The organism is Paenibacillus sp. FSL H8-0282 (genome assembly GCF_037963825.1).
Taxonomy (GTDB): domain Bacteria; phylum Bacillota; class Bacilli; order Paenibacillales; family Paenibacillaceae; genus Paenibacillus_AQ; species Paenibacillus_AQ odorifer.
In genome coordinates this window covers 1,730,145-1,787,815 of sequence record NZ_CP150146.1, presented here as the reverse complement: position 1 = coordinate 1,787,815, position 57,671 = coordinate 1,730,145, and the positions used below count along the sequence as shown (strand labels likewise).

Here is a 57,671-nt window from a genome sequence, read left to right as displayed (position 1 = left end):
GAGCTCAGCCGATTCATATAACTCTTGAGAAACGCCACTTAAGGAAGCGCGATAGATAATCATGTTGCCCCCAATACCACCCCATAAAGTAATTACAATGATAATAATCCACGCATAGGGTTGATTTGCAGGCCAAGCAATTTGTGATCCAAATAGATTACCAGTGATCCCAAGTTGCTTATTAAAGATCAACAGCCAAATCAGTGCGGCCGCAGAAATTGAAATCAAGCCAGGAATATAAAGAATAGATTGAATTAAGCTCTTCATTTTAACTTTTTTATGTTCCAACGCCACCGCGACCATTAATGGAATAATAATCAGCAACGGAACAGACATAGCAACGAAAATCAATGTATTTTTTAGGCCTCTGAAAAATTGAGTATGAAAGGTTGAACTGTTGTCAAAAAGAATAGCCTTATAGTTATCAAAGCCTACCCATACCGGATCACTCATTAAATTCCATTTTGTAAATGAAGCATAAATCCCATAAATCGTTGGCAATAAAATGAAGACAGCAAACAAAATGACATGCGGACCTACAAAGAAAGCAGGTGCCCAATTGATTTTCTTTTTCATAGGAATTCATTTCTCCTTTTGCACAAAGTAATGCACCATAACATGGCACATTACTTCGTACAATCTATTCTATTTTGCTTTATTTTGCTGCACTGCTGCTTTCCGCAATTTTATCTTCAACAAATTTTTGCATCGTTGCCAAAGTCTCATCAATATCAACGTTGCCACGCACGATATCCGCACAGTAAGTATCTACAGCTTCCGCAATGTATGGGTAGTATTCATAGGTGTAAATGTATAGGGATTCGATTTCTTTTTCATCAGATGTAAAGAAGGATTGCATAAAGTCTTTGTACTCAGGGCTTTGGTTAACTACGTTACTTGCTACGTTTTGTCCAGCTTTTGCCCATTCCATCGAATTCGTACGAACATATTCCAAGAAGTTAGCAATACCCACTTCTTTTTCGTCTGTTCTCTTATCATTTTTCAACATAGCGAACAAGTGAGAAGAAGATCTGTTGGTGAATTTATCAGGAGTAGGAGAATAAACATTGGTCACGCCAAAGTTCAAGCCTTCAACCCCAGCATGTGCTGTAGAACTCCAAGTTCCGTCTGTCGAGAAAAGTACATTTTGAGATTGGAACATCAAGTAACCGTCTTCACCAAATGGAGTCATCAGGCCAGCATCAGCGATTTTCTTAACATTTTCAAACGCTTGTTTAAATACAGGGGTATTAACAGCCGGTTTTCCATCGACTTGGATATCCCCGCCCAAATCTTGAATTTGAGCCAAGATAACCCAGCCCAGCAAGGCATCATTAACTACGTAATCGCCTTCATCCAATTTACCTTGTAAGGAAAGCATTTCATCAATAGTAACAACGTTATCATCCAAGAAGGATTCAGCGTTATATTTTTTCAGCAAATCTTTATTGTAATACATTACGTTACTATGAATATCAAGAGGAACTGTGTATTGAGTTCCATCGATATTACCAGTGTTCCAAGCTTGTGGTAAGTAATTTTCAGCTTTCAGTTCAGGTTGTGCTGGCAATACGGTATCTTGCATGGATTCCAGTACACCTTGTTTAACAAACCCAGGAACACGGTCAGCGTGGATAATTGCTAAATCAGGAACACCTTTGCTAGATGCCAAAACTGTAGAAATTTTTGTGTACATATCAGCCGTAATAACATGTTTTACTTTGATTTCGGGATTCGTTGCATTGTAGTTTTTAACAATTTGATCCATATAAGCACCGTCATCACCGGTCAGCGGTGTCCAGAACGTAATCGTCTTACTATCATCTTTACCACCGCATCCTGCCAAAACTGTCGATAATGTTAGAACCGTTGCTAATAAAACTCCAAATTTCTTTTTCATTACTCTCTCCCCCTGCAGCTGTAATGTTAAGATAACCATTCATGTTCACTTTCTTTGAAAACGATTAACTTGAGATTAGTATACATTCATTGTGAAAGCGTAGTCAATAACATTTAAATAAACTTAACAGAATTTTTTTTCGTTTAATTAACCTTTTGATTCATCTCTCGGAGATGAAAGCGATATTATATTTACTTCGGTTACCTTTCATGTTACTTTATATATAGATTAATAAACTTTACAGTATATGAAATAACTTTGAAAGAAGTGGGTAAAATGCAGTTGGAAATCGACAAATCCTCTCTTGTTGTTTACGAAGCTTTAGCGAGTGAAGTACGCATCAAAATTATTCAGTTGCTCTCCAAAAATAAGATGAACATCAAAGATTTGGCAGAAGAACTTAAAATAAGCAGTCCTATCGTTACCAAACACATTAAAAAACTAGAAGATGCAGGGCTCATAAAAACTGAAAAGGTGCCTGGTAAATCAGGAATGCAAAAAATCTCAATCCTTAGGGTGGATCATATTGAGATTAACTTCCCGAAAAAAATCTTTCACTCCTTTGCCTCCTACGAGACATCAGTGCCGATTGGTCATTATACCGATTATGATCTGAAACCTACTTGCGGACTTGCTACGGATAAGGAGTTTATCGGCAGAGTAGACGAACCTAAGTATTTCATGGATTCTAAAAGAGTGGACGCAGAGATTCTCTGGTTCACGCAAGGTTATGTGCAATATAATATTGCTAATTTCCTAAAAAAAGAGGAAACCTTACAGCAATTTGAAATTAGCTTAGAGCTTTCTTCCGAATTCCCCTTTGCTAATGACGTATGGCCTTCAGACATCACCTTTTCTTTGAATGGCTTGGAATTAGGGACTTGGACGAGCCCCGGAGACTTCGCTGATGCTAGAGGTAAATTCACACCGGAATGGTGGCCACACAATATCAATCAATACGGATTGCTAAAAACGATTAGAATTACAAACCACAATGGAACTTACATTGACGGTGACCCGCTGTCTCAGGTTTCAATTGAGGATTTAGATACCAATTGTGATCGTTGGACCTTTCGGATCGAAGTGAAGGAAGATGCAAAACACGTAGGAGGAGCAACGATTTTCGGAAAAAAATTCGGAAACCATGATCAAGATATCATTTTCAAGTTGTACTATCTGTAAATTTTTCATTTATGATCTAAGCAAAACTGGTTTTTTTGCGGGGGTGAACAACTAATTAGCTATTCTTCTTTAGCTCCCCCCCACCTGTTATGCCCTATCCCCTCTCTTTATCTTGCTGATATATCCCGCCTAGTCATCCATTCACTGTATTTCACTCTTATCCACTTCAGCAGTAATCACCAGTAGTTAAATCATTTGCCTCTATTTTGAATTTATAATTTATAAAAATATAAAAAGATTCATAAATCATTAAATTTCTATTTGACTATTTGCTGATATCATGCTTAAAATGAGAGCATTATAAAACGTTTTCCGTGTTATGGTTTAGTAATACATAAATTAAAACCATTTTCATATTCGAAAGCGTTTTTTTAGTAGCTATTTATGTAAGCGTTTTACATTTTTTTCAGTAAAGAAGGGAGGAATTGGAAAAATACGCGTGTACAAGCTCTACATCACTAGAATCGGAGGAACATACATTTGAGAAAAACTACTGGTAAACTAACCGCTTCCCTGCTTGCCCTCACTCTATTAGTGCCTGCTCCATTAATTTCTGCTGCTTCTGCAAGCGATTCCAAAGCAGTCGCATTATCCACTCAGCAACAAACTGCCGATTATTCCGGCCACTGGGCACAAAAAGATTTTCAAACCTGGGTAGATAAGGGCTTGATTCTCGGTTACGGAAACGGAATATATAAGCCAAATCAAGAAATCAACCGTGCAGAGTGGGTTACTCTGGTTAATCGGGTCTTTAATTTGCAGGAAAAAGCCGATATAGGCTTCACGGATGTTTCCACGACAGGTGCTTACTACAGCGATATCCAAAAAGCAACCGCTGCAGGATATGTAACAGGATACAGCGATGGCACCTTCCGACCCGCACAGCAAGTAAGCCGGCAAGAAGCTGCAGTAATGTTATACAGACTGTTCCAACTCAACTCATCTGTTGGCACTTCTGCACCAAAGGATGCTGCTGATTTGCCAGAATGGAGCCAAGAAGCAGTATTGTCTTTACTTGGTGAAGGTTATCTGCAAGGTTACACTGACGGCAGCTTTAAAGGAACTCAGGCTGTAACAAGAGCGGAAGCACTGCGCATGATTGAGAAGCTTGGCGGAGAAATCACGCCTAAGAGCGGAAGCTATTCGGGGATTAACACTCGGAATATGGTTATCAGCAGCCCAGGCGTAGAGTTGAAAAACTCCACAATCTCAGGGAATCTCTACCTTACCGAAGGTATTGCTGAGGGCGATGTCACACTGAATAATGTCACTGTTAAGGGAAAAGTATTCGTTTCTGGTGGCGGTGAGAACAGTGTCGTACTAAGCGACTCCAATGCTGCTGAAATGGTAGTAGATAAGCATAACGGCAAGCTGCGAGTCGTTACTAGAGGCACAAGTGCCGTACCAAACGTACGCGTACATTCCAGTGCAATACTAGAGGAAGATGCACTAACGGGGGCAGGTTTCAGCCGGGTTATTGTTGAGAATACGCTGCCTAAGGATTCCATCCTCAAGCTGAAAGGAAGCTTTGATTCCGTTGAGCTTCAAGCGTTGGGAGAGCCTACACTACATCTGACAGCAGGCAGTATTGCTGAAGTTACACTGAATCAAAAAGCCAAGCTGCGTGTAGAGGCAGGTACAGAAATCAAGAATCTAATCCTTGGTTTCAACGATATCCTAACCATCCAAGGCACGGGTAAGGTTATCTTTGATAGCAAGTACAGTCAGTTAATCCATTTTGAAACACCAACTCCAACGGCTACGGCAACCACTGGCACCGGTGGATCTAACGGCGGTTCTGTTGCTACATCGGCTCCGGAAGTTATAGCTACTCCGGCCCCAACGGCTACACCAGATCCAACGGCTACACCAAATCCGACGGCTACACCAGATCCGACGGCTACACCAAATCCGACGGCTACACCAAATCCGACGGCTACACCAAATCCGACGGCTACACCTAGTCCGGGAGCAACTGCACCAGCACTCACCAATGTCTCGGTACATGATCCATCGGTGGTAGTGGATAATGGAACTTATTATGTATTTGGCTCCCATATCGATGCGGCCAAATCAGATGATCTGATGAACTGGACACAGTTCACTAATGGTTATACAACACCGGGCAACGTGATTTTTGGTGATCTGTCCAAGAATCTGGCAGAATCCTTTAAATGGGCTGGCGAGAACGATTCGGACAGTAAAGGCGGATTCTCCATCTGGGCACCGGACGTATTCTGGAATAACGATTATAAGAACGCTGATGGAACAACTGGCGCTTATATGATGTATTACAGCGCTTCTTCTACTTATATCCGTTCGGCGATTGGCTACGCCACTTCGCAAAATATCGAAGGGCCTTATACTTATGGAAATACCGTAATTTATTCCGGTTTCACCAAGGAAGAGGCTTATGACAGTGACAGTAAAGTAAATAAGAAATGGGACAATACAAATATCAAGGACCTTATCGACAATGGAACGTTGGAAGGTGTCAATCCAGATTGGTTTAATGCAGGTGGTTTGTATCAAAACAAAACCTATACAAATGCAATTGACCCAACTATTTTCTACGACAAAGACAACAAGCTTTGGATGACTTATGGTTCATGGTCAGGTGGTATATTCATTCTGGAGATTGATCCAGCTACCGGAGAACCTAAATATCCAGGCAAAGATGGAAAGACCGCTGATGGACGTATTATCGACCGCTATTTCGGAACCCATATTTCTGGCGGAATGACCAAATCGGGTGAAGGTCCGTATATCGTTTACGACAAGGAGACTGGTTACTACTTCTTGTATGTAACTTACGGTGGACTTGACTCCAAAGGCGGTTACAGCATGCGGCAGTTCCGTTCAACAAATCCGGACGGCCCTTATACGGATGCAGCAGGACAGAATGCTGTTCTAACTACCGATGGTGACAACACACCATATGGTAATAAGCTATTAGGAAACTTCATGTTTACAAATCAAAATGCAGACCCGAATTTCCAAACGTATGGTTATGTGTCCTCAGGACATAACTCGGTACAATATGATGATGAAACGGGTAAAATATTTAACTTCTTCCACACTCGTTTCCCACTCCGTGGTGAAACCCATGAACTTCGTGTGCATCAAATGTTCACTAACGAAGATGGCTGGCCAGTAACTGCCGTACATCGTTACACGGGTGAAACCATTGGGGCTGTAGCACGGGATAATGTTGTCGGCTCTTATCAGTTCGTTAACCACGGCAAGGATGTTTCAGGCATTATCAAACCTACAGTAGATATCGAGCTAAAAAGTGACGGAACGATCGTTGGATCGTTAACCGGAACTTGGGAATTGAAGGATGAGTACTTCGCTCATTTGCTCATTAACGAAACGGAAAATGGAAGCACCGTACAACATCTCTACAAAGGTGTATTTGTGAAGCAATGGGATTCCTCACGCCAACAGCATGTTATGACGTTCACCGCAATGTCAGATCAAGGGATCACTATCTGGGGCAGCCAGATGGAATCGATGAGCGTTGAGCAGATTTTGAACAATATTGCTGCAGGCTTGAGTATTGGTGACACAAGAAAAATATACGATGACATCATCCTTCCTACGGAAGGCTTGCGCGGAGCAGAAATTTCATGGTCCTCTTCCAATGAGGCTGTAATTGCTAACAATGGTAAGGTTACTCGTCCTGAACTTGGACTTGGAAACGCTACAGTTGAACTGACTGCTACAATTAAGCTAGGCGAAGTCGCAGTAACTAAGACCTTCACCGCCGTTGTTATGGAAAAAAAGAGCACGCAACTGGAAGACGGCTTAGTAGCTGCCTTTGACTTTGATGGCGACCTTGCAGAAAATGGGGATCGCACAGCTGACGGCATAGTCACCGGAAATCTGATCAACAACACTGAGGATGGAGACATCACTTTTGAGGCTGGTAAAGACGGTCAGGCAGCCAAGTTTGATGGTAAATCCGGTGTTCGTCTACCTGACGGATTAATTCAAAGTAGCGCATATTCGGTAGGGATGTGGCTGAACCCATCCGAATTAAAAGCTTTTACTCCTGTATTCTTCGGTGCTAAAACCGAAACGAACTGGTTCAGTCTCCTGCCATATGGAAACGGTGGAGCAACCACCAGACTCTGGTTCGGTAGCGATACTTGGCTAGATGCTGATACAGGCTTACAAATTCCAGTTAACCAGTGGACGCATATTGCCTTCACTTACAATGCTGGAACAGTCAATATGTACGTAAATGGTATATTGAAATCTTCCGGAAAAGGATTCACAGATATTTTTGATACAGAAAACGGTGTATTTGCTCTTGGTGTGAACTACTGGGATGCACCATACAAAGGTTTGGTTGATAAATTCCGCGTGTATGATAGAGCATTGTCTGCGGAAGCTGTTGGCTGGCTTGTAAACGGTGAGCCTGATACGAACATTAAAGTAAGTAATATTTCATTCAGTGAAGCTGTTAAATCAGTAGCTGTAGGAAATACTTTCACCCCTCAAGTAAGTGTGCTTCCAACCAATGCCGGAAACAAGGCGCTAACTTGGAGCTCTAGCGATTCCAGCGTAGTGGCTGTTGACGCAGCGAGCGGAATAGTAACAGCACTAACTGTCGGTGGCCAAGCTGTAATTACTGCAACAGCGACTGATGGAAGCGAAGTTTCAGCCAGCTACACAGTAAATGTAACTGATGGAAAAGTAGCTCATTATGCTTTTGATGGCGACCTGGATGACTCCTTCCAATTGAACGGAAAAGGCGAAGTTACAGGAGCAAAAGTAGATAGCCCAACAGTAGGCAATATCACATACGGTAACGGTGTCCTCGGTCAAGCTGCAATATTCAACGGTACCTCCGGTATCCGTTTGCCTGATGGATTAATTGACAGCAATACCTACACCGTATCTATGTGGCTAAATCCTGAACAACTTACAGATGCAACAACTACTTTCTTCGGCGCTGCCACTAAAAATAGCTGGATTAGCTTCGTTCCTCAGAACGGTGGCGGTAAAACGTTGTTATGGTCCGGAGAAGCTTGGTATGATGCTATTTCTGCCATGAAGATTCCAGTAAATACATGGACACATGTTGCGTTTACGGTCAGCAATGGTACCGTAAAAGTTTACCTCAACGGAGTAGAGCAGTTCTCTGGTGAGGGCTTCCCGAATGTCTTTAAGAACAAAAACGGCGTTTTCGCTCTAGGCGTCAACTATTGGGATGCACCATTTAAGGGTATGATTGATGAACTGAAGATTTACAGCAGAGCGCTCAAGTCAGATGAAGTACAGGCAGAGTATAGCTCGAACGTAGATTAAGCAAGATTTGATTTGAAAAGAGAGCGGAGCCACAGGCTCCGTTCTTTTTTAAAGTCCCATATTGTAAAAAAAGTATTTAACTAATATAATCATTAACTATACATCCGAAATAAACGTCGATTTTTATATTGTTATTAATAAATTTCTTAATCATCGGCGATTAGCCCATAAATTTTAATTGGAGGCCATTTATGAAACTTGACCTGTCGGAAGAATCCCTTCCCGTCTATGAAGCTTTAGCCAGCTCAGTACGCCTGCACATGTTGCGTTTGCTTGCCGAAAATCCTATGAATGTTAAGGAATTGGCCGCAGCAGTAAATTTGAGCAGCGCCATTATGACTATGCATGTGCGTAAGCTGGAAGCTGCCGGACTGATCCAGACGCATATGGCACCTGGTCGAAGTGGTCTGCAAAAGATCTGTACTCTAGCTGCTGAAGGAGCAGAAATCACCTTCCCAGGCAGACAGATCAATGAGCGCAAAAGTTATCGCAAGGAAATTCCGGTTGGACATTACTCCGACTTCCTGATCGAGCCAACCTGTGGTCTTGCAACTACTGAGAAAGTGATCGGCAGTTTTGATGATCCCCGCTATTTCTGGGATCTTGAGCGTATGAATGCGGGGATTCTTTGGTTCGGCAAAGGATTTATCGAATATAAAATCCCTAATTTCCTCCTCTCCAGCCAGCATCCTGAGGAACTGATTATAACCATGGAAATTGCTTCCGAAGCACCTTCCATTAATAATAATTGGCCTTCGGATATCACATTCACTCTGAACGGAGTGAAGCTTGGATTCTGGACAAGTCCCGGTGACTACGGGGATAGCCGTGGTAAATATACACCGGCCTGGTGGCCAGCACTCACGAACCAATACGGCTTGCTCAAGCAGCTGCGCATTACAGCAAAAGGTACATTTATGGATGGTTTGAAGCTCTCAGAAGTTACCCTTGATCAAGTGAATATCCGTGACAAACAGTGGTCTTTCAAGCTTTCCGTAGATGAAGATGCCGAGCATATTGGCGGGATTACTCTTTTTGGCAAAGGTTTTGGAAATTATAATGAAGATCTAATCGTTGAGTTGTTCTATACGGATAACCAAGAATAAAGCCGCATTCACCTCCCATTGGAGAGTCGAATGCGGCTCTTATTTTAGCTTAATTCTTTTCGATAAAGGGACCCCACAAGCCACCCCCCGGCAATGGACAACTACGTTCCTTAAGCTTGGCTACTACGGGGATGATGCAGCCGCAAGCGACGCAAGTTACCCCTTCGTGCAGCTTAGGGCAAGTCCCACAAAGGGCAACCCGTTCAGCGTAAACTTCATCCGGAACACAAAACTCTGGCTTAAACATGGAAGAAGACAAGATACGATTAATCTGCGTTGGCGTAACTTTATAATCCTCTCTGCATCCCTTGCATGTTGATGTTGTTGACATGGTAACACCACCTTAAGCCTTCGGCGTAATCTCCAGCACAGTTACTGACATTGGAGGCAGTTCAACATTAAGAAGATCGCCCTCCAGAGTGAAGGCAGTGAAGGCTTGCGGCACTACCGCCTCCGGTTGGCTGAAGGTATTGTGAGCATCAATTTTATCACCGGCAAGTGTTGTGCCTGTCACTTCAACCTTCTTCCCGGAAAGACCACGAAGCTCAAGTGGAACAGCAGCAGAAGCAGCATGGTTCAAGTTGCAAAGACTGACATGGATGATTCCAGAAGCAGTTACGGAAGCCGAAGCAGATACTTCAGGAATCTCACGGCCTTCAAAGCTGTAAGTGCCACTTTCCAGTGCTAAATCCAGCAACTCCGCATCCTGATGGACTTTAAACATATTGAATACATGATACGTTGGGGTCAGCACCATCTTTTCCCCTTCGGTCAATATAACTGCCTGAAGTACGTTAATCGTCTGCGCAATATTTGCCATCCGTACCCGGTCACTATGTTTATGGAAAATATTCAAGGTCACGCCTGCTACAAGAGCATCCCGAATTGAATTTTGTTGATACAGGAATCCTGGATTCGTCCCCGGCTCTACATCATACCAAGTTCCCCACTCATCTACGATAAGACCTACTCTTTTATCCGGATCATATTTATCCATAATAACGCCATGTCTGGTGATCAGCTCATCCATGCGAAGGGCTTTCTCTAATGTACTAAACCATTCACTCGTTTCAAAGCCTGTAGCTGCACCTTTATTCTCCCATGCTGGACCAGGAATTGTATAATAATGCAGGGTAATCGAGTCCATAAAGCGTGTTGCCTCACGCATCAGAACCTCCATCCAGTGATAATCATCCACGTTAGGACCACAAGCAATCCGGTGAATACGATTGTCCCCGTAATTTCGTACATACGTCTGATATTGGCGATAAAGATCTGCATAATATTCTGGACGCATATTCCCGCCGCAGCCCCAGTTCTCATTCCCCACGCCAAAATAAGTCACAGCCCAAGGCTCTTGATGACCATTCTGCTGGCGAAGCTCGGACATTGGAGATACGCCTCCAAAGGTTAAATACTCCACCCATTCGGACATCTCTTGAACGGTACCACTGCCCACATTACCGTTAATGTAAGGCTCACATTCCAGCATCTCACATAATTCCATGAATTCATGCGTACCAAAATGGTTGTTCTCAACCGTTCCGCCCCAGTGAGTGTTAATCATACGTACACGACCTTCACGGGCTCCGATACCATCTTTCCAGTGATATTCATCCGCGAAACAGCCGCCTGGCCAGCGTAGTACAGGAATTTTAATTTCCTTAAGCGCTTTCACGACATCATTACGAATACCGTTGGTGTTAGGAATAGTTGAATCTTCTCCAACCCAAATCCCTTCATAAATGCAACGGCCAAGATGCTCAGAAAAATGTCCGTAAATATTTCTGTTAATCGTCCCTTTGCGAATGTCAGTATTAAGGATCGCACGTTCTGCCATGGTTAAATACCGCCTCTCAACGTTTATATTTTTATTAACTAATTAATAATTATATAAACATTATAAGACGCTGTTTAGGTATCCGTCAATCTCCAATATGAACAAAAGCTATTCTTTATCAATAGGTTTCTTTATCCCGTCTTCATAATAGTCAAAAATGAGCTGCTGCTGCGTTCCTCTTACCCCGTAAAACACATCAGAAATTTGTTTTCCCTTACGTCTTAACTCGTTCTCCAGCCACTCTTGGGTCAGGCCATTATCCTTAAGATTATCTGCAAGCACTATTCCATCCATAATCAATTCAACGGGAAAGCTCTGAGGAACGGACAACAGCTTTAGATCTTTTCGGGTAACATATTGGTACTCTTGTTTCTTTAATACAGACACCATTCCGTTATCTTCCAGCACAGCGTATTCTACTACCTCTAGATTAAAAATTTCCTTTTCTCTCAAGGCCTGATCCAAAGAATCCAACGAATACCTTACCTTTTTCATATTTTGCTCAAGAATTTTCCCATCCTCAATAAGTACAGTGGGTGAACCTGAAATCCAGCTTCTCATTTTACGACTTTTTAAAGCGATGATAGATAGTAAAAAAGATGTAACGGTAACGACTATAAGCGCCAGGATCATGTAGGAAGAATGCAGCTGTTTATTAAACGCCAAGTTCGCGGCTATTGAGCCCAATATAATACCCGTCACGAAATCGTGGAAGGTCAAGTTAGATAACGTTTGTTTTCCCAATATTTTGGCGATCAGCAAAAGCATGATCATAGCAACAAAGGCCCTAAGCACAATGTCCATATACACCTGCATCTCTAATGCTCCCTTCCTATTCAATCCTCCATTATTCACAAACCGAGTAGAAATGAAACCTCAACGAAAGCTCTGCCCATCCAAACCTGCCGATTTCTCTAAACGCCAAAAGGGCTCTGGAATGGTTCTACTGAACCTACCCAAAGCCCTGGCTTCAAATTCTTACTTTTCAGTCTTAATTGCTAAAAGATTGTATAGAACCATTGCGCTCTCAGCTCGAGTTGCTGAGCCTCCCGGAGCGAATTGCTGGTCACTTCGACCCTGGATAAGTCCAAGGGCTTGGGCAGCAATGATCGATTCACGGGCCCATGAGGCAGCCGCACGCAAGTCACCGAATTGGATTACAGGCTTCGGTTCCACCTTTTTCCCGCTGACATATTCGTAGGCTCGCATCACCATGACCGCCATCTCTTGGCGGGAAATAGGGGCTTCTGGAGCGAAGCGAGTCTCACTCACCCCATGGACTATCCCCGCCTCTACTGCCTGCGCCACTTCCTCCGCATACCACTCATCCGCAGATACATCCGCAAATGCTGTAGATGATTTCCCTTCAAGTCCTAGCAAGCGGATCAGCATAGCTGTAAATTCTGCACGGGTCACAGAGCGGTTCGGCTCGAAATTCCGAAGTCCGACTCCTTGAATCAGATGTTTGGCCGTTAGCTCTTGTACAACCGCCGCCGCCCAATGTCCAGAAGGAACATCGTCATACGATTTGTTGTATTCCAGCACGGCATATGTGCCTAAGTGTTCGGTGCGCAGAGCCACCTTGCCCTTCAGCCAGGAACCGCCCGCATACTCTATATTTCCGGAATCCGGAAAATAATAGCCGCCGAGCAAATTCCTTTTGGCCTCAGGGTAGGCGTTAAGCTCTAATGTAACGGGCTCAACAAATTTGGAAAGTATGCTTCTTGTACCGTCACCAGCAACAATATACAGGGTAAAGAGAAGGAACTCTCCTGCCTGGTTTAGCACTGCACCAGATTTCTTCTCTGCGCTAGCTAGTATTCTCTGCGCCGCTTCCCCATTCACCTCAGAAGCCTCCAGAAAGATCTGGCTGCCGGCCAATTGCTCCGCAGGAATCAAACCCCGCAATTGTTGAAGCACCGCTGCCGGAAGGGTCAGATTAAAGTTAGAAGCCTCTACCCGAAGCGGCTTCTGTTTGAGCATGTCTGTTGCCATCCCCGGCAATACTAGCATTCTCAATTTACCCTCGTAGACAATGGCTTCCGAAAGATCGTTCAACGAAGCTGCGTTTAGTTGCAGCCGCCCCGCCGTTACCTCCGGTACGGAAGGCACTTGTGGTTGCGGACTCGGAACAGTTGAAGTAGTCTCTTCCGCTTGTAGAATCTGAAGCCTCAGACTGCTCTGCCGTCCTCCGTAACTTGCAGTAATCACAGTCATGCCCGGATCAAGTGCTTGCAGCTGCCCCGTTGCCGTTACTGTGGCTACCTTCCTGTTACTGCTCTCGTAGATCACACCCTCGGTTACCGTAAGGAGGCTATCATCACTATATACCGCCGTTGTGACCACCTTACCGCTCTGCCCTATTTCCAAGGATGTCGGACCGCTTAACGAAATAGAGACGAGCTCCGGCAGTTGTCCATACACCTTTAATAAATAGGAAGCGGTCATGTTGTCATATACGGATGAAATAACCGAAACGCCCGGTCCTTTAGCTTCAATATGGCCATCTTTGCCTATACTTGCGACGTTAGGATCGCTGCTCTCATAGACTATACCTTCGGTTACTATATAACGGCTGCCATCGCTGTACACTACCGAAGTAACCGCCGTTCCGGTCTCCCCGACAGCCAGGCTTTCCGGGCCGCTAATTGCCGTTGAGACTCTTTCTGTAGGCTCCATGACTGTCACCTGAAGCTGTCGGAAAGGCTCTACATTTCCAGCCTTATCCACCGAACGATAATCGATCCCGAAGGTTCCGGGGTTCTCGATATATACGCTCTGAGTAACCGTACTCCATGAACCACCATTGAGCCGGTATTCTGTCCGCTTGACTCCCCAGCCGACAGCTCCCCCATTGGATTGGTCGGTGACATCAAAAGTGATATTGACTTTGCCCTTATATGCGCCCCCTTCTCCTGTTTCTCCAAGTATGATAGCCTTCGTGACTGGAGGTGTTGTATCTTTCGGCAAAATTTCCAGATACGCGGCATATTTGCCATTCTCATTCTTACGGCTTCTTATGTCTGTGGCGAGATTATAGCCTACCTGCCTAAGAGCCAGACTTATCACCGGATCGGAAGGGAACTCCGTGCCAACCCATGAGGTAATATCGAACTGCCGCCACTGCTCCGGTCCGGAAAAAGTCTGCAGCGCAGCTTGAGTACCGATTTTTGGAGCATTATTGTAATTTAGCGTTGCCTCCGTCCAATCATCATCTTGGACTCCAAATACACCGATATCGGACAAAGTGCCTGCCCCGTCATTTGTCTTTCCGAACACATTCAGCTTCACAGAACCAACTTCACCGAGAAATGGACTCAGATCGAATTTTAGATAAACCCTTCTGTCTGTGTCCCCGCTGCCATTTCTGATCTGCAAGTAATTGACCGAACTATAATTGACTGCAGCTTTCGATCCTCCATTGACATACGCATCTTCAGAAACATACAGCTTCGTTATTGCCGCTTCGTCTGGTTCCGAATCGGAAGGCTCAGAAGGCTCGGCATTCGGATCAATTCTGAACTTGACAACATGGCTTTTTCCTTTGGACCCGCTGGTATGAATTGCGAGTTCAATCCTCGGTGAGGTCTGCAGTACCGTTACGGTTGGATCTTTCATCAGCTCTTCCAGCGCGGTTCTGCCGACATCCACATTCACCACAGATTGAGACTGTGTCGGATCCGAAATGGCTATCGTCAGTTCATCTCCAGACTCCTTGATAATAATGGAGGCTGGATGATTGGCGCGCACGGATTCGATCATTCCCGGTACCCAGAAGTTCATAGCCGTAAGTCCCAGCTTCTGTTCCTTGACGGCTTGCACACTATCCGTGTTGGCTATAATTTCGATGTCAGGACTACTGCTGTAGCGCGCTGTCGCCGTTTCATCCTGATTCGGCAGAAGCACATACGAATACGATTGATTCACCGGATTCGTTCCTTGAGCAATCGACAGGCTGGCATAATTTCTCGTAATCGGCTCCGTTGATCCCCCTTGATTAATATCCTTCCATGCGCCAGTCCGAGACTCACGCAGACCGTCTATCGTTGGGGCATCAGGGAAATAATAACCGATTCCCGAGCCGGGAACATTGCCTTCCAGATGTGCCCAATGCACCTGATTCATTGACTCAGACCAACCCAGCGCGGATGGCTTGGCCTCTCCGTTGACCGTAAGTACATTGTCTCCGCTCGCCTTGAGCTTACGGTTATCTACGATGGTCTCCACCTTGCGGTTATCCGTGCTTGTAATGCCTGCCCCAAGTGCTACGATTTCATCATCGAACATGAACCAGGACTTTTTACCGGACAATGTGCTGTTATCCGGATCCAGATCCATGCCGGCCGCTCCATAAAGGCCGTCTATGGATGATCCTCCCACCCATGTTTTAGATGTAGTCTTGGCTGCACCGCGACTTGCCCCATCCGATGTAACCCCAGGCAGACGATAAGCGTTCACGGTCGGCCAGAATGCATCTGCATATTGATCCAGATCCTGATTATACAGATAGGTCATGCCTTCGCCTGTATACCAGCCCTTCAGATTCTCTGTGCCCGCTTCATAGTTGGCAATTCGGGCCGAAGACATGCTGATCCCAAAGGCATATCCAGGCCGATGGTGGACAATCCGGTCCATAGCCGAAAACTGCTTATGCACAGTAAGGTCTCCTGATGGCTGCACCTCTGGATCGTCCATAAGCGTCTGGAGCAGAACAATATCGGCTACTCTTAGACCGTCGTAATAACTTTCTACTACCGTATCGGCTTCGAACCAATACTTCACCATCGATTTAAATCGGGCCGCTTGCTCCGGTGGCGCGGAAGAAGCCAGCCGCAAAATATGCGACCAAGGCACGAGCTGCCGGTTTCCCCGGGCTATCGATCTACCGAACACCATATCCATCATTAATTTTCTGTAGACGAGAGGTTCATAAGAATCCGTTACCCAGTTGTATACATTCTTCATATTGGTATCAGTCAGCGGCCAAGAGGACCCTGTCAGCAAAGTCATCATTTTCATCATATCGCCAAGCAATACAGCCCCATAACTGCCGGTATAAGCAATATTATTATGCTGGATAAAGGAGCCGTCCTCATAAAATCCGTCTCCGCGGGTCACATAGGGTAATACTTGGCTAACCGCATCCCTCCCTTGTTTGATCTTCGCACTGTCACGATTATGAATGCCCCTCAAGACCACTGCCAGTGCTTTATCCAGCCGATTCGCGCCGGTCTCCATCAACGAGGGTTGATTGGTCCGTTTGGTTGGGTCCGGGCAGAATTTATCAATGGCTTTGGTATATTTGGTAATCTGATCGGCTGACAAATACTCGAACATTAAGGCCATCGTATCTCCCAAAGCAAGCGGAATGCCGATCTCCCATTCGAACCAATTGCCTTTCTCCAGTTTAGTTTCGTTATACCAATTCGCGTATAAGAAATCTAAACCATCCAGAATATCTGATTTCAACTGCATATTCTCGTACAATGGTGAGCCGGATGTCGAAAAGGCAATAGCCATATCCTTCAACCGGTTATAAGAGGCTGCCGTATCAAAAGCATCCGCTGTGCTGCCCGGCTTATCGCTCCATAAATAAGTACGGTTCATTTGCTTGTTCATCGTATCCCAGAATCCAGTTCGCTCCTGATTACTGATCTTATCGGATAAAGTCTTTATAGACTTGGCAATGTCCGGGTTATTCGGGTCGAAGGATTGCCCTCCGGTCAAATACTCCACCCATCTTCCACGAAGCTCGTCATATTCGTCTTTTGGAGTCTCTCCTTCAGTAATATTAAATTTCAATACATGCGTTGCCCCTATAGAATTCTTCACATCCACCGTTATAACTGTATTTCCCGAAGCTTGCACTACATCCGTCTTGCTATCTTTGCTGAGCAGTGTCAACCCCGGTATAACCAGTTCCAGGGACAATAGGTTTTGCGACTGAGTAGGATCAGACACCGAAACGACAAGCTCCTGATCGATCTGCCGAATCATCACGGAAGCTGGATTGAGTGCCTTGATGGAATCTACTGTTCCTGGATTCCAGAAATTAGCGGCGGTTATGCCCAGCTTCTTCTCTCTGACCGCATGCACATCCTCTGTATTGCGCAGCACTTCGATATCCGGGTTGCCACTGTAATCCTCAGTACCTGAAATGTCACGATTAGGCAACAGAACATAGGAGTATGAGCCATTCGTAGGCGTATCTCCATGCTCAACTGCCAGGCTTAAATAGTTGCGTGTAATGGGAACATCGGATTGAGTGGCATTAATCTCTTTCCAACTGCCGGTTCTGGCTTCACGTTGCGCCAGTATACTTGGAGCTTCAGGGAAATAGTAGCCCACGTCGGCACCTGGCACATTACCCTCCAGATGGGCCCATTGAACGTTCTTTAACGTCGCTGACCATCCGGACTGTGACGGTTCTACAGCTCCGTTGATTAGAAGTTTGTTGTTTCCCACTTCGTTAAGCATCCGGTTATCGATAATCGTCTCAACAGACTGCGGGCCGGCAGTTGATTTAGAAATTCCCGAACCAAGCGCCACAATCTCATCATCGAACATAAACCAGGATTTCTTGCCTTGCAAATCGCTACCGGTCACTTGGGAGAGTGAGAAATCCATACCTGCTGCACCGTATAGGCCTTCCAGCGACGATCCACCCACCCAGGTTTTCGGATTCATGTAACTTTTCCATTCCACAGGCACCATCCCCTGCCCCGATCCATCCGTTGTCGTGCCAGACAAGCGGTAGGAATTGACGGTAGGCCAGAAGTCATTCCGGTATTGGGTCAGATCCTGATTGTATAAATAGGTCATCCCAATCCCCGTATACCATCCTTTCAGGTTCTCGTTGTTCCCTTTCTCAAACGCCGAGATGCGATTCGAGAACAGACTCAAGCCGAAGCCGTAACCTTCGCGTAGATGAACCACCCGGTCCATGCCGGCGAATACCTGATTCTTAATGAGAGCTCCTCTTGGATTGATCTTTCCGTCATTCATCAGCTTTTTCACAATCGTTATATCGGCAAGCGACAACCCTTCATAATAATTGCCGGATGTCATATTCGCTGAAATCCATTCCTTCGCCGCTTGCTTTATGGATACTGCAATATTCTCCGGAGCAGTTTCAGCCATCCGCAGCAAGGTGACAATTAACCCTCTTGCGCTGCCGCTTCCTTTTCTAGATATACCTCTGCCATTTACCGAATCCATAAATTGACCGTTGTAGATCACAGGCTCGTAAGTCTGAGCCACCCATTCGTAAATGTTCAGAACATTCGGGTCCGTTATTGGCCATGGAGAATCGGTCAGCAGATAAGACATATCCGCCGTCCCTTTGAGCCAGACCGAACCATATCCTCCCGTATAGGCAATATTATTATGCTGAACGAGGGAACCATCCTTATACACACCGTCACCATGGGTCGTGTACACATACTCGGAGCCAATGGAATCACGGCCCTGAATGATCTTTGCACTGTTGTTGCCAATCACACCTCTTACCGTGACCACAAGCGCTTTATCTAGTAGATTTGCTCCCGTCATCTTCGTACCCTTAACGCCAAGCACCGACCCTACTTTGGGGTCTGGACAGAAGGCATCAATAGCCGCAAGATACTGATTGATTTGCTGCGGTGTTAGATGGTCATACATGAGCACCATAAGATCATTCACAATCTGCGGCGTGCCAATCTCCCAGTCCCACCAGTTCCCATAAGCGCTTTTGCTCGGATTATAGCGGTTTGTATACATCCAATTGATTGCGCTTACAATATCATTCGCCAAAACGCTGTTGCCGTAAAGCTCCGATCCCTCCACAGAATAGGCCAATGCCATAGTCTTCAAGCGATTGTAAGCGCTTGTAATAAACTGCGAATCTGTAGTGCTCGCGGTATCACTCCACAAGGAGGTGCGGCCGGAGGATTTATCCATACTCTCCCAAAGTACAGCAGCCGATGCAGCCTGAGCGCTAATACTAGCAGCTATATCAGGATCACTCCCATCGTATTGACCACCACTTAATCGGTCGTACCATTTCAGCCTCAGTTTATTGTAGGCCTGTATCGTGTCGGGAGCTTCGACAGTAACCAGACATTCGGCTGCAAGGCTACCATCCGGTGTGGCGATCTTGATGGTCGAAGAGCCGATCCCCGTACCCATTACATTACCAAGTGCGTCCACAGTCGCAGCTTCTGGATTGCTCGAAGTCCACACTACCGTTTTATCCACCGCCGTTATAGGGGATAAAGTCGGCAGAAGTGCAACCGTGTCCCCTTTGACCATAGAAAAGGCCGTACGGTCTAGCGCAATTCCTGTAAGACCCGCATATTCCTCCAATGCGATATCATCTATCCATAGCTTTCCTTTTCCGGTCTCCAAAAAAGGCTCGATGACTAGCTTCGTCGCGTTAGCCGGCATAGTTAGAAGTACTTGCTGCATACTCCAGTCCTGTGTGCCTGTTATTTTGGGAGAGGAAGGTCCATCTCCCACTTTGGCAGTATTGTAATACTGTGTTCTAAAGTAGGCTCCCTGTCCAGTGACGTTGTCCGTCTTTAGCCAGACTTTAAGTCTGTAGGATTTACCGGGGATAACCGAAGTTACCCCCTGATTGATGGAAATCCTGCTTGTGGCAAAGGCATCGAACAGCATGGACCGGGTTCCTTCATGCGCAGTGCCAGCGTCTATCTTGATATTCGCTGTTTTATTCGTGCCTTTCCCGCTACCTGTAGGGACCCATAAGCTCCAGCCCACCGGAGCAGCGTCTGTAACCCCTGTCCAGGTTGAGTCAAGGGCTGTCGTTGTATTCTCAAAGCTTCCGTTAAGCATAAGATTTGATGCAGCCGCAGATGCCCTGCTATACGAGGGATAAAGAACTCCCCCACAGGAAGAAAAAAGATCAACAATGAGAACTAATACTAAAAATAGACTTGGTTTACGCATTTGTTCACCCCAATCTTAGAATTGGTTAAAGCTAAAGGCATCTACAAGTTATCATCCTGCACAAAATTCAACACGGCGTCATCGACGGCCGAAGTTCTTCCCAGATCAGGTAGGTCCACAAGCTCAATCTCGCAAGTCTCCGCACGGCCGTGCAGCTCCAAAAGAACCAGCTCATTGCACCCCTTGCGCAAGAGTGGACCAGGGATATATAGCGCCCGCTGCGGTCCAACGTTCCAGTAACGGCCCAGATTAAATCCGTTAATCCAGGCGACCCCTTTATTCCATCCATCGAATCGTAAAAAGGTATCGCCAATCTCCTCCGCCTCGAAGCTGCCCCGGTAGAATCCGGGCAGAACCGAAAGGGTCGCAGCTTGCTGCTTCTCCACCGGGTGCTTCTTGTACGCTAGTGAAGCCAGCTGTTCCTGTTCCAACGGCAAAGTACGAATCGTCCAGTTATATTGCAGCTGGTTATCAATCCGAACCCCGTCCAGAATCCCTTTCGGATCGCGAATGAGCGGCCCGTAATTGATTCGTCCCATGTTCTCGACGAGGATATCCAGCTGCGCTCCCCCAGCGGGGATGGAAAGTTCCAGTGGCAGCGGATTCCAGCGCTCAATCACCCCAAGCACCTGTCCATCCAGGAAGACCTGCGCCCGATCGCACACGCCCTCGATGTAGAGTTTCTGTCTAGAGCGCGGCCCTTTCACATAAGTGCTGTACAATATAAAACCATAGGATTGTCCGAGCTTCTCCATCGGCTGTACACACACGCTGTTCACCGTCTCTGATAACTTCTCCAGATTGGAAGCCGTGAATAGTTCCGCTCTTTCCGTCAAAGCGACTTTCCCGTAAGAAATCTTCGGAATCGGCTCAGGGAGTGGACAAGTCGGGGCAAATCCATGGTTGCTGAGTACCGACCGGACAGCTTCAAATTTCGCCGTCGTATCTCCCCATTCCGTGAGCGGGGCATCATAGTCATAGCTTGTAGTCGTTGGCTCGTAGGTGACGATATGATTCGCACCATTATAGAAACCAAAATTGGTTCCACCATGGAACATGTACATATTAAATGAGGAGCCCTGTGTCAGAATCTCATCCAGAACACCTGCTACATCCCCGGCATCGCGTACATGATGATCCTCCATCCAGTGATCAAACCAGCCGTTCCAGTATTCCATCACCATAAGCGGCTCTTCAGAGCGGTATTCCCGATATTTGCGGAAGGATTCCTCTGTACTGGAGCCGAAATTGACTGTCGCATGCACATCCTCCAGTGTTCCGCCGAGCAACATCTCATCGGTTGGCCCGTCGGAAGTAAAGAGCAGCACATCGATCCCTCTGCTGACCAGTCCATCACGCATATAGCCCAGGTAGCCACTGTCATTACCATAGCTGCCATATTCATTTTCTACCTGAACGGCCAGAATTGGTCCGCCATGTGTGGAGAGCAGCGGAACCAGCAGAGGAATTAGCTCATCGTAATAACGGTCTACCTTGCTTAAATAAAGAGGGTCACAGCAGCGAAGCTGGAGTTCCCCGTAAGCTAGCAACCAGCCCGGCAGGCCTCCGAACTCCCACTCCGCACAGATGAATGGACTCGGTCTGACAATAACATGAAGCCCAAGCTCCCCAGCCAGCTCGATAAAAGATACCACATCGGCCATGCCATCAAATACGAACTCCCCTTCTTTAGGTTCATGTATATTCCAGGCGATGTAGGTCTCCACGGTATTGAATCCGCAGGCTTTCAATTTCAGCAGCCGGTCTTTCCAATATTCAGGCACAACCCGAAAATAATGAATGGCTCCCGATACGATACGATAAGGCTGTCCGTCCAGCAAATAGTGTCCGTCGTTCCAGGTGAGCAGGCTCATTATCGACAACCTCCTTTATTAATATTTATTCTAACGATTCCCCGCAGTGGTAGACGGCAAGCCGTCTGATCTTGGGGCTTGCGGCAGCTTCTGACACCCGTAAGCGGATTTTCTCTGCGACAACCGGAGGGAAGGCGTCGATTTTCTTATGGCCAATCGAACTGCCACGCTTCAACTCCAGCCACGCTCCGTTGCTGTACGCTTCCAGCATATATCCTTCTACTCTTTCGCCGTAAGCGATATCCTCCATAATCTCGACATGATCAATCACAGTAGCTGCTGGCAATTCCAGTTCAACAATATCTCCAGTACCTGCTGTTACCGCCAGAGCCTTGTCAAATCTGCGTCTTATCTCCTTGCCGAATTCCAGCAGCCGCTGCACATCAGCCTCCGGAAACAGCCCGCGGTTGTCAGGGGCTACATTGAGCAGCAAAGTTGCCCCATGTCCAACCGAACGATAATAAATATCCATTAGCTGCTCCAGAGACAGCAGCAGATGCTCCTCCTCAGGATGCCAGAACCAGCGGTCTTTACGGATGGGCACATCGCATTCCGCAGGCACCCAGCTCGGCGTTCCGGGAAGCCAGTTCAATGAAGCTTCACTGAACATGCTACCCCGTGCAGAATTCGCAGTGTTCCAGCATGGATAAGGAGCAACGCCATCCTCATTGCCAACCCAGCGGATCGTTGGTGCCCCCATATTAAACACCATGGCGCCTGGCTGATGGCGCTTGATCAGATCCATAATCCGCTGCCAATCGTAATTGCGGCCCTCCGACCCTGCGCCGTCGAACCAAATTTCCGTAAGCGGACCATAGCCCGTAAGCAATTCCTGCAATTGCAGGGCATAGAAATCATCGTACGCTTGCGGATCTGCATAACAGGGCTCATGTCTGTCCCACGGAGACAAATAAATGCCGAAGCCAACTCCAAGTTCACGGCAAGCCTCCGCGCATTCCTTCACGACATCGCCGCGCCCTTCTTTCCATGGGCTAGAAGCCACAGAATAAGTACTTGTCGCAGTCGGCCACAAGCAGAAGCCATCATGATGTTTAGCTGTCAGTATAAAATAACGGAATCCAGCTTCTTTGGCTGTACTAACCCATTGGTGGGCATCCAAATGAAGCGGATTGAAGACCGCAGGTGAATCATTGCCTTCTCCCCACTCCTGATCGCAAAACGTATTGATGCCAAAATGGCAAAACATCCCCAGCTCCAGGTCCTGCCACTCCAGCTGTTCCCTAGAAGGCAGCGCCAATTTCTCTTCCGGCTTGTTCTGTGAAAATCTGCTTTCCATCATTTCTACACTCTCCCATATGTTTGTGTAGACCCAATATATAAATAAGGCTTTGGAAAGCCAGTTGATGACCTTCCAAAGCCTCGTCCACAACTTGTGATACTTGCTTATTCCCTGTTTATTTGATGACACCTTTTTCGTTGATAATTTTTGTTGCTTCATCAACCATCCATTGCTGCACCTTATCAATCGATTCATTTCCAAGCATAAATCTGCTGAAGCCGTCATCGATTATTTTGGTCAATTCGGACGTTGCCGTCGTCATCACCTGCGCACCATCAAGGAACTGGATTGCACTGTCAAAGAGTGTATATTTGAGTGAATCCATATCATACATATCCTCTTTGCCAGCTACCAGTTTGGTCAGCAAGGCTTCATTATCCGCTTTTTTATAACCGGAGAATTCCAGTCTGTTATCACTAACAGCCGTTGACATAAATCTCATCAGTTGGAAAGACGCCTCTTTGTTCTTCGAAGTAGCGCCCATCGCCAGCATATTGCCGCTGGTGAAGTATTTGCCCTCGTATTCTTTCGGTTCCGATCCTGCCGGAGGCACCGGTACCGGAGCAAAAGCTGTCTTGAAATCATGCGGATACTGCTCTGTATTGCCCGGATCAGCAATCGTCCAGTTACCAGCCAGAATCATAGCGGCTTCTTCATTAAAGAATTCCGTGCGGTAATTGAGCTTAGCCGCTAAAGCGTCTGCATAAGTTTTCGCAGATTTATCAGCAGACTCCATATCTTTGCGCAGCTGGAAGAAGTATTTATAGGTTGGATCCGCGAAAATGGTCGTCCCGTCATCATACACGAATGGATCTTTCATCATCGTTTGGGCCGGTGCGTTCATATACAACTCCCAGGTGTGGAAGTATGTGCCGTAACGTTTGTCTACGCCTTCACCTTTGGTCAGTTTTTTTGCATAGTCGCGGTAGTCATCCCATGTCCAGCCAAAAGTAGGTACAGGCAGACCCGCTTCATCCAGTGCATCTTTGTTCAGCATTACATAGTTGCTGCTCTTGGTATATTGCATCCCATAATAGTTGTTGTCTACCTTAGCATTCACATAATATTCATCCTCAGGAACGAGGTTATCCTTCTCATAGAATTCATTCAGCGGGGCAAGTGCTCCCCGGGTCGCCCGTTCAAGTACGCCTCCAAGGCTTGGTACCTGAACAACGTCAATCGCTTCGCCGGATGAAATCAGGAAGTCGAGTTTCTTCAGCATCTCCACAGAATCACCGGGAACGAGTGTCACATGCTCTACCTTGATATTTGGGTTCTGATCCATAAATTCCTGCAGCATGGCATCCGTGCCTGCTGATTGGGCTTCATTGTCCCAGTTGTAATATTTGATGGCGACTTGCTTGTCCACCTTGGTGTTCCCGGCATTCGTACTGGCTTCAGCACCGCCATTCTTCTCTGAATTTCCGGAATTTCCACAAGCGCTTAACGTTAAGGAAACCGCCAGCATGGAGCCTAGTACAACGGATAATCTTTTTTTGCCCTTTGTTTTCATTTTACTTCCCCCCGCACTGAAATTTAAGTATAGTGCCTTGTTCATTTCTTATTATAGGCACCCGCTGTACAGGCCAAGTGCACAATTTTGCTGTAGTAGGATCACATTTTTGACTTTTACCCTCTTTTGCATACCCGCAAGTCAGCCCTTTACCCCTCCCAAGGAGATTCCGTTAATGACTTGCTTTTGCAGGGCAATGAACACGATGACCAATGGGATGATCGCCGAAACGGCTGCCGTCATCATAATCGCATAGTTGTTCGAATAATCGTCTCGGAACAGTGTCATACCGAGTGGGATAGTGTACAGATTCTTGTTTAACAAGAAGATCAGCGGATTCTGGTAGTCATTCCAGGTCCAGATAAATTTAATGATCGCCACGGTAGCGAGCACCGGCTTGCAGAGCGGAACAATGATAGACCAGAATATCCGCAAATGGCCTGCACCATCAATTCGCGCCGCTTCAATATATTCGTCGCTGATACCAATCATAAATTGCCGCAGCAAGAACGTGAAGTAAATGGAGAACATACTCATTAATACGATAGCAGCATGAGTATCATAGAGGCCGAACCAACGAATCAGCAGAAAACGCGGAATCAGCGTGGCCTGGTCAGGAATAATCATGAACGACAGCAGCGCCAGAAAGACCATATTCCGTCCTTTAAACTTGATTTTGGTCAAGGCGTACGCCGACATAGATGAAATGATCAGTGTGATGCAGGTTGTAATAATCGCAACTTTAAAGGAGTTTAAATAGAAATGGGAGAAAGGTACCCGTCCCATCCAAACCATCTTGAAATTATACGCTACATTGATCTTCTCGGGAATCCATTGGATCGGGAAGCGCATTACATCTTTTTCATATTTGAAGGCTGCGGAAATCATCCAGATCAGCGGAATAAGAAATACAATGGACAAAGCCCCCATGATGCAGGTAGTGATCACTCTGGACATATTTTTTCTAATCAGTTGCATATTAATCTCCCCCCTTTATTCTTCATTTCTCATTTTCCAAGTGGCCGCGGTAATCAAGCCGATAACAGCGAATAGCAGCCAGGAAATTGCAGAAGCATAGCCCATGTTGTAGTATTTGAACCCTTCCTCATAGATCCTGAACACAAGCACGGTAGAAGAATTATTCGGGCCGCCTTCGGTCAAAAAGGCGATGATGTCGAACACCTTAAACGAGCCAATCAGCATGGTAATAAGCAGGAAAAATGTGGTCGGACGCAGCATCGGAACTGTGATGGCAAAGAATTTTTTCAGCGCGCTGGCGCCATCTATTTCGGCGGCTTCGTAGATTTCATCGGAAATATTCGTCAAGCCAGCCATATAGATAATAATGGTGTAGCCAAGACTCGCCCAAGAACTGATAATAGCAATGGATAACAGTGACGTCTTTGGATCAACTAGCCATTTCGGAGGGCTGGAAATTCCAAACTCCATCAGCAACTGATTGATCGGTCCAAGAGACGGATGGAACAATGCACTCCATACGGCAGCTATCGCAATAATCGAAGAAATATAAGGAATAAAGAAAGCCACTTTAAAATAATTTTTGAGGAACACACTGTTTTGAATCAATGCCGCGAGCACCAGCGCAATCGCAATCGGTATCGGCACGGTCATAATCATATAAAAAGCATTGTTCTTCAAAGCTTGAATGATACTCGGATCATGGAACATTTTGATATAGTTATCCAATCCGATGAACTCGATTCCTTTGACTCCCGACAATAGATCCCATTTCGAGAAGCTCAAATAAAGTGAGAATCCAAGCGCAAATACATTAAGAAAAAGCATCCCGACAATTTCGGGTGCCAAAAACAGCCACCCGGTTAAAGCCTCTTTCCGTTGCGGAGTCCAGAATTTCCGCTTCTCTTGCAGAATTTTTGGCACAGGTTGTTTTGCAGCCTCCACGTTGTATCACCTCGACAATTTGATTTGTCATTATAGTAATACATCCGCCTTCCGCAAGAAGGAGTGATTATGACCCGGAATGTGCAAGATTTTGACCTTTGTCCGCCGACAACAAAAAACCGCCCTAGAGGGGCGGCGCGTCTGTTCATATCATTAACAATTGTGCTTCTCAGCGTACCGAATGTTTGGATTTATATTCGCTTGGCGTTGTTCCTACATATTTTTTGAACACTTTTGAAAAATAGGTTCTGTCCGAATATCCCAGGCCGACGGCCAGCGACTCCAGGTTCTGGCTGGAGATTTTCAGCATTTTGGTAGCGACCTTCATCTTGTGCTGATGTACATAGTCCGTAAAGGTCAGGCCAGTCATGCGCTTGAAATAACGCGAAAAATAGCTTGGATCCAGAAACAGATAACGTGCCATATCAATTGAGGTGATATTATCGCCAAGATGCTGGTCGATATACTGCTGGATAAGCTGCAGCTTGGGCTCCTGCGGAGAAGCTCCTGTCACCTGCTGCTTGCTGCCTGTAATCTGTACAAGCTTTCTTTCCACCAGTTCCATCGTATCTTCAAGTGTGCGGGTCTGCACAAGATAGACGAACAGATCCTCATCGAACATCAGGCTCGTAAACATTAACTCGATGCCGCGGAGCATAAAGGATAAATCCCGGGCGAAATCGCCAGGATGAATAGACATTGCTTTTGCAGTCCTAGCGATTTCCTGTAGAGTGCCACGGATGGCTTCAAGGTCTTTTTTAATCACGGCCCGTTCCATCTGCGGGATATAGCTGTCCAGAAATCCTTGGGGAGCAGGCTGGAAACGTGGAGAAGCGATTTGCAGAGTATCCAGAACCGTGTAATCCGCACTTGCATAGAACTCGCATTTGTCCTGAACAATCTGCCGATGGATCTGGCCGATCGCCTGTAGCTCCATTTTCTCTGTGACGGCAATAATGCCCGGTTGAATCTTTAGGAGATGGGAGCATTCGGAACACAGCCGCTGTAAATAATCATGAAAATGAAGACTGGCATTCTGCGCCAGATTCACACGGTAATTATATAAAATCACAATATTCTTTTGCTCCAAGAAAGGCGTAATCCCTTCACATGTTTCGGACAGTTCCAAGGCTATATTGTAAATAGCATATAAAATAAGTGGATACTCGCTCTGCTTGTATCGCTTGTCGAAGCTGGAAAAATGAATACTGACCGTGCCCAGCATAAACCACGGATACGTCCAGGATATGCCGATTTGCGCCGCATAGGCCAGTGTGGTTTCAGGCGGAGCACCGCCAATCACCCTTTGCAGCAGGTTCTGCCGGAAGAGCTGGCTGTTGTAGCCTGTCTCCCCATGGCTGATCAACCCGATCTTCGACTTAAGCAAGTGTACGGACTTGGCAAGGCTTTTCTCCAGTTGCTCTTCTGTAAGCTGGTCCTTGATTAAATAATCATCCACTTTCAGCTTTACCGCTTGCTGAGCATAATGGAAATCCTCATGACAGGTCAGGAAAATAATTCTGACCTCCGGCTTCATGCGGGTGAAGCAATCGGCTAGCTCAATCCCGTTCTTTTGCGGCAAACCAATATCCGTGATCACAATGTCAGGCTGCACTTCCTCAAACATTAATAACGCCTTGGCACTGGAATAGGTGCTGCCGACAATCTGCAAGCTATGTGCCTCCCAGTCAATCATCTGCTGAAGCACTTTGAGCATAGGAACATCATCGTCTATGAGCATCACTTTATACATCAATATCCCTCTCTCTCTGACAGATTAACCTGATGATTGCCTTGCGGCAAATACAGAGAAACGGACACCCCACCCTGCGGCAGATTATGCAGCGACAAGCGGGTATCCTGCCCATAGGTCAGCCTCAGCCTTTGAACTACGTTCATTAACCCTACCCTTTGATAAGCTTCATCCTGTTCATCGTCCTTATACAGTAACCTGCGGTTCAGGCCCGCCAGAACTTCAGCCCCTGCACCGCAGCCATTATCTTCAACTTCAATCATGATCCCATCAGGGACCGTTCGCGAGCGAACGACAATACGCGGTGCCGGGTGGTCAACCAATCCGTGGACGATTGCATTTTCTACAAGGGGCTGCAAAATTAGCTTAGGGACGATGAGCTTCTCTGTATCCTTTTCCAGATCGACCTCCAGTTCAAGAGGGATTTCGTTGCGGATCTTCATAATATCGATATAATGGCCAAGCAGTTTGCATTCTTCCCGCAAGGTAGCCGGTTCATTGACCTTCAAATAGGCCCGGAGCAGACTCATTAATGAATCGATGATCCCGCTATGCAGCTTATCTTTGGTCAAAATAAGGCTACATTTAATCGAATTCAACGTGTTGATCAAAAAGTGGGGGCGAATCTGCATAAACAGCGCCTCCAGCTCCATCACCCGCTTCTGTTCCTGCTCCAGCTCGATGTCGTGAATCAGTCCTTGCAGCTGGTCCAGCATAGTATTCAACGTCTGCCCCAGCTCAGCGATTTCATCCTTGCCCTTGACCTCCAGCCTGACATCAAGATTCCCCATCCCGAACTGGCGCACAACGCGCTGCAGCTTCATGATCGGACTATGCAATCTTTTGGCAATCAGCATGGAGGTAGCCGAAAAGACAATAAATAAGAGGAGTACCAAGCCAATGCCACTATAAAACGTCCGCGAGATCTGGCCTGACCATTCTTTCTCCGAAGCTTCATAGATCAGCTGCCAATTGGATTTGTCGATAGCTCTGGCCGTACGAACGCTTCCTCTTGCTTCCTTGCCTTCTGGAGCCAATTCTGAGTTCCCAGCGATCAAGCCTCCTCCCGAATCAAATAACGCAACCTTGCCAAATTCGACGGGTCCGAGCAATTTATTGAAATAGGATTCAGGAATTGAGATAAGCAGCACGGACACCTGCCGTTTCTCCCGGCTGTCATAGATAACTCTGGCAATATAATAGCTGCTGCTTTTACCGGAACCGCTATCAGCCATCCCAAGCCATTGCAAGGTCTCCGGTTCGTGAATATTGACACGGCTCATCAGCTTGTCCAGGTTGGCATTGATCACGGATAAATTCTCCGTCCCAGAGGAGATCACAAAGTGTTTCCGGTTGACCAAATACATGCGGATATTATTATTCAACGGCTTAGAGTTGATGAGCGAAAACACATCTTGAATTTGCGTAAAATGTACGTAATCCTGATAGCTATTCAGCCGCTCAGTATCCGCAAATGACTTCAGATTAGCGCGGAAATTGGTATCGTTTACAATAAAATGGGAAGCGAACGTCACATCATCAATAGTTTTGTTTAATTCGTCAATCATAACGTTCAGGAAGTTATCGTTGCTGAGCTGCAGCTTCTCTACCATCGTATCCCGGATGAGCACGAAGGAAATGATCGATACTGCAATCAGCGGGATAAAAATCAGCAAAAGAAATGAAACCTGGATACGTCTATAGTAAGTGAATTTGAACATGTTTTCTCCGCGCCTCTCTCATGCTCTTTTCTTTTATTCTATCAGCCCGTTGTCCAGTATTCATACATTATCTGATTACCGTGACCTTCTTTTGACCGTCTGCAGAAACAATAAGCACTACTTCTCCAAAAATTTGTACGCCTTCCACTACATAGGAATCTAAGTGACTGGATGGAATCTCGTGGCTGATCACGATAATATGCTCCTCATTCCTTTCGGGGAGGATGATGCGGCAGGCCTCCGCGTGTGCAGCAGCCACCGGTTCACCCGTATGGCGGTAAATCGGCACCTGTTCGACCAGCGGACAGAACAACTCACCCGAAGACTGCGGGTACAGCACCTGCATGATCGAGACCGTTCCTTTCCCCTTTCGGGAGTACACAGCATACTGATTGGGTTCCAGCAGATTATATTCGCGGGAGATTACCCCAGCATCAACCCTGCCCTGAAGACCATCAACATGAACAGGAAGGATACAAAGATTGGCTTCCCGCTCATTTTTTGTACGGCATATTAGCGTTCCGTCTTCCATCTGAACCGTTCCGGGTGCAAAATGAAAATGCTGGGAAAATGTATGCTCCTGCCGGGAACTGAAGCTGTCCACCAGAAGCCAGTAAAAAGGCTTAATAAATAGGATCCTCCTTAACGGGTTGACCGGATCATCCAAATGACGGTAGCCGTCATGGCTGCCCTCTACATAATCAAAGTCCGGATGGCTGATCCATTGGCAGCCCGTTGGCTTCGCAATCTGAGAGAAGGACCATGTATCCGTGACTTCGGTAAATCCAATTCCGTCGACAGTGGTCGTATTATGGGCAGCGCTTTCTTTTAGCGCTTTTCTAAGTGGTGTATGATCACTATAGTTGTATCTGCCAAGATCGGTAAGCAGATCCCGCCCATAGGCATACAGATCGAAATGTAGCAGATCCGCGTGCCCATGTCCACCCCCAAGCGGTCCGCAGTGAAAATATAGGTACAAATCCTGCTCGTCCCAGCCCGTTCGCATCACATAATGGCCGGAATGTGCATAGGAGCGTGACAAGTTTGGCGGTAGCTCCGCATTCAGCCGCTCATAGCCCTCAACTCCATTTATCCCAAACAACCAGGCATTGTCATAATCCATTTGATCGTATCCGCCAAAACGGAGTACAGCATCCTGAAATAACCAGCCCGCATAAGTCAAAAGCGAACGGATATCGCTGTCATCACTATCGCCAAGCATCGGCTGCCGGTGATTCGGCTTGGCCCAATATAATGAAGCGACAGCCATTTGCTGAACCTTTTGCTGAAATTCTTCCGGAAGCTCCAGTCCGTTCAATCGGGCTAAGCGGATGCAGTCGAGAAAACATACCAAAACCTCATGGTGATAGGTGGGCGATTGCTCCCAGTGGATGCCGTCCGCCATGATCTGGATTCGAGCCGTCTCACCCAGTCTCTCCTTACTGAGCTGTCGCCAGTTATTGGCGCTAGTGAACTCAGGGAAGTGGAGCGCAGTTTGGAACAAACCACAAGTCTCCAGCACCCCCCAGTTGCTGATCTTCTTCCAGCCCGTAAACGATAAAGCTAAATATTGGCCGTGTTCATGCAGAGATATCATCACTTTGGCCAGCAGCGTTGGTGTGAGCAGTGAACTATTCTGTATATAAGACAGCCCTTTAATCCAGTTAGCACAACGAAGGCCCGCTTCAATTGTGCGCCATGTCAGCGAATCATTCATAGGCTTGTCTGGAACGGGGTTACGGTCTATCCAATCTTCAAGCTGGCAGCAAAATACCCTCGCATAATTCTCTTTACCTGTTATCGCATACGCTTGTCCTAATGCCACCCAGTAGCGGTGGCGATTCAGCATATAAGCCCATTCTACATCCTTGTCCGGAACATGACGCCAGTCAATTTCTTCCTCAAAGGTAACCGGAATGCGGCTGCGCTCCATATCCCAGGGAAAACGAAAGAGAAACGTCTGCTCCACAACTTCATCCGCTGTTTTCATTACAGCTTCCAGCTCGTCTGCACAATAAAGCCGTACATAGTCAATAAGTTGCTGCTTCCGGTTATCCTCTATCCGCCAGCCCGGCGTGCTCCGTCGGGTCAAATACCGATGTAATTCAGTCAGCGCATCGTCCTGCCGCGCTTGGCTGAGCGCATTCTTCACTAGAGCTAAAGCGGGCAACTCAAGGTCGAGCAGCGCAAAGACGGCATAGGGGGAGATTTGTCGGCCATCAGCGTTCATACCAGTACCCCTTGTTGCCTTTTTGCAGCCGCATCAATGCTTCGAGATAGAAATAATCTCCCCAGATCATGAAGTCATCTGGAGACAGATCGCCGCGCACATGGTAAGAACCATGCTTCAGCAGCCCCTCCGCCTCTTCACCGAGCGTGGAATAGTTCTGCACAAGCGAAGTCATCGACTGCACTAATCCCTGCTGAAAATAAGCCCGCTCCGAATCCTCCCCATCCATTAGCTCCAGCAGTTCCTGTAGTCCGGCTGCTACTATTGCTGAGGCCGAGCTATCCCGGTAAGTATCCGGAGATACCGGAGCATTAAAATCCCAGTAAGCGACATGATCCTGCGGCAAATGCTCCAGAAAATAGCGGGCCATCCGCTTGGACGTTTCCAAATACAACGGATTTTTGGTATAGCGGTAGGATAATGCAAAACCGTAAACACCCCAAGCCTGCCCGCGCGTCCAGGTCGATCCGTTAGTAAAGCCCTGATGAGTGGCGCCGCCAATCGGCTCTCCGGTCTTCGGGTCGAAGAAAAACGTATGGTAAGAGCTGTCATCTCCCCGTACCAGATACCGTCTCGTTTTCTCCGCCTGCATGACCGCCACCTCCCTGTATTCGGAATCACCGGTCTGTTCTTCTGCCCAATACAAAAGGGGAAGATTTAACAGACAATCAATAATGATCCGCCCGCCTTCCTGAGTATCCCCCTCCGGTCCCCAAGCCTGAATATAACCGCCAGCTGTACGCCAGCGCTTCAGCAGCAGGTCTGCCGCCTGCAATGTCAGTTGACGCGCTGATTCGTCTTTATCTATAATCCACTGGGCTTTAGAGGATAACGAATACAGGAAGCCAATGTCGTGATGATCAAGCACGGTCTTTGCCGCGAAACGGCGGCGGAAATCTTCTACGGTATGGGATGCCGCAATACGGAAGCTGTCATCCCGCGTATATTCATAACACAACCACAACATGCCGCTCCAAAATCCGTTAGTCCAGTCGTCGTTGTTATTGAGCTGATAAGTTCCATTCCTGCTGACATGAGGGAAACTGCCCCCGAACCGGTCTATGTTCTTACGTACCTTCTCTATCGCATCTTCAATCGCACTGCTCCACATAAGTTCCTTGCTCCCTTCAGGCTCTTCGTTTCTTACGTTTCATGATAAGGAGAGTGAACAGGATCTAATAGGGGCGATTTTTGCTTTGATGTGCATTATTTTGACTTTTGAATGACGTGAAGTACTGTAAGTTTACTTTCCAATCATAGGCATCAAATCAATATAGTAACAAAAGGTATAACTGTTTATGGGAAAATACGTTAAAATCAGAGAGTGACTTACATCTTTCATTCTTTTTTAGAAACGGAGTGTCCTATTAATGAAAAAGCTAGGTGCATTATTTTTATCCATTTTCATGGTTATGTCTGTCTTTACCACTGCGCATGCTGCTGAAAAGCCTGTCGGTGTATGGATTGATGGAACCGAAATAAAGTTAGGCAATTCTAACCCTGTTGTAGAAAAAGGAACGACCCTAGTTCCTATGCGTCCCCTGCTAGAGAAGCTTAATGTAAATATTAATTGGAATAAAAAAACCCAAACCGTAACAGGGACCAAAAATGGACTGGCCCTCTCACTGACCATCGGTAGCACAACCGCAACGGTAAACGGGGAGAAGAAAAAACTAGAGGTGGCTCCTAAAACCATCAACAATGTCACCTATGTTCCTGTCCGCTTTATAGGAGAAACGATCGGCTATAAGGTGGAGTGGAGTCCAGCGCTGCGCACCATCACTTTTGTGGCCGATACTCAAGCTGCCGGAAGCACCGGATTCTTATGGAAAGTGGAGAACAACGGCAACACCGTCTATCTGCTTGGTTCTATCCATGTGGCTAACGACAAAATGTACCCGCTGCGTCCGGAGATTGAAGCTGCTTTTGAAGCCTCGCAATATTTAGGTGTCGAAGTAGATATCTCTAAGATTGATCAAGCTGAGATCCAAAAGTTTATTTTGGAAAAAGGCTCTTATACAGATGGAACCAAGCTCAAGGATCATGTATCCGCAGATACATATAACAAAGTAACTCAGCTGCTAAAAGCAAATGGTCTGGCGGAAAATGCATTCGATTCCTTCAAACCGTGGGTCGTTACCCAAGGTGTCTCAAGTCTACAGATGCAAGTTACAAGTTATACGGCGGATACCGGCATTGATTTATATTTTTTACAAAAAGCAGGCAAGCTGAACAAACCTATTATTGAACTGGAAAACACACAATTGCAGCTGAATATGTTCGACCAGTTCTCAGATGGATTGCAAGAAAAGCTTCTTGTCGACACACTCGGCAGCCTCAATCAAACGGACAATACTTCCGCAGCAGCTTCGCTGGATGCACTATCCCAAATGTGGATGCAAGGTGATGAGCAGTCGCTCGTAGCGATGACAAAAGCGGTCGCGCAAGAGCCAGAGTATTATAAAGGCCTGGTTTCCGATCGTAACGTCAACATGGTGAAGCATGTAAAAGAATATTTGAATAGTGATAAAAAAGCGACTTACCTTGTCGTCGTTGGCGCGCTGCATATGCTCGGTGACGATGGTATCGTGACCCAATTGCAAAAAGATGGCTTTAACGTCGTCAAACAATAATTGTTTTAGCTAAAATAAACAAGGCTGTCTCTTAGTCATCTACGATGATTATGGAGACAGCCTTTTATTTTCACTTTTTTTAGCTCAATCTAAGAGTAGAAGTTGGCTTAACATGTGGACAGAGCGGAGGGCCCTCCGGGATTCTGGAGAAACGCACCCTACGAACCCAAAGCCGCTTGTTCATAAACGGGCTACTACAATTTTATTAACTGATCTACCTTAACTGGAAGTCCAGTAGCTATTGAACGATTTGCCGCAATCCCGGTCATAATAGACAACGCCCCGTCCACATGGGATGCCGCACGATTAAAGCGATCCTCCAGCGGACGTTCAAAAATATCACGCAGCATCACAGGATCTCCGCCTCCGTGCCCCCCAACTCCTTCTTCAATCTCCACTTCATAAGGTGCTGCGAACTGAGGGAAGACCGTGATCCGCTTGTCTTTTAACGCCCCTTCATCTTCCTTATTTCCTCCGGCATTTACATAAGACTGTTCGACGACCTTTACTTCCATCCGCCCCTTGGTCCCATTAAATATCACAATGAAACCCTCCCAAGGCAGATAAGCATTAAGTGAATAATTCATAATCGTCTTATTTTTGTATTTGACCATAACCGCCATCGTATCCTCAATGCTGATATTATCACCGAACACACTTTGGTCACGCAGGTAGCCATCCTCATGCTCCGTATCCAGATACATCTGCTTTAACTGCTCATTATCTTTAAGATGCAGGGCAAACGGATCATTTTCCGCCGCACTGCTACCATGAGCACGCTGATAAAACTCAGTCACCCCGCGCTTCTCCGCGTTTTCTCTGCCATAAAATCTTAGATCACCCATCGCATAAATCGTATCTGGGCGCGAACCCAGCCAGAAATTCATCAAATCGAAATGATGTGTGGATTTATGAACCAACAGACCTCCGCTGTTCCGTTTATCACGATGCCATCTGCGGAAGTAATCCGCCCCATGCTGCGTATTTAGCAGCCACTCGAAGTTGACGGAAAGCACTTCTCCAATCGCGCCGTCCATAATGAGTTCACGGATTTTGGTGTTGTGTGGGGCATAGCGGTAATTGAAGGTCACACGCAGCTTTTTCCCAGTCCGCTCAATCGCTTCAAGAATTTCCTGACATTTCTCTTCATCCACTGTCATCGGTTTCTCCGAAATAACATCGCAGCCAAGCTCCATCGCCCGGATAATGTAACGATGATGCGTGCGGTCAATACTCGTGACAATAACCGTGTCAGGTTTGGTTTCCTCAATCATACGGTCAAACTCATGAGCTTTATAGGTAGGAACCGCTTGATATTTATATTTTTCCTCCAGCAAACGGTTCGCATAATCCATTCTTGCTCCATTCACATCACAAAAGCCTACAATCTCAGAGGTTTCACGATAATTCGTGGTGATCTCACCATAAAAAAACTCCGCTCGGCCGCCGGTTCCTACGAAAGCATATTTCTTGTTGGACATCAGGATCACTCCATCACTTATTAATTTAAAAGCGTTTTCTTCTTATAGTGTATAGTATAAAATATATCTTAATCTAAGCGATTCTTAGCAGAAAGAACAAAAACTTTGCATATATTATCTTCATTATCAGAAAGGAGCAGATTTAGCATGGAACAGGAGCCTCAGCCTCCTTTTATAATTGAGCAAATAAAAAGAGCCGGTCCATTCAGCATGGATTCCGACCATTATCACGATACTTATGAAATCTATTATTTACTCGCCGGGGAACGCAGTTATTACATTAATAACCTGATCTACACCTTGCGTAAAGGTGATCTGATTTTTATTAACAAGAACGAGCTCCATCGTACCACGTCTAAAGGCTCTGCAAGCCATGAACGGATCTTAATTAACTTTGAGGAAAGCTTTCTGCAAAAGACATTGGCGCACTTCGAGCTGCTTTTTCCATTTATGGCTACACAAAGCTTGCTTTTGCGGCCCGGAGTACATGAACAGGGGGCCATTGAATATCTTCTTTTCAGCATGCTAAAAGAACAAACAGAACCACGGACACAGCAAATTCCCTATCTTCAAACGCTGCTCATCCAACTATTTATTGAAATGAACAGAATACAGGAAATAAGCCGCGAGCCCATTGCCCCTGAGAGCAGTGAGAAGCAGCTAAAAGTCTACGAAATTATCGATTTTTTACAAACACATTATGCTGAAAAGCTTACATTGGAGCGGCTATCTGAGACTTTTTTCATCAGCAGCACCTATCTCTGCCGCGTGTTCAAGCAGACGACTGGCTTCACCATCGTAGAATATCTAAACTACATTCGGATCAAGGAAGCCCAACGTCTCTTGCAGAGCACCAACGCTAAAGTTACGAACATCGCCGAGGATACCGGCTTTGACAGCATCGCCCACTTCGGGCGTGTGTTTAAACAAATCGTTAAACGTTCGCCCTTGCAATATCGCAAGCAAAACCGCTGATCCACAGCTAAAAATCACAACCGATTCTCTATGTAGCCGCTCCGTCGATCACAAGCACCTTATGTGAACTGCCATGGGCATGGGGGCATCTGGGGCATCGAGGGCATCGGGGGCATCAGGACCATCGGGGGCATCAGGAGCATCGGGAGCATCAGGACCATCGGGAGCATCAGGAGCATCGGGAGCACCGGGAGCATCTGAGCAACAACAATACCCCGTCACTAGATTACCTTTTCGTGCGAACAAAGTTCATGAGGCTATCGGACCCAGTGGACCTTATTCGCAGCATAATCGCTATTTTGGAATTTTATCGGACCCCATAGTCGCTATTGGCATAAAAAGTTACCTATATTGACCGTTTCCGAGGGAATAACGTCACTGGAGTCCGAAAATGGCCCCAAAAGGCGATAAATCTGCAAATAACGTCATCTGAGTCCGCATAACTTTGTCTAGCAGGAGTAATCGGCGGTTTCGGGGGGGGCCGGGGGGGCGGTTTAGGTAGCAATGTAACGCACAACAAAGAGCAGCGATCCCCACTAATGGAGTATCGCTGCTCAGCTGGCATTTTGTGATTAATACGGTCATCTCATTCCTCATCATGCCATTCATTTTGCTTCGTTATGTGATTTCATTTCCAAATCTCGTACGAGCCTGTGAACCTCAATTCCGGCCAGCAACACGATGCCAATCCCATGTGTATCGTTTAATTGCCAGGTCAATTCATCTTTATAATACAGTTTATTAAACGAATAACCCGAACCGCGGCAGACACCGTAAACATTGCCTTGTTTGTCAATACAATGACGGGTTAAGCCGCTCCAGCCGTTGATTGCAGAGGTTACGTATGAGTCTGGTTCCAGCAGCCAACCGCAGCGTACGCCTCTAGCAAAAGCGTAAATAAACATAGAGGTACAAGAAGCCTCCGCGTAGGACTCAGGATCCGTCAACACTTGATGCCATAGGCCCCGCTCATCTTGCAGCTTAAGATAGCCTTTACTAAGCTCGCGGAAATAATCAAGCAAATCAGATCGCAACGGATGTTGCTCAGGCATAACTTCAAGCAGCTCAGTCAGCGAGAAAATCACCCAACCATTACCTCTGCCCCAAGGCACGCCATTGGGTTTATTAAACTTATAATCATACACATGATGCATAATGCCAAGCTCCGGCTGGAACAGCCGCTCCTTGTAATGTAAAAACTGCGCCGCCGCATCATCAAGATAAGCCGCATTTCCGGTCAATTCATAATATTTGCTTAGAAATGGTGTGCTCATATACAAATCATCACACCACATCGTCTGCTGCATGAAATCAACTGTGCCACTGGTCCGATACAGAGCTCCGTCAGGCAGCCTGCTCTGCACTTTAGTAATATAATTGGCAATTTCAGCAGCAGCTTCCGGTGCGCCCTGTAGTGAACGAAGCTTATATGCTTCCAGCATCGTTGCCCCGAAGGATCCGCAGTCGTCCAGCGAATCCATCAGCGCCAGCTGATGATTGATGCCCGGAGCGCCATAACGTCCAAGGTCCCATAAGGCATATTTATGCAGCCCTGTACATTGCTCAATATGGTGTTGTGCATATTCGGCATAATGGGGGGCCTTAAGCTCTACTCCTGTTCTCAGCAATCCGTACAGGGTTACGCCTAGAGGGTAATTCCAGCGCCCAAACATAACACTCTCCAAATAAGGCCTAACCCAGCTATTCGGCTGGTCTACACGCCAAAAGGTTACTTCATCCGCTTCCCCAAATAAAGTATCCATAGAGGTCAGTTCTAAGACTTTCGGCGCTGCCTCCTTGGTGAACAATCCAAGGTACAACCATGGATCAGTTAATCCTTCAACGGGATATGGTTGCACGAGACTACTCTGAACACCACCAGACCGTACGTCCAGTTCAAATCCCCAATTCCCCTCTCCACAGATGGACTCCACGACCAGATCATGTAGTCCATAACCAAGCTCCAGTTGGATATCAAGCATACCTTTCACGTTCTGATGCTCAGCTACAAGTTTCCCATTCACATAGATAGAGATTTCAGCCATTCCACGATAGCTACCTTGCAGACGAATGTCGTCTTCCTGTAGGCTGTTAACTTCCAGCTTACACCAAGCATACGCCTTGGCTCCCAGCATTTCCCCAAATATGCGTGAACAGTTGCCAGTTGCCTGTTCCTGTGGCGACCATTGCTGTGTCGGAAACCAAACGCAGCGAGCTGTCATTTGCTCTTCAGTGAATTCAGCTTCCAGCCAAGCTGCCCAAGATGTCTGCTGGGGTCCACTATAAATCCAACCTTCACAACCGCTTAACTGCGCCGTCGGAGTAAGAAAGTGTACTGGTGCACCTTTGACACTGCCCGTTCCAAAAACCCCTCCGCAACCTGTACCTGTTGCAACATACTCCAGTACCAGATGGTTCCAGCCTTTATCCATGCCCGCCCGAAAAAACGTCCTTCTGTCCGGAAACACATCATCATTTAGATTGGAGCTAAACACCAGCCGTCCATTTATGTAAACCTTAACTGGACTGTAGCAACTAACTGAGAAAGGGGCATCTACCTCATTGTCACTCCACAGCTTTCCCCACACATATACGAATTGTCCTGCCGCTAGCTCCGGCAGTCGTTCTTCCAGATTCATATCGTAACGGCAGTCGCGGAGCCGGTTGAAACCACTCTGCGAATGTACCCGGTACACCGGAGGCTGCGGGGGATAGGCACCGATAAAACGGCTGGCCACTGCGGCCAGTACATTTTCGATTTTGCCCCCATTATATTTGGCAATACAATCAGGATCAGGAAAGTATTCTGGAATATAAGTACTCACTAAGCGTATCCTCCTTCACACCGTTATTTCTCCACCGGGATACAGCGTCGAGTTGTACAATCTTTTAGGGTGAGGTAACGATTTCTCAGAGGCACAGGTACTAATATCTATCCACTCGCTTGAATATACCGTTGCGGACTCATCATTATAAATTACAACCTGTTCCCTGCCACATCCCAGAAGATCGCCGTGAACGGCATAACCTTCCTCCTTGAATTCAGCTACAACCCGCATATGTCCATCGTACAAAGCAGGATATACTCCGCCTCCCCGGCGGTACGCGAGAATATAATCCGGAGAACCAAATTGCCAGTTACTCACGGCTTCAACTATAGTCAGCCAACCGTCGCTTGTACGTTCTTCTTTCCACAGTTCCTTGCCATTACAGTCTAGAAGAAACAACGCATCCTTGCCCTTCAGCCCTTTGCCGTCATCTTCGCGGATCATTCGGTCCAGCCCGGCAACCTGAAGACCAGGCAGTTCAGGCCGGAATCGGCCTAACGCCAGATGCTGTGACTCGATGGAGCCGTCATAACGCCAAAGCTCTTGTCCGTCCCGGTCATACATCACCGTTACGCTTCCGCCGACAACCAGTTCAGGATAGCCATCTCCATTCACATCGCCAACCCAAATACAGTCCGCATGGTCGTCAAGATCATGGCAGCTCCATAATAAATCACCTTTAGAATCAAGCAGATCATAACCTGCCATCACTTGATCCTGTCCATTTCCATGAAGATCGTGAACCCACGGATAATGTCCTACATTGCCTTTATGCGTCCATAATAAATTGAAATCCTGATCCATGGCCCACAGTTGATGATAACGGTCCTTCAGAATGATGTCGGAAGCGTGTTCTTGCCCTGTTAGATTGGCGATGATAATACAATCATGTGCATGTTCAGCAGGTAAGTCGTATATCGACTTAACCGTTCCTGTTGAACCTTCAAGAATATGAAACCGTCCATCCATTACACATAATACTTCCAGCGCCCCATCACCATCTAAATCATAAATTTGCGCTGGATAGTCCGAGCCTTGGCTGCCAGCGTCAGGATCGGGTGTGCCCACCTGCCACAGCAGCTTGCCATCCATATCAAAAGCAGTCAGGCATTGCACCTGATGGGGAATATAACGTACATCCTGGCGATTATCCGGCTGAACCAGCAGCATTTCCGCACGTCCATCCCCATTCAGATCGCCAATAAGCATTTTGCAGCGTGGACCGGCAGCGGAAATATCTACTTTTGCCAGCTGATAGACTAATTGTGTGTCCTTCGTTTTCATTAGAATCCTCCTGTCTTCTCTCTTCGATTAGATCTCCGGGAAACGGACGGTTTGTCCGCCTGCTACTTCTATAATCACACCGCCGATTTCCAGCCAGACAGATACCGCTCCCGGATTATATACAAAATCCCGAGCAGCGGAGAAAATAAGGGCTTCACAAGCCTTCATATAATGAACGAGTTCAATATTTGTCGCGTACCAGATTTCCTCTAGTCCTCCCACTGCTTCACAGAAGCTTTCCATCAGCTCCCAGTTATTATCGTTATCAAATTCATAACTATGGCCCCACACATACATCAGATATAAATACTGCCGTTTATGCAGCTTCACGAACTGCTCCGCATGCTCCAGCAAATGATCATTATGATGGCAAGTCCCCCGCCATTCCAGCCAATCCTCCGGCAGCCCAAAGCCGCCGCCAGTGGTCTGTACCACACGGGCATATTCCATGCCTAAATGAGGCAAAAGCTTCTTTATCTCCTTGTTAAAGGAACCGTTAGGATAAGACATTCCCCGTATCGGCACCTGGAGCAGCGTCTCAAAACACTTTCGATCCTCCATAATCTCATGGATGATTTGCTCCTGCGGACAACGGGCTATCGTCGGATGGTGTTGCGTATGAACAGATACCTCATGTCCCTGGTACAGCTCAGTTATTTCATCTGCCGCAATACGATTACCTTCACCCAGCAGGCCAGAATTGAGATGAAATGTTCCTCTAATCCCATGGCGGTTAAATAGTCTTACCAATCTTTCGTCAGCCCGTCTGCCGTCATCATAGCTCATTGTAAGCGCCTTATGTCTGCCTTCAGGGTAACAATAATAAATAATAGACATCCATCTGAAGCCTCCTTCGCATTACTGTCCAAAAACCGTCAGATTTGAGTATTCAGCCATCAGGGGTGCCATCTGTCGAAACCCAATTTTCCCGCCTGTCAGTAGCGGCCCATAGGTTTCACCATCATCTATCCATGTAAAAACCGGCAGTTCATTGATTGCAAAAAACAGCATAGGACCACGCTTTACCACTAACATCCGGTAGGGCTCAGTCATGTCGCTGACGTCCGGAAGCGGATCGGCTGCCTGCGTAACCAGATGAAAACCATAGCTTTTACGCAAATTACAGGTATGAAATTCACGTTCTTCCACCCAACGCCTGCGAAAATACGAGATATGATACGTGTCTATCTGCCCGTGATGGTATTGATCATATTCACCCGTACGGCGAGCAAGCGCGGAATCAAATAAATCCTTCCCACCCTCTCCTTTGGCCGCGATAAACAAAATCGCCAACCCCGGCTCACGCAATGGGCGGAAATTCCAAGATACGGCGAGGTCTGCCGGGAACTCTTCTGGACACCAGAGAACGACATTTGCTTGTTGTCCGGCCTCGGCATGGATAGTACTCTCCAGTCTCATTCGCTGCAAAGGGAAGGAAACTGCTCCCGCTCCCTCCATCTGGAATCCAGCGATATCACTAGTTGAAGCGAGGGGATTATGGTAGATTGGTTTCCATGCTTCAGGGATCAAACCACCTATACCCGTGTCCTGCATCGGCCTAGCCATAAATCATTCCTCCCCACAATGAAGCCTTTAATCCGCGCGTTCCGGTAAAGCACTACCGATTAATTCCAAGGCAATGATCGTATTTAAAGACCACTGCGAGGCTTCATTTGTATTCATCCAATCGATCTCATTTAACTCAGTCATATAAGTGACCCGATCAGCTTCCTCCTGTAGATTCACACAACCAAACGGATTCTCCAGCAAAATCGACCAGCACCGCTCTGCCGTCGCTGGATCCTTGCGGTAATATGCTCCATATGCAGCAATGGCTACGCTGAGTACAGGATGCTCAAAACGGAGTTTTCCTGAAATCAACCCTCCTGTAAATGCGTCCTTCTCTTCTTGTGGCAAATTATAAAATACGCCGAACTCAGCCAGCATATCTTCCCAGTCCGGGTCCTCCAGCATTGCCGCCAGCTCGAACCACACCTGCGGACCTCCCATGCTAATGGCTAAATGACGCCCCCAGTTATCGTCGCCCATTCCCGACAATAGGCCAGTTGCCGGATCATAACCATATGTGGGACCAGATAATAGCCGTAAATTTGCCCTTTTGATGCAATCCATACCTGTTATAATCTTGTCACGATAAGCGGTATCCTCGAACCGCTCCCAGCGGGTCATCCAATTAGAGCTAAAGGCCGCCCAGTCCGGACCCACCCTAACATGAGTCGGGAATTCATCCTTCGGAAAATACGCCCGCATCGGATCCAGAGTAACTGTTGAATAATCAGCATCCTTTACACTGTCCATAATATCGCCGACCCGCTCGTCTCCGGTCAGATAATAATAGTAGCGATGCAGACCCGCCATGGCGATACGAGCCTCTTTGCAGCCGCAGCCCCAGTGGATGACATTATGCCGCGAGCCTAGTCCGGCGTATTCGCCAAAATGATATACATCTACCTCACTCGTATGCCTGGTCATAGCTTCGGCCATACGGAACACATCCGCTCTCCCGGACCGGAGAAACGTTACCCACAACCACATATTTGGCACCAGCTCGGAATTCTGCCAGGCGCAGCCGCCAAGATCATAGTTCCATACATGTCTGACCGGATCGTAGCTGTGCATGAAATCTCCATAGTCCCAGAATCCATACCATTTGCGCTGCTCGATCTCTTCCTGGTAAAAGGAGATGATCCCGTCCAGCCGCTCTTCCAGATATGCCTTGGCTGGCGTGCTCCGATCAGGCAAACTCCAGAAACCAAAAGCACCCGCTTCATGATAATAAGTTGGTTCGCAAACCAGCAATGAAGGTTCTTCAGCTTCTGCCTGCATCCGCTGCAACAATTCAGGCCCGGGAGTCTGCGCCGTACACCAGAATGTTAGCTCGCTAGTATTAGCGATACCAAATGGAGTGGCCCGTAATTCTTCTGCACCTTCATACGAGGATTCCACATGTGTTTTCGTATCATAATGCCGCAAGTCCATAGCTGCCGCATCAGGTGACCAGAACCAGACAGTAAGCGCTGCCGCGTCAGTGGCAGTGGAACCAATCTCCATTCCTGCCGGATGCTTACGCCAGAAATTCTTCATCCCGATTGCTAGCCCTCCGCCCTCTGCCCCAACATAACCAAGCCCACCTGCCCGGCGGCCTTCTGCTGCCTTGATCCAAGCGCAGCCATCCTCTGTCCGCTTCCAGATCCCATAATGCTCGGAAGAATCTTGAACCAGCCGAAAGCTGCCCCAAGTGGCGGAGTCATCCAATAAATTAAGGAAATAGGCATCCTCTTCTGGATTAAATTTCACAGCACATCCTGCTACCTGATCGAGGAATAAATCACGGTACTTACCTTTGGTTCGCCGTGTATGCAACGTCTTAGGAGACTCGCTAAACAAGCCGCTATCTCCGGCAAAACGAACATGGCGGTTGTAAAGAGGTCCACGCAGCGGCACTGTGAATTCTATTCCCAATCCTTTAATAAAATCCTGCTGTGGATTACCGTCATAATGAAACGTATGAACTAATCGAATAGACTCCAGCCCAGCATAAAAATATAAACGTAACGTATAGGGAAGCCACTCACGAGCACTGTGCGAAGCTTGGTGAAGTCCATCTAGCTTCACCACTGCGCGAACAGGTCCGCCCTGTTCAAGGATGGCCCTTAACGTTCGTCCTGCGAATCGCTCCTCACGTATGCTCAGGGTGCCAGCACCCTCATCTCTCTGTTCACGTATACATACAAGCTCGCCATTACTGCATACTTCGGTTCCTTCCGTGTCCGCCGGATTTCTGCGCACAATACTGCGGATAAGACCCTTCCCCTGCTTGTTAACCGTGCAAATAATAACACCTGTATCTATAATGAAAGCTTCCTCTGTTTCCTGCACAGTTAGTCGCTCTGTCACTTCCGTAGCTGGAGTCGCTTGATTTATTGTCATTGTCACTAAGGAATCCTGCTGAATATCCGAATTTTTGTTTACTACCGAGTGCGTGGACCATTTGATGCTCCCGTCTGGCCAAAAAGCTGCTGGCCAGCTTTGCAGCGGCACATGCTTTTCGTTCTTCGGCATACTTAAGCAGAGATTCTTTAACGATTCCCTGCCGAGCGCTCCTTTTTTCCAAGGAACCCCCCAGGTAACACCCACATCAATAGCGGGCTTTTTTAGCCAATGCAGGCCAATCGGCAGAGCCGTAGGCACAACAACCATCTCCTTCATACGTTCTTCGCCGCACGTCCTCTTTACTTTTAAAGAGCTTCATTATTATGGCTTAGTTCTCTATAGCGGCTTGGAGTTATTCCCTCTTGTTTCTTAAAAATCCGGTTAAAATAGCTATGCTGATAACCCACCTGTTCAGCTACATCGTTAATTCGCAGCGAGGTATCACGCAGCAGCTCCTTGGCTTTATCAAGCCGTAATCCGGTCAGATAATCGATGAAATTTTTCCCGGTGACCCGTTTGAATGATTTACTCAGTAAAAATGGGCTGATTCCTGTATAATCCGCACATCCATCCAGCGAAATATTATCCATATAATGCTCATTGATATACATCATGGCATGCTCAATCGTCCGTTTGATTCCGGCATCAGAACGTTCACTCAGCTCCGTCAGATACGGTGCGACTACCTTTTCCTGAAACCAGGCAAGGATAAGCTTCGGCTCATGAATTTGCGACAGTGCCGCGTACAGATTAGCCCCTTTGAACAGTTGGTTTGGATGAATGCCTGAGACCATAATGGCGTGCTGAATACTGCCTAACAAATGAAGCATACCCTGCTGTACATCAATCACTTTTGCCCCATTGGCACACAGTGCCTCCAGAAATTCCTCCAACAGCCGGTAAGCCTCTTCCGCTTCTCCTGTGCGCAGGGCCTGTATCATTCCGCGCTCCAAAGTGAACGAATATTGCGGTTCTGGCGTACTTTGCCCCTCACGATCCAGTAGCTCCATATTAATAATCTGGTTCTCACCACCAAACTGGCGATAACTAGCGGCTTGCTTCGCAGCCTCGAACGCTAGCGGAATACCGGATATCCTTCCAACCGGTGCACTAAACGCCACTGTTACCCTCATTTTTAACATGCGATTAATCGTTCCTGTCAGTTCTTCGCTAAAGGCTTGCACCGCTTCCAGCGATGGATTCGCAACGGGTTCGATAAGAAGTAATCCTGCCGTGAGATCATGGAAATTGATAATATCAGCCTGCTTAAAGTGCTCGGCAGACAATTCTCCGATAATATTGACGGCGGCGAATGATACAAGACTTTCATCACCGTTGCGGAACTTCCCCTCCTGGCTGGAGATGCCTGTAAGCTGAATATAAAGAATAATATAATGACAATCCTCTACTTCCCACTTAAAGCGCCGCATCCGGCTTTGCAGATCCTGCTCAGAATAAGAATATAAATACCCCTGAAACAGCTGATGCAGGAAGCTTTCCTTCACATGTGGAAGCTGCTCGGAAAGAGTGTACTTCAGGGCATGGCTCTCCCCGTGCAAGTTCTGCCAATGCCGTTCAATCAGAATGAACTCATCCTCCCTACTCGCAGCCGCCTCTTGGTCAGGCAACAAAGTCTGCAGCAAACGTCCTATCGGTGAATAGATTTTACGGGAAGCAAACCAAGACAGAATCGCCGCCAGCAGCAAAGCACTAAAGCTAACTAAAAATATCAGTCTTGAAATGAAGACGACAGGTGAAGTTATGCTGGTTATCGGTGAAGCGGACACATAGAGCCAGTCTGCGGAGAGTCGGGAAAACTCACCATAAGTCACTGCATATGTAGCCTTACCCCAGTCGAAGAGAAAAGAGGACTCAAGATTTGACTCATGGTTCGCGCCCCGTTCCACAATCTCATTATGCAATGCGGTAAGTAAGGGAGAATCCTCGGCACTGTCTCCAGCAGATACGTACAAATCCCCCGTCGTCTGCAGCAAAAATGTCTCGCCGCTATTATAAGGTGTCATAGTTCGTAGCATCGCAGCTACTTTCTCCGTATCCATGCGGAGCAAAAGAGCCCCGAAGGGCTTCAAGCTTCCGCCTGGAATATGATGGATAAGCGTTAATTCTTTGACATTTGGTTTATTGGGATCGAATGCCCACTGCGTCCAATAGGTGCTTTGTTCAGTATCAATCAATTTGTCATATTGACCAGAAACCATGCTGGAGTCAATCGTGCCATATTCGGGATTAAATAGTAATGGATGATCTCCTGATAGATAGAGTTCAACGTTACTCGTCATCGTGTTCGAGCCCTGCATCACTACGAGTGTCTTCGTAATATCCCAAGCCCGCTCATGATCCTGAATAAAATCAAGGCCATTCAAGCTGTAATCAAACTTGGGATCAAAAGCCCAATGTGCCAGCATCAGCTCCAGATTGGACAGCTGATCATCAATATTAGCCGCCCGCTGTTCAATCTGCCTGTTATGCATCTGCAGCAGCTCGCTCTCCAGGCGTCCCCCTGCCATCCAGTAGACAAGCGCACCAATAATAAACCCCGGAATGGATGACACCACCAGCATAATGATCAGGTTTGTACGATAATACCGGCCTTTACAGCCTGACCAGCCTTTTGTATAACGCTTCCATTTCGCCACATTTCTCATCACTATGCTCTCACCAGCCGAATCAGATAAATTTGAAGTGCAATCGAACCACATTCGTTTTGCTCCTCAGATCCTTTCCAGCCGGATAAAAGCACTAGGAAGGATCTAGTGGTCAGCCTTAGCGTATAATTCGTTCATTTCCTTAACTAAATCATCTCCACCTGTTTTTCTCCATACGTCAAATGCTGATTTCAATTCAGCTTCATCAATTTGTCCTACAATATACTTTATGCGTGCATCGTTAATTACATTGTCGAGTTGAGCACCCTTTTGCGAATATACTGTGGAAATAAAGGCCTCTGCCGGATTAACCACGATCGAAGCTTCATTTGCCTTTTGAACTTCAGTTTGTTTAAGACGCAGCGGCGTTTGTGCTACAGTCTTGGACTTATCCTCAGGAATATAAGCCAATATTTGGTTTAGGCCTTCCACTTCTGACTCCACAAGTACAGTGTCTTTGGAGCGTTCAATAAAACCATCCACCATAGTGTAGTGAGTACCTTCCAAACCAAAACCTAACATCGTTTGTAATTCCGGATTATTGATTTGATCTAGAAAAGCCAGTACCCGTTTCAGTTCTTCTTCGCTCTTCACAGATGATTTTGGAATAGCCAGCATGCCCGAGAAACCAGAGGTCGGCAATGTGTGTAGCTTGCCATCCGTACCTGTTACGCCCCCGCTTACATCTACATAATGTTTATCCGGTTCGTCTTTGCCTTCTTTTTCTAGCGCAGCGTGAATTTTATCATCCACCCGGGCGCCTGTATCGACCACATCGACGATTACTCCTGCCTTATTGTTCACGATCGGATCTGTCCATTTGGCACTGTCCATTACAGCGAAGTCGGAGTTGATCAATTTCTCATCATACAGCTTCTTCATGAACTTAAGCGCTTCCAAATATTCTGGATATTCATGCTCAGGCACCAGCTTGCCATCTTGCACGCCCCATTTATTCGGTGTTCCAAACCATAACTTAATGGTATCAAAACCGCTGGCCCACTGGCCGCTCCATTTGACAAGCACCATGCCATACGTATCCTCTTTACCATTGCCGTCTGGATCTTTTTCCTTGAACGCTTTCAGCATATTGTAGAAATCATCCACCGTCTGCGGTGTTTGCAACCCCACCTTCTCCAGCCAATCCTTGCGGAAAACCATACCGTTACGGCCGAGTACACGCCCCCGATAGATCCCGTAATTCTTCCCATCAATGGCCGAGTTTTTCAGAATAACCGGGTTCGCTTGGCTTAAATTCGGATAATCCTTAAGGTAAGGCCCTACTTCCCAGAATGCACCCGATTTGGCAGCGTTCACAAAACTAGAAGCCTTAACATCCCCCACGTAGATAATGGTCGGCAGCTTCCCAGAAGCTAGCGTAATATTAAATTTATCTGCATAAGATGCATTCGGGACCCACTCAAAGTGGATTTTTGTATTGGTCTGTTTCTCCAGTTCAGCAGCAACCGGACTGCCATCCTTCGGATAATTTGTTTTGAATATCGGCAGCATGAGGGTCAGATCCAGCGGGGACTCACTTTTCTCTTCTCCAGTATTACTACTCCCTTCACTTTTGCTGTTAGAACCTGCAGATTCATTACCTGAGCAACCTGCAACAACAGTTGTAACCATCATAGCCACAAGTAAAAGTAACAACCAGCGCTTCTTTTTTACCGAACGATTAGCTTCCATTATTATACCTCCAAATTGGAATATGTTAAGTTTACTATCCTTTAACAGAACCCAGCATCACTCCTTTAGCGAAATGTTTTTGCAGAAATGGGTACACACATAAAATAGGTAGAGTACCTACTACAATAACCGCCATTTTAATCGACTGCTCCGGTGGCTGCACAAAGCTCGGATCCATAGAACTCATATCGCCAGCCGCAGATTGGGACAACATTACGATCTGTCGCAGCATCACCTGCAAAGGCCATTTTGTCGGATCCGTAATGTAGAGCAGTGCCGAGAAGAAATTGTTCCAATGTCCCACAGCATAGAACAACGTAAATGTAGCGAGAACCGGTTTGGATAAAGGAAGGACTATCTTCCACAACAAGCCCAGCTCAGAACAACCATCAATACGCGCCGCTTCTTCCATTTCTATAGGCAGCTCCTGAAAAAAGTTTTTGACAATAATCAGGTTAAAGGCGCTAATTGCTCCCGGTAAAATAAGAGAATTGAGCGTATCCAGCAAATGCAGCTCCCGAATGACGAGATAGGTTGGAATCATTCCTCCACCGAACAGCATCGTAAAAATAACAAGGTTGAGTACCAAATTACGGCCCATCAGATATCGTTTTGCCATCGGATAAGCCATAGTTACCGTGAAGAATAAATTAACGACAGTTCCGATTACCGTAACATAAATAGAAACCCCTATACTGCGCATAATCGTATCTGTTGAAAAGATAAATCGGTAGGCGTCAAATGAAATCGTGGTCGGGATCAGGAATACGGCACGTTTAGTAATTTCCGCATCTGTAGCGAAGGAGCCCGAAACCACAAAGAGGAAAGGGAGAATCGCTACGATTCCAATAATCCCTAAAAATATATAATTGAATATATCAAATGCAGTTCCACCCGTACTCTTGTATTGTTTGGCCACAGCAAGCTTCTCCCTTCTCAATAAAGTCCAGATTCACCAAATTTTTTGGCGATCCAATTCGTCCCGAGCACAAGCGTCACACCGATTATTGATTTAAATAATCCAACAGCCGTGCTGTAACTAAAAGCTCCCTGGGTAATCCCCAGTGCGTATACATAGGTATCGAACACCTCACCTACTTCACGATTAAGAGCATTCATCATTAAATAAATTTGTTCAAAACCGTTATCCAAAATCGTTCCCATCCGAAGAATAAGTAAAATAACGATTGTACTGCGAATAGCAGGCAACGTAATATGCCAAATCTGCCGCCACCGGTTCGCACCGTCTACTACCGCAGCCTCGTATTGCTCCACATCTACACCGGCCAGTGCTGCCAGGAATATAATCGTCCCCCAACCGCACTCCTTCCAGATCGTCTGGAGAATAATCAATGGACGGAACCAGTCAGGATTAGCTAGAAAGTCTATTTTCCTGCCTGTAAACGTATACAAAAACTCATTTACAGTCCCGCCTTCCGTAGTTAGAAATACATAGCTCATACTGGCCACAATGACCATGGATATAAAGTGCGGAACATAAATCATCGTTTGTATCGTCTTTTTATAGAAGGAAAGCCGTATTTCGTTTAGAAGCAGTGCCAGAATAATCGGCGCCGGAAAAAAGAAAATCAAATTATAAAACGATAACAATAACGTATTGCGCAGCAGCATAAAGAAATCAGGATTCTGGAAAAAAACACGAAAATGCTCAAAACCTACCCATTCACTTTTCTGAAAACCAAGAAACGGCTGGTAATTCTTAAAAGCCAGCAGCACGCCCCACATCGGAACATATTTGAAAACAAGAAAATAAAGGACTCCAGGGAGCAGCAGAATATATAACCATTTATCACGTTTAAAACGTTTCCATCTTCTTACCCGGATATTTCGATAGGTCTGCGGCTTTGGCTGTTGTTCTGAAGTTCCCGGAACTGTTACGTGCTTCATCCTGTTCACCTCCATTTGTCATGTACAGCTCGCGATTACTGTAGCCATGGATTACTGCAATCACCCTTACTGCGACTCCTATTATGCTGCTAGTGATTTTTTCCAGCAATCGGACTTTTTTGAACGCTTTATATAAGCTAAAAATCCCATTTTATCTAAAAAGTCCAAACCGCGCAAAAGTTTACTATTGTCCGTAAGACATTAAGCACCTATGATTCCAAGTGATGAGTTCCAGCAAATGTTTGCCTTAAAGGAGGAACTGAATTGAAGAACAAGCTATACTACGGTGCTGCTTGGTATCCCGAGCTATGGAGTGAAGAGGTGCTTGAGCAGGACATCCTTCTAATGAAAGAAACGGGGATTAATATCGTACGAATCGGAGAATTCATTTGGTCTGCTTTGGAGCCAGAAGAAGATAAGATTGATATCGGGCCCGTCGTAAAATATATCGAAAGGTTACATAGAAACGGAATTGACACAGTAATGTGTACGCCGACACCTACCCCCCCCATCTGGCTTACTCATGGACATCCTGAGCGCTGTTATGTGGATGAAAGCGGAACGGTAATGGGACATGGAGCACGGCAGCATATCTGTACGAACAATCCTTATTTTCGTGAGCGTGCAGCCATTATTACGGAGCATATTGCCAAGGAGACCGGAGCACTGCCGGGGTTAACCGCCTGGCAGCTCGATAACGAATTCAAAGCGCATGTGGCGGAGTGTATGTGTGAGACCTGTAAAGGCTTATGGCATATCTGGTTGCAGCAGCGCTACAGCTCCATTGAAAGGTTGAATGAGGCATGGGGAACAGCCGTCTGGAGCCAAACTTATCAACGTTTTGATCAGGTGCCACAGCCAGGACCCGCACCTTTCCTCCACAATTCATCCCTGCGGACGATGTACCGCTTATTTTCAATGGAAAAGATCGCTGAATTCGCCGATGAGCAGGCTGATATTATCCGCCGCCACTCCACTGCGCCAATTACCCACAACAGCAGTGTCGCTTTTCATCTAGATAATGAGCGGCTATTTCAAAATCTCGACTTTGCTGCCTACGACACCTATGCCTCACAGGAAAATATGCATGCTTATCTGCTTAACTGTGATCTGTGGCGAAATTTCAAGCCGGGAAAAGATTTCTGGATAATGGAGACCGGACCCTCGTTTGCCGCATCTCTAGTCAGTTTTGGTGTGCCCCATCCGAATGGATATCTGAAAGCAGAAGCAGTTGCCGCCTATGCGCTGGGTGCAGGTGCATTTTGCTATTGGCTCTGGCGCCAGCATACTTCCGGAAGTGAACAAACGCATAGCTCGATCCTTAGTGCCTGGGGAGAACCAGCTCTAGGGTACGTTAATGTGCTGGAGGCCAATCAAGCACGGCGGGAAATTGAACAAATTATGCTCTCCACCCGGCCCCTTCGGGCAGATGTTGCGATTACCTATTCGGACAGAACCAAAGCTTATCTCGCAACTGAACCTCACCGGAAGCTAAATTATCGTAGTCTGCTGGGCGATTTCTACAAAAGAATTCTTCATATGGGCATTCACAGGGATCTGCTGCCCGAAGGCGGAGACTTAACCGGATACAAGCTGTTATTCACTCCGTTCGTACATTATTTGTCCCCCGAGTATGTGCAAAGTGCCCTGGCCTTCACAGCAGCTGGCGGGATTTGGATTGTCGGTCCTCTTACCGGAGGACGAACGAAGGAGCATACCCTTCACACGAATGCCGGACTTGGGGAATTGGAGCGGTTAGCAGGCGTCAAAACTAAGTTTACCTATCCGCTGGAATCAACAGGCACGATTGGACACGCTTTTGGGGTATCTGCTCCCTTGTCCTTGTGGAGTTCTGTTTTTGAACCCGTTTCAGAGTCCGTTTCCAGTATCGGAATGATTACGGAGGGGGTGACGCCGGGGTTGTCCTTCCTGACGGAGCAGCCTTACGGACAAGGCACTATTGTTATGCTGGGTTCAATGCCTGCCGGTGAAGAAGGCAACCTAATGTTATGTAAACTCATTGATCATTATGCAGAACGTGCTGGTGTTACCCTACGCAGTGATGTCACTAAGGGAACCCTTGTCTGCCCTAGAAGCGATGACCAAGCTGTCGAAGTCTGGACCCTTGTAAATATGGATGGACACGGGGGAAGTCTCACACTCCCGCGGGACGGACATGATGTTCTCTCAGGCAAATCCGTGGCCTGCGGCCCCCTCTCCCTTGGTGCATATGAGTACCGAGTAATCCGGTTATAAATACTTATCCTTGCAGCATAAAAAGCCGCTAACTCCTTGGTCACCCAAGCGGTTAGCGGCTTCGTTTCCGTTATTTTAACTTTTAATAACGCCTTTTTTAAGAATAACGTTCCCATACAACGCTTCTTCACCAGTAACTATAACTGCATAACTTTGCTTAGAACGGTTATAGAAATCAAAACGTTCCTCATGTTTAATCGTGGCTTCAGCATCATGTTTGGCGATGATTGTCTCGTATGTGGACCAGATAACCGGCACAGTTGGATCTCCTGCAACTACTGCCATAAAAGCCACCTGTTGCTCTGCGTAATGATCCAGAGGTAACAACTCTAAGATGGCATCCAGCAGTTCGGGAATACCGATGCCATCATATCTCAGTACCCTCGGATTCAACGAATGTCCGGGATAATTCGCATCAGCCAATACAAGCTCATCCCCATGACCCATCTCCATCAGAATGCGTACCAGCTCCGGAGACAGCAGCTTAGGAATTCCTTTTAACATAAGGCACCTCTTTACTTCCCATAAAATGATCGCAACGCTACCAGCTCATCAATCCGATGCTGCGGCAATTCTCTCTCCCCGCCAATCATCCGGGTAATGAAGGTGAGCTTGGCGGTATACTCAAGCCGCTCCATATTCAGATATGCTTCCATAACATCTTCTCCCCAAGTAAGGGCTCCGTGATTCTCGAGCAGGACCGCAGTTTTTTTGCCCAGGAAAGGCATCAGTGAATCTGGAATTTCTTCCGTCGATGGTGTTCCATATTCCGCCAACGGAATATCTCCGATCATAATCACCGACTCTGGCATCATCATCTTGTCGAGCGCCTCACCTTTTATGGCAAATGCAGTAGCATACGGGGGATGTGCATGGACCACACCCTTCATCTCTGGCAGCTCATTATAAATTCTTAGATGCATTTTTGCTTCCGTTGAGGGTCTGTAGCCTTCAGCTGCTTCAAGGACTTCACCTTGCAGATTCACTTTTACAAGCATATGAGGCTCTAAATATCCCTTACTCACCGCTCTGGGGGTAGTCAGAATTACATTCTCTGATAAGCGAGCAGAAATATTCCCATCATTAGCCGCAATAAAATCTTTATTAAACAGGTTTCTCCCGATATCACAAATCTGCAAACGTAATTTTTGTTCTAAGGTATCCATAGGGTTTCTCTCCTCGTATCCTATTTTTCACAAACCTTCACCAAAGAAGGCAGATATGTCTTAAAGGCAAAAGATCTTTCCACTACCTGCTTGCCCCCGGAGATTTCCAGTTCCCCTAGGGCAGCCAGTTGAATAATTATATTGCCAATTGCACTGGCTTCCACAGGCCCCGCTACAACTTTTCTCCCCGTAATATTAGCGGTAAGCTGACAGAGCAGTTCATTCTGAATCCCACCACCGACCATATGAATGATATTGATTTTTTTGCCGGTGATCTCTTCCATTTCGTCAATCGTATGGCGATAGGACTCTGCTAAGCTCTCAAGTATGACGCGTATAATCTCAGCTTTCGTATAAGGGGCTTGCTGGCCTGTTCGTTCGCAATATTCTCTAATCCGTTGGGTCATCACACCGGGTGTACTGAACAGCTCGTCATTCGGATCAATAATTGCTGGAGCATGATTTATGGTTTCGGCTAGCTCAACCATTTGGCCTTGGCTGACGTATTTTCCCGCTTCGGCCCAATTCCTTTGCAGCTCCTGCAAAATCCATAGTCCCGTTATATTTTTGAGCAAACGATTAGATTGGCCGTAACACTGCTCATTTGTGAATCCGTATTCATAGCTTTTCTCTGTAATGACAGCTTTAGGCGTCTCCATGCCCACTAACGACCATGTACCACAGCTAATAAATGCTGCATCTTCCTTTAGAGAATAAGGAATAGAAGCTACTGCTGAAGCCGTATCATGAGAAGCACCCGCAATTACCTCCATTGAACCTACGCTAAGCTCCTCTTGAATTACCGGAAGGATAGAACCAATAACCGTTCCCGCTTGAACCCGTTGTGGCACTAGACCAACCGGGATATTAAGCCTGCTGAATACTTCAGTGGAGACTTTACCAGATACAGCGTCCATTAAGCCACTTGTACTCCAAATCGTGCTTTCTGCTGCCGCGATACCAGAGAATAAATAGTGGAACAGGTCTGGCATCATTAAAATAGTATCTGCGATCTCTAGCAGAGAATCATTATCCTGAAAATCAGCAAACAGCTGATAAACCGTATTAATCAAGCTCGGTTGAATACCTGTAATGCTAAATTGCTCCCTTGGTGGAAGCAGCGCCTCCAACCCTAGACGATGACTTCCCATTCTCCTATCCCTATAATGATGGGGGGAATAGAGCAACATCCCTCTTTTATCAATAAAACCGTAATCGACTCCCCACGTATCCACGCTTAGAGACCTCAATTTTCCATGCGCCCTATAAGCTCTCTGGATTCCTTTTTTCATTTCGTGGAAGAGCTTCAAAACATCCCAATACAAATGCCCGCCAACATACACCGGCGTATTAGCAAACCGATGAATTTCTTCTATGCGAAGGGTGTTACCGTCATACAATCCCAACATCACTCTTCCGGAACTGGCGCCAAGATCCATAGCCAGAAGCTTAATCGTATCACCCATTTCAAGCACACCTGCTCCACAAGAAGATTTTAATATAGCGGTCCGAAATTCTGACAGGCTCTGTAATCTGCTCCTTCCAGATTCTCCGTCCCAAATAACGACCACACCCGTGGTCTGAAAATACGTGATTCCTCAACGTTATGCATACTTACTGGAATGCGTAAAATCGACGCCAGCGTAATCAGATCCGCCCCGATATGGCCATAACTGATCGCCCCATGATTCGCGCCCCAATTATTCATGACATCATATACCGATTGGAATGAACCACTGTTAGTTAGCTTAGGAGCGAACCAGGTCGTCGGCCATGTCGGATCTGTTCTTTGATCCAAAGTATGATGAACCTCTTCAGGCAGCTCTACAGTGTAACCTTCAACAAGTTGAAGAACAGGTCCAAGCCCCTTCACCAGGTTCAAACGAGCCATAGTAACCGGCATTCCGCCTTGGGTTAAATAATCGGTAGAGAAGCCGCCTCCCCGGAAATATTCTTGAGAAGCTGGCCGGAATTGTGTATTGCTTAGACAAGCCTCAGCCTCTTCGTCTGTAATCTCCCAAAACGGTTTGATTGCAGGCTTACCCTCTATCCTTTGCTCACCTGTACCATCAAGCGCTGCCGAACCAGAGTTGATCAGATGTAGTATTCCGTGAGCTGCTTCTCCCTCCAATTGATGACCCGTCACTCGCTTCACAGCATCGGGACTCCAGAAGGTTCGGACATCCGCAAAGATTTGTGCTGTATTCGTAAGCAAATAATTGAA

Annotated in this window: 35 protein-coding genes (2 of these 35 cut by a window edge); 6 read left to right on the top strand and 29 right to left on the bottom strand. The window is 46.6% G+C overall.

Translation table 11 applies throughout. The features are described from left to right. Together NST94_RS07720 and NST94_RS07715 are read right to left on the bottom strand one after the other, a co-directional pair. Window positions 1-576 carry the 5' portion of a sugar ABC transporter permease gene (locus NST94_RS07720; RefSeq protein ID WP_076138280.1) on the bottom strand. The gene continues 303 nt to the left of window position 1, outside the view, so 576 of the gene's 879 nt are visible here — the first part of the coding sequence; its start codon is at window positions 574-576; its stop codon lies off the left edge, out of view. A gap of 79 nt (window positions 577-655) precedes the next feature. After that, window positions 656-1,900 (bottom strand): extracellular solute-binding protein, encoded by a 1,245-nt coding sequence (locus NST94_RS07715; RefSeq protein ID WP_076101554.1) that lies wholly within the window; start codon window positions 1,898-1,900, stop codon window positions 656-658. A gap of 276 nt (window positions 1,901-2,176) precedes the next feature. On the opposite strand from NST94_RS07715, the gene NST94_RS07710 reads away from it, so the two are divergent. The 3 genes from NST94_RS07710 to NST94_RS07700 all read left to right on the top strand — a co-directional run bounded on the left by NST94_RS07710 (window position 2,177) and on the right by NST94_RS07700 (window position 9,504). Continuing rightward, on the top strand, window positions 2,177-3,082 hold the full coding sequence (locus tag NST94_RS07710; RefSeq protein WP_076126270.1) for an ArsR family transcriptional regulator: 906 nt from the start codon (window positions 2,177-2,179) through the stop codon (window positions 3,080-3,082). Between the two features lie 480 nt (window positions 3,083-3,562). Continuing rightward, window positions 3,563-8,398, top strand: a complete 4,836-nt coding sequence (locus NST94_RS07705) for a LamG-like jellyroll fold domain-containing protein (RefSeq protein ID WP_339281853.1) — start codon at window positions 3,563-3,565, stop codon at window positions 8,396-8,398. Between the two features lie 191 nt (window positions 8,399-8,589). Next, a complete protein-coding gene (locus tag NST94_RS07700; protein ID WP_076100540.1) occupies window positions 8,590-9,504 on the top strand; it encodes an ArsR family transcriptional regulator in 915 nt (304 codons plus the stop codon). A 49-nt stretch (window positions 9,505-9,553) separates the two neighbouring features. Here the strand turns inward: NST94_RS07700 and NST94_RS07695 are convergent, their stop codons facing one another. The 13 genes from NST94_RS07695 to NST94_RS07635 all read right to left on the bottom strand — a co-directional run bounded on the left by NST94_RS07695 (window position 9,554) and on the right by NST94_RS07635 (window position 33,715). Next, a complete protein-coding gene (locus NST94_RS07695; RefSeq protein ID WP_076100542.1) occupies window positions 9,554-9,835 on the bottom strand; it encodes a DUF6171 family protein in 282 nt (93 codons plus the stop codon). A 12-nt stretch (window positions 9,836-9,847) separates the two neighbouring features. Then, on the bottom strand, window positions 9,848-11,344 hold the full coding sequence (locus tag NST94_RS07690) for an alpha-N-arabinofuranosidase (RefSeq protein ID WP_076281117.1): 1,497 nt from the start codon (window positions 11,342-11,344) through the stop codon (window positions 9,848-9,850). Window positions 11,345-11,452: 108 nt separating this feature from the next. Beyond that, window positions 11,453-12,160, bottom strand: coding sequence for a DUF421 domain-containing protein (locus NST94_RS07685; protein WP_076184726.1), 708 nt, complete (start codon window positions 12,158-12,160; stop codon window positions 11,453-11,455). Between the two features lie 162 nt (window positions 12,161-12,322). Then, on the bottom strand, window positions 12,323-20,176 hold the full coding sequence (locus tag NST94_RS07680; protein ID WP_339281852.1) for a polysaccharide lyase family 8 super-sandwich domain-containing protein: 7,854 nt from the start codon (window positions 20,174-20,176) through the stop codon (window positions 12,323-12,325). Between the two features lie 155 nt (window positions 20,177-20,331). Then, entirely contained in the window at window positions 20,332-22,164 is a 1,833-nt protein-coding gene (locus NST94_RS07675; RefSeq protein ID WP_339281851.1) for a beta-galactosidase family protein, read from the bottom strand. A 25-nt stretch (window positions 22,165-22,189) separates the two neighbouring features. Continuing rightward, window positions 22,190-23,464, bottom strand: a complete 1,275-nt coding sequence (locus NST94_RS07670; RefSeq protein WP_339172434.1) for an alpha-L-fucosidase — start codon at window positions 23,462-23,464, stop codon at window positions 22,190-22,192. Window positions 23,465-23,579: 115 nt separating this feature from the next. Beyond that, window positions 23,580-24,977: an extracellular solute-binding protein gene (locus NST94_RS07665; RefSeq protein WP_076100552.1), complete on the bottom strand. Its 1,398-nt coding sequence runs from the start codon at window positions 24,975-24,977 to the stop codon at window positions 23,580-23,582. A gap of 141 nt (window positions 24,978-25,118) precedes the next feature. Then, on the bottom strand, window positions 25,119-25,955 hold the full coding sequence (locus NST94_RS07660; RefSeq protein WP_036675652.1) for a carbohydrate ABC transporter permease: 837 nt from the start codon (window positions 25,953-25,955) through the stop codon (window positions 25,119-25,121). 15 nt (window positions 25,956-25,970) lie between these two features. Continuing rightward, window positions 25,971-26,900, bottom strand: a complete 930-nt coding sequence (locus NST94_RS07655; protein ID WP_051490863.1) for a sugar ABC transporter permease — start codon at window positions 26,898-26,900, stop codon at window positions 25,971-25,973. A gap of 169 nt (window positions 26,901-27,069) precedes the next feature. Further along, window positions 27,070-28,653: a response regulator gene (locus NST94_RS07650; RefSeq protein ID WP_076100553.1), complete on the bottom strand. Its 1,584-nt coding sequence runs from the start codon at window positions 28,651-28,653 to the stop codon at window positions 27,070-27,072. Then, window positions 28,653-30,374, bottom strand: a complete 1,722-nt coding sequence (locus NST94_RS07645) for a histidine kinase (RefSeq protein ID WP_076301916.1) — start codon at window positions 30,372-30,374, stop codon at window positions 28,653-28,655. The genes NST94_RS07650 and NST94_RS07645 overlap by 1 nt, the downstream gene beginning before the upstream one ends. A 67-nt stretch (window positions 30,375-30,441) precedes the next feature. Next, window positions 30,442-32,604 (bottom strand): alginate lyase family protein, encoded by a 2,163-nt coding sequence (locus NST94_RS07640; RefSeq protein ID WP_280752651.1) that lies wholly within the window; start codon window positions 32,602-32,604, stop codon window positions 30,442-30,444. Beyond that, window positions 32,594-33,715 (bottom strand): glycoside hydrolase family 88 protein, encoded by a 1,122-nt coding sequence (locus NST94_RS07635; protein ID WP_076192904.1) that lies wholly within the window; start codon window positions 33,713-33,715, stop codon window positions 32,594-32,596. Before NST94_RS07635 ends, NST94_RS07640 begins: the two co-directional genes overlap by 11 nt. Before the next feature lie 259 nt (window positions 33,716-33,974). On the opposite strand from NST94_RS07635, the gene NST94_RS07630 reads away from it, so the two are divergent. Beyond that, a complete protein-coding gene (locus NST94_RS07630) occupies window positions 33,975-35,237 on the top strand; it encodes a TraB/GumN family protein (protein WP_036675660.1) in 1,263 nt (420 codons plus the stop codon). A 194-nt stretch (window positions 35,238-35,431) separates the two neighbouring features. Here NST94_RS07630 and NST94_RS07625 read toward each other — a convergent pair whose 3' ends face one another. Beyond that, window positions 35,432-36,718, bottom strand: coding sequence for a Gfo/Idh/MocA family oxidoreductase (locus tag NST94_RS07625; protein ID WP_076301919.1), 1,287 nt, complete (start codon window positions 36,716-36,718; stop codon window positions 35,432-35,434). Window positions 36,719-36,865: 147 nt separating this feature from the next. Here NST94_RS07625 and NST94_RS07620 point away from each other — a divergent pair, with 147 nt between their 5' ends. Further along, window positions 36,866-37,693, top strand: a complete 828-nt coding sequence (locus NST94_RS07620) for a helix-turn-helix domain-containing protein (protein WP_076184735.1) — start codon at window positions 36,866-36,868, stop codon at window positions 37,691-37,693. Between the two features lie 605 nt (window positions 37,694-38,298). Here the strand turns inward: NST94_RS07620 and NST94_RS07615 are convergent. The 9 genes from NST94_RS07615 to NST94_RS07575 are packed head-to-tail and all read right to left on the bottom strand — an operon-like array spanning window position 38,299 to window position 52,025. Beyond that, window positions 38,299-40,518: a glycoside hydrolase family 88 protein gene (locus tag NST94_RS07615; RefSeq protein WP_339281850.1), complete on the bottom strand. Its 2,220-nt coding sequence runs from the start codon at window positions 40,516-40,518 to the stop codon at window positions 38,299-38,301. Window positions 40,519-40,533: 15 nt separating this feature from the next. Beyond that, a complete protein-coding gene (locus tag NST94_RS07610) occupies window positions 40,534-41,805 on the bottom strand; it encodes an FG-GAP repeat protein (RefSeq protein ID WP_076130716.1) in 1,272 nt (423 codons plus the stop codon). Between the two features lie 27 nt (window positions 41,806-41,832). Continuing rightward, the gene (locus tag NST94_RS07605) at window positions 41,833-42,642 is read right to left on the bottom strand and encodes a polysaccharide deacetylase family protein (protein WP_339281849.1); all 810 of its coding nucleotides are present in this window, start codon (window positions 42,640-42,642) and stop codon (window positions 41,833-41,835) included. A gap of 21 nt (window positions 42,643-42,663) precedes the next feature. Beyond that, entirely contained in the window at window positions 42,664-43,371 is a 708-nt protein-coding gene (locus tag NST94_RS07600; RefSeq protein ID WP_179086343.1) for a DUF1961 family protein, read from the bottom strand. Between the two features lie 27 nt (window positions 43,372-43,398). Then, window positions 43,399-46,026 (bottom strand): hypothetical protein, encoded by a 2,628-nt coding sequence (locus NST94_RS07595; protein WP_339282133.1) that lies wholly within the window; start codon window positions 46,024-46,026, stop codon window positions 43,399-43,401. 38 nt (window positions 46,027-46,064) lie between these two features. Next, window positions 46,065-48,479, bottom strand: a complete 2,415-nt coding sequence (locus tag NST94_RS07590) for a helix-turn-helix domain-containing protein (RefSeq protein WP_339281848.1) — start codon at window positions 48,477-48,479, stop codon at window positions 46,065-46,067. Window positions 48,480-48,530: 51 nt separating this feature from the next. Further along, window positions 48,531-50,117, bottom strand: coding sequence for an extracellular solute-binding protein (locus NST94_RS07585; RefSeq protein ID WP_076130714.1), 1,587 nt, complete (start codon window positions 50,115-50,117; stop codon window positions 48,531-48,533). A gap of 34 nt (window positions 50,118-50,151) precedes the next feature. Then, window positions 50,152-51,036, bottom strand: coding sequence for a carbohydrate ABC transporter permease (locus NST94_RS07580; RefSeq protein WP_076130713.1), 885 nt, complete (start codon window positions 51,034-51,036; stop codon window positions 50,152-50,154). A gap of 17 nt (window positions 51,037-51,053) precedes the next feature. After that, window positions 51,054-52,025 (bottom strand): sugar ABC transporter permease, encoded by a 972-nt coding sequence (locus tag NST94_RS07575; protein WP_076142502.1) that lies wholly within the window; start codon window positions 52,023-52,025, stop codon window positions 51,054-51,056. 264 nt (window positions 52,026-52,289) lie between these two features. On the opposite strand from NST94_RS07575, the gene NST94_RS07570 reads away from it, so the two are divergent. Beyond that, complete coding sequence (locus NST94_RS07570) at window positions 52,290-54,281, top strand: beta-galactosidase (protein WP_339281847.1); 1,992 nt, start codon at window positions 52,290-52,292, stop codon at window positions 54,279-54,281. A 75-nt stretch (window positions 54,282-54,356) separates the two neighbouring features. Here NST94_RS07570 and fucU read toward each other — a convergent pair whose 3' ends face one another. The 4 genes in view from fucU to NST94_RS07550 are tightly spaced (at most 29 nt apart) and all read right to left on the bottom strand, a layout consistent with a single transcriptional unit that may run on beyond the window. Then, the gene (gene fucU, locus NST94_RS07565) at window positions 54,357-54,785 is read right to left on the bottom strand and encodes an L-fucose mutarotase (protein ID WP_076138304.1); all 429 of its coding nucleotides are present in this window, start codon (window positions 54,783-54,785) and stop codon (window positions 54,357-54,359) included. 11 nt (window positions 54,786-54,796) lie between these two features. Next, window positions 54,797-55,447, bottom strand: a complete 651-nt coding sequence (locus NST94_RS07560; protein WP_038569477.1) for a class II aldolase/adducin family protein — start codon at window positions 55,445-55,447, stop codon at window positions 54,797-54,799. Between the two features lie 20 nt (window positions 55,448-55,467). Beyond that, window positions 55,468-56,913: a rhamnulokinase family protein gene (locus NST94_RS07555; RefSeq protein WP_339281846.1), complete on the bottom strand. Its 1,446-nt coding sequence runs from the start codon at window positions 56,911-56,913 to the stop codon at window positions 55,468-55,470. 29 nt (window positions 56,914-56,942) lie between these two features. Beyond that, window positions 56,943-57,671: the final stretch of an L-fucose isomerase gene (locus tag NST94_RS07550; RefSeq protein WP_339281845.1), read on the bottom strand. The gene runs 1,038 nt beyond the window's last position; the window shows 729 of its 1,767 coding nt (coding positions 1,039-1,767); its start codon lies off the right edge, out of view — the gene reads right to left on this strand; its stop codon occupies window positions 56,943-56,945.

Bases quoted from the DNA above. Each gene is read 5' to 3' on its own strand.
- NST94_RS07715 (WP_076101554.1), bottom strand. From the start codon at position 1,900: ATGAAAAAGAAATTTGGAGTTTTATTAGCAACGGTTCTAACATTATCG.
- NST94_RS07710 (WP_076126270.1), top strand. From the start codon at position 2,177: ATGCAGTTGGAAATCGACAAATCCTCTCTTGTTGTTTACGAAGCTTTA.
- NST94_RS07700 (WP_076100540.1), top strand. From the start codon at position 8,590: ATGAAACTTGACCTGTCGGAAGAATCCCTTCCCGTCTATGAAGCTTTA.
- NST94_RS07695 (WP_076100542.1), bottom strand. From the start codon at position 9,835: ATGTCAACAACATCAACATGCAAGGGATGCAGAGAGGATTATAAAGTT.
- NST94_RS07690 (WP_076281117.1), bottom strand. From the start codon at position 11,344: ATGGCAGAACGTGCGATCCTTAATACTGACATTCGCAAAGGGACGATT.
- NST94_RS07685 (WP_076184726.1), bottom strand. From the start codon at position 12,160: ATGCAGGTGTATATGGACATTGTGCTTAGGGCCTTTGTTGCTATGATC.
- NST94_RS07680 (WP_339281852.1), bottom strand. From the start codon at position 20,176: ATGCTTAACGGAAGCTTTGAGAATACAACGACAGCCCTTGACTCAACC.
- NST94_RS07675 (WP_339281851.1), bottom strand. From the start codon at position 22,164: ATGAGCCTGCTCACCTGGAACGACGGACACTATTTGCTGGACGGACAG.
- NST94_RS07670 (WP_339172434.1), bottom strand. From the start codon at position 23,464: ATGATGGAAAGCAGATTTTCACAGAACAAGCCGGAAGAGAAATTGGCG.
- NST94_RS07665 (WP_076100552.1), bottom strand. From the start codon at position 24,977: ATGAAAACAAAGGGCAAAAAAAGATTATCCGTTGTACTAGGCTCCATG.
- NST94_RS07660 (WP_036675652.1), bottom strand. From the start codon at position 25,955: ATGCAACTGATTAGAAAAAATATGTCCAGAGTGATCACTACCTGCATC.
- NST94_RS07650 (WP_076100553.1), bottom strand. From the start codon at position 28,653: ATGTATAAAGTGATGCTCATAGACGATGATGTTCCTATGCTCAAAGTG.
- NST94_RS07645 (WP_076301916.1), bottom strand. From the start codon at position 30,374: ATGTTCAAATTCACTTACTATAGACGTATCCAGGTTTCATTTCTTTTG.
- NST94_RS07640 (WP_280752651.1), bottom strand. From the start codon at position 32,604: ATGAACGCTGATGGCCGACAAATCTCCCCCTATGCCGTCTTTGCGCTG.
- NST94_RS07635 (WP_076192904.1), bottom strand. From the start codon at position 33,715: ATGTGGAGCAGTGCGATTGAAGATGCGATAGAGAAGGTACGTAAGAAC.
- NST94_RS07630 (WP_036675660.1), top strand. From the start codon at position 33,975: ATGAAAAAGCTAGGTGCATTATTTTTATCCATTTTCATGGTTATGTCT.
- NST94_RS07625 (WP_076301919.1), bottom strand. From the start codon at position 36,718: ATGTCCAACAAGAAATATGCTTTCGTAGGAACCGGCGGCCGAGCGGAG.
- NST94_RS07620 (WP_076184735.1), top strand. From the start codon at position 36,866: ATGGAACAGGAGCCTCAGCCTCCTTTTATAATTGAGCAAATAAAAAGA.
- NST94_RS07610 (WP_076130716.1), bottom strand. From the start codon at position 41,805: ATGAAAACGAAGGACACACAATTAGTCTATCAGCTGGCAAAAGTAGAT.
- NST94_RS07605 (WP_339281849.1), bottom strand. From the start codon at position 42,642: ATGTCTATTATTTATTATTGTTACCCTGAAGGCAGACATAAGGCGCTT.
- NST94_RS07600 (WP_179086343.1), bottom strand. From the start codon at position 43,371: ATGGCTAGGCCGATGCAGGACACGGGTATAGGTGGTTTGATCCCTGAA.
- NST94_RS07595 (WP_339282133.1), bottom strand. From the start codon at position 46,026: ATGGTTGTTGTGCCTACGGCTCTGCCGATTGGCCTGCATTGGCTAAAA.
- NST94_RS07590 (WP_339281848.1), bottom strand. From the start codon at position 48,479: ATGTGGTTCGATTGCACTTCAAATTTATCTGATTCGGCTGGTGAGAGC.
- NST94_RS07585 (WP_076130714.1), bottom strand. From the start codon at position 50,117: ATGGAAGCTAATCGTTCGGTAAAAAAGAAGCGCTGGTTGTTACTTTTA.
- NST94_RS07575 (WP_076142502.1), bottom strand. From the start codon at position 52,025: ATGAAGCACGTAACAGTTCCGGGAACTTCAGAACAACAGCCAAAGCCG.
- fucU (WP_076138304.1), bottom strand. From the start codon at position 54,785: ATGTTAAAAGGAATTCCTAAGCTGCTGTCTCCGGAGCTGGTACGCATT.
- NST94_RS07560 (WP_038569477.1), bottom strand. From the start codon at position 55,447: ATGGATACCTTAGAACAAAAATTACGTTTGCAGATTTGTGATATCGGG.
- NST94_RS07555 (WP_339281846.1), bottom strand. From the start codon at position 56,913: ATGGGTGATACGATTAAGCTTCTGGCTATGGATCTTGGCGCCAGTTCC.